This window comes from Actinoplanes derwentensis (genome assembly GCF_900104725.1).
Taxonomy (GTDB): domain Bacteria; phylum Actinomycetota; class Actinomycetes; order Mycobacteriales; family Micromonosporaceae; genus Actinoplanes; species Actinoplanes derwentensis.
Window position 1 is genome coordinate 171,716 of sequence record NZ_LT629758.1, and the last position, 57,671, is coordinate 229,386.

Annotated in this window: 45 protein-coding genes (1 of these 45 cut by a window edge); 24 read left to right on the forward strand and 21 right to left on the reverse strand. The window is 71.1% G+C overall.

From position 1 onward, the window contains the following. From BLU81_RS00770 to BLU81_RS00790, 5 genes are all read left to right on the forward strand, one after another. Positions 1-1,472 carry the 3' portion of a VWA domain-containing protein gene (locus tag BLU81_RS00770; RefSeq protein WP_092540662.1) on the forward strand. The gene continues 919 nt to the left of window position 1, outside the view, so 1,472 of the gene's 2,391 nt are visible here — the last part of the coding sequence; the start codon falls outside the window, past its left edge; the stop codon is at positions 1,470-1,472. Positions 1,473-1,885: 413 nt separating this feature from the next. Next, the gene (gene cobO, locus BLU81_RS00775; protein WP_092540664.1) at positions 1,886-2,485 is read left to right on the forward strand and encodes a cob(I)yrinic acid a,c-diamide adenosyltransferase; all 600 of its coding nucleotides are present in this window, start codon (positions 1,886-1,888) and stop codon (positions 2,483-2,485) included. Beyond that, positions 2,479-3,819: a cobyrinate a,c-diamide synthase gene (locus BLU81_RS00780; protein WP_092540666.1), complete on the forward strand. Its 1,341-nt coding sequence runs from the start codon at positions 2,479-2,481 to the stop codon at positions 3,817-3,819. Before cobO ends, BLU81_RS00780 begins: the two co-directional genes overlap by 7 nt. Continuing rightward, positions 3,816-4,205 carry a cobalamin biosynthesis protein gene (locus BLU81_RS00785; protein WP_157751063.1) on the forward strand — a complete coding sequence of 130 codons (390 nt, stop codon included), beginning with the start codon at positions 3,816-3,818 and terminating at the stop codon, positions 4,203-4,205. The genes BLU81_RS00780 and BLU81_RS00785 overlap by 4 nt, the downstream gene beginning before the upstream one ends. A gap of 42 nt (positions 4,206-4,247) precedes the next feature. Then, positions 4,248-14,684 (forward strand): beta strand repeat-containing protein, encoded by a 10,437-nt coding sequence (locus BLU81_RS00790; protein WP_157751065.1) that lies wholly within the window; start codon positions 4,248-4,250, stop codon positions 14,682-14,684. 16 nt (positions 14,685-14,700) lie between these two features. On the opposite strand, the gene BLU81_RS00795 is transcribed toward BLU81_RS00790, so the two are convergent. The 4 genes from BLU81_RS00795 to BLU81_RS00810 all read right to left on the reverse strand — a co-directional run bounded on the left by BLU81_RS00795 (position 14,701) and on the right by BLU81_RS00810 (position 23,184). Next, the gene (locus BLU81_RS00795; protein ID WP_092540672.1) at positions 14,701-16,185 is read right to left on the reverse strand and encodes a glutamate--cysteine ligase family protein; all 1,485 of its coding nucleotides are present in this window, start codon (positions 16,183-16,185) and stop codon (positions 14,701-14,703) included. A gap of 178 nt (positions 16,186-16,363) precedes the next feature. Then, the gene (locus BLU81_RS00800; protein WP_092540674.1) at positions 16,364-16,885 is read right to left on the reverse strand and encodes a hypothetical protein; all 522 of its coding nucleotides are present in this window, start codon (positions 16,883-16,885) and stop codon (positions 16,364-16,366) included. A gap of 5,039 nt (positions 16,886-21,924) precedes the next feature. Then, positions 21,925-22,161 carry a CheR family methyltransferase gene (locus BLU81_RS50125; RefSeq protein ID WP_231953935.1) on the reverse strand — a complete coding sequence of 79 codons (237 nt, stop codon included), beginning with the start codon at positions 22,159-22,161 and terminating at the stop codon, positions 21,925-21,927. Positions 22,162-22,464: 303 nt separating this feature from the next. Then, complete coding sequence (locus BLU81_RS00810; protein WP_092540676.1) at positions 22,465-23,184, reverse strand: ATP-binding protein; 720 nt, start codon at positions 23,182-23,184, stop codon at positions 22,465-22,467. A gap of 160 nt (positions 23,185-23,344) precedes the next feature. On the opposite strand from BLU81_RS00810, the gene secA2 reads away from it, so the two are divergent. The 5 genes from secA2 (at position 23,345) to BLU81_RS47500 (ending at position 28,059) form a co-directional block, all read left to right on the forward strand. Further along, positions 23,345-25,636 (forward strand): accessory Sec system translocase SecA2, encoded by a 2,292-nt coding sequence (gene secA2, locus BLU81_RS00815; RefSeq protein ID WP_092540678.1) that lies wholly within the window; start codon positions 23,345-23,347, stop codon positions 25,634-25,636. Positions 25,637-25,981: 345 nt separating this feature from the next. Continuing rightward, positions 25,982-26,470, forward strand: a complete 489-nt coding sequence (locus BLU81_RS51355; protein WP_092540680.1) for a winged helix-turn-helix domain-containing protein — start codon at positions 25,982-25,984, stop codon at positions 26,468-26,470. Positions 26,471-26,499: 29 nt separating this feature from the next. Next, on the forward strand, positions 26,500-27,132 hold the full coding sequence (locus BLU81_RS00825) for a nucleoside/nucleotide kinase family protein (protein WP_092540682.1): 633 nt from the start codon (positions 26,500-26,502) through the stop codon (positions 27,130-27,132). A 200-nt stretch (positions 27,133-27,332) separates the two neighbouring features. Beyond that, entirely contained in the window at positions 27,333-27,758 is a 426-nt protein-coding gene (locus BLU81_RS00830) for a TraR/DksA family transcriptional regulator (protein ID WP_092540684.1), read from the forward strand. Positions 27,759-27,909: 151 nt separating this feature from the next. Further along, positions 27,910-28,059 carry a hypothetical protein gene (locus tag BLU81_RS47500; protein WP_157751067.1) on the forward strand — a complete coding sequence of 50 codons (150 nt, stop codon included), beginning with the start codon at positions 27,910-27,912 and terminating at the stop codon, positions 28,057-28,059. Positions 28,060-28,098: 39 nt separating this feature from the next. On the opposite strand, the gene BLU81_RS00835 is transcribed toward BLU81_RS47500, so the two are convergent. The 5 genes from BLU81_RS00835 to BLU81_RS00855 form a co-directional block, all read right to left on the reverse strand. Further along, positions 28,099-28,806 (reverse strand): hypothetical protein, encoded by a 708-nt coding sequence (locus tag BLU81_RS00835; protein WP_092540686.1) that lies wholly within the window; start codon positions 28,804-28,806, stop codon positions 28,099-28,101. Then, complete coding sequence (locus tag BLU81_RS00840) at positions 28,803-31,523, reverse strand: FtsK/SpoIIIE domain-containing protein (protein WP_407923897.1); 2,721 nt, start codon at positions 31,521-31,523, stop codon at positions 28,803-28,805. The genes BLU81_RS00835 and BLU81_RS00840 overlap by 4 nt, the downstream gene beginning before the upstream one ends. A gap of 51 nt (positions 31,524-31,574) precedes the next feature. Beyond that, positions 31,575-32,489: a hypothetical protein gene (locus BLU81_RS00845; RefSeq protein WP_092540690.1), complete on the reverse strand. Its 915-nt coding sequence runs from the start codon at positions 32,487-32,489 to the stop codon at positions 31,575-31,577. A 4-nt stretch (positions 32,490-32,493) separates the two neighbouring features. Beyond that, positions 32,494-32,754: a hypothetical protein gene (locus BLU81_RS00850; protein WP_092540692.1), complete on the reverse strand. Its 261-nt coding sequence runs from the start codon at positions 32,752-32,754 to the stop codon at positions 32,494-32,496. 243 nt (positions 32,755-32,997) lie between these two features. Continuing rightward, positions 32,998-33,438 carry a hypothetical protein gene (locus BLU81_RS00855; RefSeq protein ID WP_231953937.1) on the reverse strand — a complete coding sequence of 147 codons (441 nt, stop codon included), beginning with the start codon at positions 33,436-33,438 and terminating at the stop codon, positions 32,998-33,000. Positions 33,439-33,558: 120 nt separating this feature from the next. Between BLU81_RS00855 and BLU81_RS00860 the strand changes: the two genes are divergently transcribed. Beyond that, on the forward strand, positions 33,559-36,075 hold the full coding sequence (locus BLU81_RS00860; RefSeq protein ID WP_092540694.1) for an ATP-dependent Clp protease ATP-binding subunit: 2,517 nt from the start codon (positions 33,559-33,561) through the stop codon (positions 36,073-36,075). A gap of 54 nt (positions 36,076-36,129) precedes the next feature. On the opposite strand, the gene BLU81_RS00865 is transcribed toward BLU81_RS00860, so the two are convergent. After that, positions 36,130-37,095 (reverse strand): LysR family transcriptional regulator, encoded by a 966-nt coding sequence (locus tag BLU81_RS00865; RefSeq protein ID WP_092540695.1) that lies wholly within the window; start codon positions 37,093-37,095, stop codon positions 36,130-36,132. 125 nt (positions 37,096-37,220) lie between these two features. Then, positions 37,221-37,802 (reverse strand): hemerythrin domain-containing protein, encoded by a 582-nt coding sequence (locus BLU81_RS00870; RefSeq protein WP_231953944.1) that lies wholly within the window; start codon positions 37,800-37,802, stop codon positions 37,221-37,223. A gap of 68 nt (positions 37,803-37,870) precedes the next feature. Here BLU81_RS00870 and BLU81_RS00875 point away from each other — a divergent pair, with 68 nt between their 5' ends. Together BLU81_RS00875 and BLU81_RS00880 are read left to right on the forward strand one after the other, a co-directional pair. Further along, complete coding sequence (locus BLU81_RS00875; RefSeq protein WP_092540697.1) at positions 37,871-39,178, forward strand: M20/M25/M40 family metallo-hydrolase; 1,308 nt, start codon at positions 37,871-37,873, stop codon at positions 39,176-39,178. Positions 39,179-39,201: 23 nt separating this feature from the next. Then, positions 39,202-39,888 (forward strand): hypothetical protein, encoded by a 687-nt coding sequence (locus tag BLU81_RS00880; protein WP_092540698.1) that lies wholly within the window; start codon positions 39,202-39,204, stop codon positions 39,886-39,888. Between the two features lie 69 nt (positions 39,889-39,957). Here the strand turns inward: BLU81_RS00880 and BLU81_RS00885 are convergent, their stop codons facing one another. The 6 genes from BLU81_RS00885 to BLU81_RS00910 form a co-directional block, all read right to left on the reverse strand. Further along, complete coding sequence (locus BLU81_RS00885) at positions 39,958-40,149, reverse strand: DUF5703 family protein (protein WP_092540699.1); 192 nt, start codon at positions 40,147-40,149, stop codon at positions 39,958-39,960. 62 nt (positions 40,150-40,211) lie between these two features. Beyond that, positions 40,212-40,511 (reverse strand): hypothetical protein, encoded by a 300-nt coding sequence (locus BLU81_RS00890; protein WP_092540700.1) that lies wholly within the window; start codon positions 40,509-40,511, stop codon positions 40,212-40,214. Further along, entirely contained in the window at positions 40,508-40,798 is a 291-nt protein-coding gene (locus tag BLU81_RS00895; protein ID WP_092540701.1) for a hypothetical protein, read from the reverse strand. The genes BLU81_RS00890 and BLU81_RS00895 overlap by 4 nt, the downstream gene beginning before the upstream one ends. A gap of 22 nt (positions 40,799-40,820) precedes the next feature. Beyond that, positions 40,821-41,498, reverse strand: coding sequence for a hypothetical protein (locus tag BLU81_RS00900; protein ID WP_092540702.1), 678 nt, complete (start codon positions 41,496-41,498; stop codon positions 40,821-40,823). Positions 41,499-41,589: 91 nt separating this feature from the next. Beyond that, entirely contained in the window at positions 41,590-41,829 is a 240-nt protein-coding gene (locus BLU81_RS00905) for a hypothetical protein (protein WP_157751069.1), read from the reverse strand. Between the two features lie 60 nt (positions 41,830-41,889). After that, entirely contained in the window at positions 41,890-42,879 is a 990-nt protein-coding gene (locus BLU81_RS00910) for an aldo/keto reductase (RefSeq protein ID WP_092540705.1), read from the reverse strand. A 124-nt stretch (positions 42,880-43,003) separates the two neighbouring features. On the opposite strand from BLU81_RS00910, the gene BLU81_RS00915 reads away from it, so the two are divergent. The 6 genes from BLU81_RS00915 (at position 43,004) to BLU81_RS00940 (ending at position 48,797) form a co-directional block, all read left to right on the forward strand. After that, complete coding sequence (locus BLU81_RS00915; protein WP_092540707.1) at positions 43,004-44,056, forward strand: LLM class F420-dependent oxidoreductase; 1,053 nt, start codon at positions 43,004-43,006, stop codon at positions 44,054-44,056. Continuing rightward, entirely contained in the window at positions 44,056-44,736 is a 681-nt protein-coding gene (locus tag BLU81_RS00920) for a histidine phosphatase family protein (RefSeq protein WP_092540708.1), read from the forward strand. Before BLU81_RS00915 ends, BLU81_RS00920 begins: the two co-directional genes overlap by 1 nt. A gap of 109 nt (positions 44,737-44,845) precedes the next feature. Next, positions 44,846-45,451 carry a DUF3090 domain-containing protein gene (locus tag BLU81_RS00925; RefSeq protein WP_092540710.1) on the forward strand — a complete coding sequence of 202 codons (606 nt, stop codon included), beginning with the start codon at positions 44,846-44,848 and terminating at the stop codon, positions 45,449-45,451. After that, positions 45,448-46,263: an SCO1664 family protein gene (locus BLU81_RS00930; RefSeq protein ID WP_092540712.1), complete on the forward strand. Its 816-nt coding sequence runs from the start codon at positions 45,448-45,450 to the stop codon at positions 46,261-46,263. The genes BLU81_RS00925 and BLU81_RS00930 overlap by 4 nt, the downstream gene beginning before the upstream one ends. An 84-nt stretch (positions 46,264-46,347) precedes the next feature. After that, a complete protein-coding gene (gene mshC, locus BLU81_RS00935; RefSeq protein ID WP_092540714.1) occupies positions 46,348-47,592 on the forward strand; it encodes a cysteine--1-D-myo-inosityl 2-amino-2-deoxy-alpha-D-glucopyranoside ligase in 1,245 nt (414 codons plus the stop codon). A gap of 854 nt (positions 47,593-48,446) precedes the next feature. Continuing rightward, positions 48,447-48,797 (forward strand): hypothetical protein, encoded by a 351-nt coding sequence (locus tag BLU81_RS00940; RefSeq protein ID WP_092540716.1) that lies wholly within the window; start codon positions 48,447-48,449, stop codon positions 48,795-48,797. 1,032 nt (positions 48,798-49,829) lie between these two features. Here the strand turns inward: BLU81_RS00940 and BLU81_RS00945 are convergent. Both BLU81_RS00945 and BLU81_RS00950 read right to left on the reverse strand, forming a co-directional pair. After that, the gene (locus tag BLU81_RS00945) at positions 49,830-50,633 is read right to left on the reverse strand and encodes a response regulator transcription factor (protein WP_092556396.1); all 804 of its coding nucleotides are present in this window, start codon (positions 50,631-50,633) and stop codon (positions 49,830-49,832) included. Next, complete coding sequence (locus BLU81_RS00950; RefSeq protein WP_092540718.1) at positions 50,630-51,796, reverse strand: sensor histidine kinase; 1,167 nt, start codon at positions 51,794-51,796, stop codon at positions 50,630-50,632. The genes BLU81_RS00945 and BLU81_RS00950 overlap by 4 nt, the downstream gene beginning before the upstream one ends. 109 nt (positions 51,797-51,905) lie before the next feature. On the opposite strand from BLU81_RS00950, the gene BLU81_RS00955 reads away from it, so the two are divergent. Continuing rightward, positions 51,906-53,294, forward strand: coding sequence for an alpha/beta fold hydrolase (locus BLU81_RS00955; protein ID WP_092540720.1), 1,389 nt, complete (start codon positions 51,906-51,908; stop codon positions 53,292-53,294). Positions 53,295-53,371: 77 nt separating this feature from the next. On the opposite strand, the gene BLU81_RS00960 is transcribed toward BLU81_RS00955, so the two are convergent. Both BLU81_RS00960 and BLU81_RS00965 read right to left on the reverse strand, forming a co-directional pair. Beyond that, complete coding sequence (locus BLU81_RS00960) at positions 53,372-54,163, reverse strand: GntR family transcriptional regulator (RefSeq protein WP_092540722.1); 792 nt, start codon at positions 54,161-54,163, stop codon at positions 53,372-53,374. 339 nt (positions 54,164-54,502) lie between these two features. After that, complete coding sequence (locus BLU81_RS00965) at positions 54,503-55,372, reverse strand: PAC2 family protein (RefSeq protein ID WP_092540724.1); 870 nt, start codon at positions 55,370-55,372, stop codon at positions 54,503-54,505. A 125-nt stretch (positions 55,373-55,497) separates the two neighbouring features. Between BLU81_RS00965 and BLU81_RS00970 the strand changes: the two genes are divergently transcribed. The 4 genes from BLU81_RS00970 (at position 55,498) to BLU81_RS00985 (ending at position 57,648) form a co-directional block, all read left to right on the forward strand. Further along, positions 55,498-56,052 carry a hypothetical protein gene (locus BLU81_RS00970; RefSeq protein WP_092540726.1) on the forward strand — a complete coding sequence of 185 codons (555 nt, stop codon included), beginning with the start codon at positions 55,498-55,500 and terminating at the stop codon, positions 56,050-56,052. Between the two features lie 55 nt (positions 56,053-56,107). Continuing rightward, positions 56,108-56,434, forward strand: coding sequence for an ArsR/SmtB family transcription factor (locus tag BLU81_RS00975; protein WP_092540729.1), 327 nt, complete (start codon positions 56,108-56,110; stop codon positions 56,432-56,434). Continuing rightward, positions 56,431-56,871 (forward strand): SRPBCC family protein, encoded by a 441-nt coding sequence (locus tag BLU81_RS00980; protein ID WP_157751071.1) that lies wholly within the window; start codon positions 56,431-56,433, stop codon positions 56,869-56,871. The genes BLU81_RS00975 and BLU81_RS00980 overlap by 4 nt, the downstream gene beginning before the upstream one ends. Positions 56,872-56,934: 63 nt before the next feature. After that, positions 56,935-57,648, forward strand: coding sequence for a neutral zinc metallopeptidase (locus BLU81_RS00985; RefSeq protein WP_092540733.1), 714 nt, complete (start codon positions 56,935-56,937; stop codon positions 57,646-57,648). The last annotated feature ends 23 nt before the right edge of the window (positions 57,649-57,671 follow it).

Below are 57,671 nucleotides of genomic sequence, written 5' to 3' on the forward strand. Positions count from 1 at the left end.
GGCTGGCCCTGCCGCACCGCCGCCGCACCGACCCGCTCGACCCGCCCGGCACCGACGAGGAGAAACTCGACGAGGCCCTGGCCGAAGCCGAACGCCAGGCCGAAGAAGACCGCCAGGCCGAAGCCGAACGCCAGGCCGAGCAGGATCGCCGCGCCGACGACCCCGACGGCCCGGATCCGGACGCCGACCCCGACGGTTCCGGCGACGGCCCCGGTGACGACGACCCGGACGGTCCCGGCGGTGGTGGCGGTCCGCGTGACACCGGTGGCCCGTCCGGCACGGACAACCCCGGCACAGACCACCCCCTTGCTGGTACGGACCCCAGCCCCGCACCGCCGAGTTCCCCTTCCCCGTCCGACAGCGACGATCAGTCCACCACGCCCTCGCCGACCATCCCGGCCGCTGGTGTCGCGGTCGCTGCGGGCACCGCCTACCGCACCCGCACGTTCCGCATCGCGGCCCGCGGCGAGGGCGGCCACGCCGGCCGCCGCTCCCCGGCTTTCGCCCGCCGCGGCCGGGTCGTCGGCAGCCGCCTCCCGCAGGGCAAACTCTCCGGCGCCCCACACCTGTTCGCCACCCTCCGCGCCGCGCTGGACCGGACGGCCTTGGACCGGACGGCCTCGGACCGGACCACGGACCGGGCCGTGTTGGACCGGACCGCCCTCGACCGGGCCGCGCCCGACGGCTGGTCGTCGGGTTCAGGCGGCCTCCTCGCCAGTGGTCGTTCCGCTCCGGGTGGTCTTGCTCCGGGCATCATCTCGTCGTCGGATCCCGTGCACCCGTCGGTCGTCCGGCCCGCCGGTGGCCTCTCGGCTCGTCCGGTCGGTGGGGGCGCTGGGCGGGGGATCCGGGTGCTGCCTCGGGACCTTCGGGAGTCGGTTCATGTGGGGCGGGAGGCGAACCTCGTGCTCTTCGTGGTGGACGCCTCCGGGTCGATGGCCGCGCGGAAACGCATGACACTTGTCAAGACCGCGGTGCTGTCGCTGTTGCGGGACGCCTATCAGCGGCGGGACCGGATCGGGATGATCACGTTCCGGGGGAGTGACGCCGACGTCGTGCTGCCGCCCACCTCCAGCCATGAGGTCGGGGTGCAGCGGCTGGCCGCTCTGCGTACCGGTGGCCGGACCCCGCTCGCCGCCGGTCTGAAAGCCGCCGCCGCGACGATCGCCACCGAACGCCGCCGCGACCCGCGCCGCCGCCCGCTGCTGGTGCTGGTCACCGACGGCCGTGCCACCAGCGGACCCGACCCGATGCGCCTGGTCCCGGCCCTGTCCGGAGTGTCGAGCGTGGTCGTCGACTGCGAGTCCGGCCCGATTCGCCTGGGCCTGGCCCGCAAGCTGGCCGCCGCCTTGAACGCCGAGATCATGCCCCTCGACCGGCTCCAGGCGGCGACTGTCCTGAGCCGCCGGTCCGGACCGTCCGGTGCCGAGGCTCCGGTTCCGGTCGACCGCGCCTACCGCCGGGCCGCCTGACCCGGTTCGCCACCCGCAAACCGATGCCGAACCTGAAGTGGCCGGGTTCGACGAAGCGACCGGACTCGACGAAGTGGCCGGGTTCGACGAAGCGACCGGTGACCGTCGGCCACGGGCGACGACGTGGAGCCGGTCTTCGGGCGCCGGTGCGCTGTCGGCCGGTATCTCGATCGGGCCGGGGCTGACCTGTGCCGACGAGGCCCGACCGGGGCCGCCCGGGGTGGGGCTGGGTGTGGGCGGGACCGGCATGCCGGTGAGTGGCGCCGGGGAGTGCGTGGCGGGAGCCGCGCCGAGCCCGGTTGCCGGACCCGGCGGGGCATGCCGGCTTCGGCGGGACCGGAACGGCGTACCGGAAACGGGTTGGAAAGCAGTGACCGTGAGCGGGAAGCCCGCGGTGAGAATGGGGAGGAAACGTGCCGCAAGGGAAAGTCACCAGTGTGCCGGATGACGGGCTGACGACGCGGCAGCGGCGGCGGCAGGCGGTGTTCGCGGTGCATACCGGGCCGGGCAAGGGGAAGTCGACGGCCGCGTTCGGAATGGCGTTGCGGGCCTGGAGTGCTGGTTGGCCGGTGGGGGTGTTCCAGTTCGTCAAGTCGGAGAAGTGGAAGGTGGGGGAGGAGACCGCGCTCAAGGCACTCGGTGAGCACGGGCCCACTCCGGTGACCTGGCACAAGATGGGGGAGGGCTGGTCCTGGATTCAGCGGGCCGGTTCGGAGCGGGATCACGCCGCGGAAGCCGCTGAGGGGTGGGCGCAGATCAAGCGGGATCTGGCCGCTGAGACGCACAAGTTCTACGTGCTGGACGAGTTCACCTATCCGATGAAATGGGGCTGGGTGGACGTCGCCGACGTGGTGGAGACGCTGCGGGACCGGCCGGGCATCCAGCATGTGGTGATCACCGGGCGGGACGCGCACGCGGATCTGATCGCGGCGGCGGATCTGGTCACCGAGATGACGAAGGTGAAGCATCCGATGGACGCGGGCCGTAAAGGGCAGCAGGGAATCGAATGGTGAATCGGATCGTCATCACGGCCCCGGCCAGCGGGCACGGCAAGACCACGGTGGCGACGGGGCTGCTGGCGGCGTTCGCCCGGCGCGGGCTGCGGGTGGCGCCGTTCAAAGTGGGGCCGGACTACATCGATCCGGGATATCACGCGCTGGCCGCGGGCCGGCCGGGGCGCAACCTGGATCCGGTGATGGTCGGTGAGTCGCTGGTCGGGCCGTTGTTCGCGCACGGTTCGCAAGGTGCCGATCTGGCGATCGTCGAAGGGGTGATGGGGCTCTACGACGGGCGGACCGGCGCCGGTGATCAAGGGTCGACGGCGCAGGTCGCGGAGTTGCTCGGCGCGCCGGTGATCATGGTGGTGGACGCGGCTGCGCAAGGGCGGTCGATCGCCGCCCTGGTGCACGGGTTCCGGAGTTTCGGGTCGGTGCGGCTGGCGGGTGTGATCCTGAACCGGGTCGGTTCGGACCGGCACGAGCAGATCCTGCGGGACGCCTGTGAAGAAGTCGGCACGCCGGTGCTGGGTGCGCTGCGGCGGGCGGACGCGGTCGCCGCCCCGTCCCGGCATCTGGGGCTGGTTCCGGCGGCCGAGCGACGGGCCGAGGCGCTGGCGTCGGTGGAGGCGATGGCTGATCTGATCGCCGCGTCGGTGGATCTGGACGCGGTGGCGGCGGTGGCCCGGTCGGCGGCTCCGTTGCCGTTGCCGGCGTGGGACCCGGTCACTGCGGAGCCGATCAAGAACGGTCCGGTTGTCGCGGTCGCCGGTGGTCCGGCTTTCACCTTCTCGTACGCCGAGACCACCGAACTGCTGGCCGGGGCCGGTGCGACGGTGGTGCCGTTCGACCCGTTGCACGACGAGAAGCTGCCGGACGGCACCCGCGCGATCGTGGTCGGCGGCGGTTTCCCGGAGGTGTACGCGAGTGCCCTCTCCGCCAACGAGCCGCTGCGGACGGCGGTCAAGGAGTTCGGCGGCGTGATCGCGGCCGAATGCGCGGGCCTGCTGTGGCTGTGCGAGTCCCTGGACGGCGCGCCGATGTGCGGGGTCCTGGAGGCGGAGGCGGTGATGTCGCCGACGCTGACGCTCGGTTACCGGGACGCGGTGGCGCTGTCGGACAGTCCACTGGGCCCGGCGGGCACCCGGGTGACCGGTCACGAGTTCCACCGGACGGTGGTGCATCCGCGGTCGGGTCTGCTGCTGTCGCCGGCGGGCGGGGCGGCCTGGGCGTGGCGGGGTGCCGATCCGGAGGGGTTCGCGTCGGCCCGGCTGCACGCGTCGTACCTGCATCTGCACTGGGCGGGCGCACCTCAGCTGGCCCGGTCGCTGGTCGCCGCTGCCGCGCGGTGATCGTTCTGGGTCTCGGGGCCCGCAGCGGTGCCGATCTGGCCGGCCCGGTGCGGCTGGCGCTGGCCGCGGCGGGCCTGCTCCCGGATGACGTGGGTGTGCTGGCCACGCTGGACCGGCGGGCCGCCGAGGACCGGGTGCTGGCGCTGGCACGCGAGCACGACTGGCGGATCGCCGCGTTCACCGCGCACGAGCTGGCCGCCTGCCCGGTGCCGAACCCGGGACGGGCGGCGGCCGTGGCGGTCGGCACGCCGAGCGTGGCGGAGGCGGCGGCCCTGCTGGCCGCCGGTCCGGGCGCCGAGCTGATCATGCCGAAGCGCAGCCGGGCGGGGGTGACCGTGGCGCTGGCTGTTATACAGCGTCCCGGTTTCGTTCAGTACATTTGCTGAAAGTTCAGCCGATCGTGCGGTCTGTCTTCTGACAATACGTCCGTGCGATCTGGCCGGAGAATCTCGATCCTCGTAGTCGCGGTGCTGGTGCTCACTCTGTGTGCCCGGCCGGAGTCCGCGATGGCCGGGGTGCTGAGATCCACCGCGCAGGGGGTGCGCGCCGAGGTCAACCTGCTCAGTGGCGTCCTGCCGCTGACCCTGGCGGTACCCAACCCGGAACGCAGCTGGACCGAGGGCGGCAGCGCCTCGTCGTCGACGGTCGCCAACCCGGGCCTGAAGCTGCTCGGCACCTCGATCCTCAGCAGCGGCGTGATCACGTCGACCGCCGGGCCGGGCACCGGCGCCAGTGGCCGGGCCGAGACGAGCGTGGCCGGCGCCTCGGTCCTGGGCGCGGCCGGCATCGGGGTCGGCGCGGTCCGGACGGTCTGTGTGATGGCGGCCTCCGGCATCACCACGACCACCGAGATCGCCGACCTGAAGGTGGCCGGGCAGACCATCGCCAACCCGGACGTCAACCTGAAACTGCCGGTCGGCAACCTCGCCAGCGTCTGGATCGACCACCGCACCGCCGACTGGGACAGCAACGGCGTCTACCAGTACACCGTCCGCGCCCTCGACGTCAGCCTGCTCGGCGGCTCCGGCATCCTCAGCGCCGTCGCCAACGGCTCCGTGGTCGTCGGCGAGTCGGTCTGCTCCGGCACCATAGTGCTGGACCAGCCGACCGTCACGCCGGTCTCGCTCGCCCCCGGCCAGTCCGGCACCCCGGTCGTGACCGTCACCGACAGCGGTGACGTGGGCGCGCAGAACACCACGATCAAGATCCCCAAACCGGGTGCGGCGTACGTGCTGGACCCGCCGACCGTGACCGGCGGCGGAACCTGCTCGACCGCCGATCCGGACTACGTGATCTGCTCCGGCGTGACCGTCCCCGGCCGGGGCAGTGTCAAGGTGTCGCTGCCGGTGAAGCTGAAGGCGTCGGCCGCCGCCGGGACACCGGCCTGGGCCACGTCCACCGGAAAACTGATCAGCGCCGCGAGCACCCCGGTCGCCCAGGCCGGCCAGACCAAGACCCAGACCGCCAACGGCACCCTGGTCAACCCGCAGGGGCCGGTCAGCAGCGGCGGCACGGTCACGGTCGACCAGGTCACCCTCGCGGCCGGCAAGACCGCCGCCGGAACCGTCAAGGTCACCAACCCGGGACCGTCCGACGCGAGCGCCACCGTCACCGTCCCGATCGGCAACCGCCCCACCGGGATCACCGTCGCCACCGCCGACGTGGACGGCACCCCGTGCGTGGTCACCACCGCCACCGTCACCTGCACGGGTGTGCCGATCACGGCGGGCGCCGAGGCGACCGTGAAGATCAACACGGCGGCCGCGGTCACCACACCGGTCGGCACCACCTGGGACCTGGCCGGCGTGACCGCCCTGATGAACGGCTCCACCGTCACCGGCGCCGGCCGGCTGATCACCGTCGGTACCCCGGACGTGAACCTGTCCGGCGGCATCACCGTCGTCCCGGCGACCGCGATCCCGGGCGGCTCGGCCGGCATCGCCACCGTGAAGGTCACCAACGCCGGCTCGCTCGCCGCCACCCCGACGACCATCACCATCCCGGCGGTACCGGCCGGCTACACCGTCTCCGCCCCGGTCACCACCACCGGCGGCGGCACCTGCGCGGCCGGGACCAGCGGAATCAGCTGCACCGGCGTGACCGTGCCGGCCGGCGGGACGGTGAACGTGGCAGTACCGGTCACCCTCACCCCATCGGTCACCACCGGGTGGGCGGCCACCTCGGTCGCGCCGATCACCGCCACCGCCGGCGCCTCCACCGGCACCACCAGCGGCACGATCGTCACCGCCTCCCCACGGTTCACCCTGGCCGCCACCGCCGACGGACCACTCGCCGGCACGATCAGCCCCGGCCAGACCACCAGCATCGTCACGAAGATCGAGAACCAGGGGCCGTCGGACGCCAGACCGGCCACCTTCACCGTGGTCGCCCCGATCGGCACCACCCTGGGTACGCCGACCGGCGCCACCTGCACCGCCGACGCCCCGAAGACCGAACTGGCCTGCTCCGCCGACCTGGCCGCGGGCGCGCCCGCACTGAGCGTCAGCCTGCCGGTGACGATCAACCCGCTGGCCGACACGTCCCGCGCGCTCACCGGCGGCTGCGTCAGCCTGGACAACGACAGCCTCTGCCAGACCGGCGAACCGGTGCTGCCGCCGATCACCCTGCGCAGCCCTTTCGGAGTCCGGGTCCTCGGCACCTTCGCCCCCGCGGTGATCACTCCCGGTCAGGACGGGACCGGCAAGCTGACGCTGCGATCACTGCAGGCGGAGAGCGACCTGACCGTCACCATCCCGGCCGGCACCGCCCTGCCCAGCGGCTTCAGCGTGGTGTCCGCCACCGCCGGCGGCACCCCCTGCACCCTCGGCACCACCGCCGTCACCTGCACCGGCGTCGACCTGACCGCGCTCACCGGCAAGGACGTCGCTGTCAAGGTCGCCGTCGACCAGAGTGTCGTGCCACCGGCCGCGTGGACCCCGGCCGGGATCACGGTGACCGGCGGCACCGAGACGACCACCCTCACCGGTCCGCTCGCCGCCACCGGAACGGTCAACTACACCCTCGCCGCCGCCGCCACCGTCCCGGCCGACGGCACCGTCCTGCCCGGCACCGCCACCAGCCTCGGCGTGACCGTCACCAACAACGGCCCGTCGACCGCGGCACCCGCGAGCTTCCGGGTCTTCGCCCCGGCCGGCACCAGTTTCCCCGCCACCGGTCTGCCGCCGATCTGCCGGCGCACCCTGGACACCCTGCTCGTCTGCTCCACCCCCACGCTGGCCCGGAACGCCTCGACCGGAGCGCTCACCGTGCCGCTGACGGTGGCCGCCGACACCGACCCGTTCACCCCGGTCAGCGGCGGCTGCACGGACGTCGACGGCATCCCCGGCTGCGGCGGGGCCGGTGACCGGCCGTTCCCCGACTTCACGCTCAAGGTGCCGTTCACCTCCCGGGCGGCGGTCAGCACCGACCGGGCCGACGTGGTCCCCGGCCGGACCGCGACCGCGACCGTGCACACCAAGGCCCTGCACGGCGACCTCACCGGACTGTCGGTGAGCATCCCCGAGGCCGGGCTCCCGGCCGGGCTGACGGTCACCGGCGTGTCCAGCCCCTCCGGCGGCACCTGCACCCGTACCAGCGCCGTCTGGACCTGCACCGGCCTGAACGCCACCGACGGCGCCACCCTCGACGTCGACCTCGCCCTGAAAGCGCTCGCCAACGCCGTACCCGGCGGCACCTGGACCCCGAACCCGGTCACCGTGTCACTCGGCGGCGACCAGATCACCCTGGTCCCGCAGCTGGCCCGGATCGCCGCGGCCCAGACCGGCCTGGACGCCACCGTCAACCTCGCCGGGCTGAGCCCGCTGCCCGGCGGCGGCGGAGCCCTCAGCGTCGGCCTCAGCAACATCAGCGGCCCGTCCGACGCGGTCGCCGTCCCGGTCAGCGTGATCGCCCCGCCGGGCACCGTCCTCAGCGTGGTGACCGGCACCGCCGCCCCGGACTGCGCCCTCGCCCAGAGTGACACCCGGATCGACTGCCGGGTCAGCCTGCCCGCCGGCGGCACCCCGCTGACCCTCGGCGCGCAGGTCGGCATCGGTGGCGACGTGCTGTCCGGCCGGGCCCTCACCGGCGGCTGCGTCGACCTGGACGGCAACAGCGTCTGCAACTCCGCCGACCGGATCATCCCCGCCATCAACGTCGGCACCCCGATGCAGCAGCGGATCGACGTCGTCACCACCCCGGTCCGGATCGCCCCCGGCGAGGACGCGACCGCCCAGCTGAAAGTCACCTCCACCGGCACCGAGAACGGCCTCACCGTCACCATCCCGACGGCTGGTCTGCTGCCCGCCGGGGCCAGCCTGATCACCGCGAACCCGGTCGGCGGCGGCAGCTGCAACCCGAACGCCGAACCGGTCGCATGCTCCGGCCTCAACGTCACCGCCGGCACCCCGGCCGTGGTGAACCTGCAGGTGGCGTCCAGTCCCGGCGGCACCCCCGGAACCTGGACCGCCGCGCCGATCCTGGTGTCCGGCGGTGGCGAGATCGCCGTCGACGCCGGTGACCTGGCCGTGGTGACCCTGCCGCGCAGCGACCTGAGCGCCGTCGTCACGGTCCCGGCCGCCGGCACCGTGACGGCCGGCGGTAGCGCCCCGCTCGCCGTCACCGTCACCAACGACGGCCCGTCCGACGCCCGCCCCGCCGTCTTCACCGTCAGCGCCCCGCTCGGTACCAAGCTGGACCTCACCGGGACCCCACCGGCCGGCTGTGCGGTGTCGGTCGCCGGGGTGTTCGCCACCTGCGCGATCCCGCTCGCCGACGGCGCCGACACCGGCCCGCTGACCTTCCCTGTCACGGTCCCGGCGCTCGCCGACCCGTTCGCCGCCCTCACCGGCGGCTGCGTCGACCTGGACGGCGTACCCGGCTGCGGCACCCGTGACCGAATCGTCCCGGACATCGACCTGGCGGTGCCGTTCGCCCGGACCCTGTCGGTGAACACCGTCCCGGCCACCGTGGTCCCGGGCACCAGCGGCGTCGCCATCCTCGCCCTGAACGCCGACCGCGGCCTCCTCGACGACGTGTCGGTCAGCGTTCCGGCTCTCGGCCTGCCGGCCGGCCTCACCATCGACCACCTGGAGGTCGACGGCGACCCCTGCACCTCGCCGTGCACCGGGATCACCGTGGCACCGGGCACCCCGGTCCAGGTCGGTGTGCACCTCGACGCCAGCCCCGCGGCCGTCCCCGGCACCGTCTGGACCGCGCCGGGGATCTCGGTCGGCAACACCGGCGGGCTGCTCACCCTGGACCGGAAGCTGGCCGTGGTCGGCCCGGCCGACATCGACATCGACCCGGCGATCACCATGCCGGCCGTCGCCCTCGACCCCGGCGCGACCGGCCCGGTCAGCGTCACCGTCGGCAACGACGGCACCTCCGACGCGCTCGGTGTCCGCCTCACGGTGATCCCACCGGCCGGGGCCGCCTTCAGCACCGTGCCACCCGGCTGCGGCCGGGTCGCCGGCACCGGCAAGCTGTCCTGCACGCTGAACGTGCCCGCGGCCGGCCCCGACCCGACACTCCCGCTCACCCTGGAAGTCGGCGACAGCGCCATCCCCGGCTCCACCCTCACCGGCGGCTGCGTCGACGTCGACAACGACAGCCTCTGCCTGAACCCGCCGGACACCCTGCTCGGCCCGGTCACCGTGGCCACCCCGTTCGACCGGCTGGCCCGGGTCCGGCTGGACAGCGCCGTCATCCCGGCGAACAGCACCGGCGACGCGAACATCCTGATCGACGCCCCCGGCGCGCCCGGACAGCCGGTGACCGTCACCGTCCCGCTGCTCACCAAGCCACTGGCCATGACGGTCTCCGACCCGGACATCACCCCGAACGGCAGTTGCGTCACCACCCTCGCCGCGATCACCTGCACCACCACGTACGCCGGCACCGGCACCGCCACCCTGGAACTGCCGATCACGGTGGCCCCCGGCGCCGACGCGGTCTGGGCCACCACCGGCATCACCGTGACCCGCGGCGCCGGTGAGAGCGTCACCGGCGGTGGCATCCTGGCCCGCACCAGCGCACCGCTCTACGACCTCGGCGCCACGGTGACGATGCCCGCCGACGACACGGTCCTGCCCGGCACCGTCACGGCGATCAAAGCCACGATCGACAACACCGGCTCCGGTACGGCCGTCACGGTCCCGATCGTGCTGACCGCCCCCACCGGAACCACCTTCACCACACCCCTGCCGGACGGGTGCCTGCGGCTGACCGGCCTGGCCACCGGCTGTGCCGTCACCCTGGATCCCGGGCAGTCCACCGTCCTGGACCTGCCGATCGCCGTCCCGCCGCAGCTCACCGGAACCGTCACCGGCGGCTGCGTGATCCTCGGCGGCAACACGTGTGACGTGGACTTCGATCCGTTCTCGCTGCGTACCCCCCTCGCTTCGATCATCACGGCGGCCGGCGGCGTGCCGGCTACCGTGACCCCCGGCCGCAGTGACACCGCCACCATCCGGCTGGACGCCGTGGCCGCCCGCACCGATTTGACCGTCACCGTCGGCACCGACAACCGCCCGGTGGGTGTCGCCGTCAGCGCGGCCACCATCGGCGGCAACCCGTGCGACGTCACCACCGACACGGTCACCTGCACCGGCGTCGGCATCCCCGGCGGCGGCAGCACCACTCTGAACCTGACCGTCGACGCCACCCCGGAGGCGCGGCCGGGCGACACCTGGCGGCCGGTGGTCCGGGTCAGCACCGGCACCGGCACTCTCCCGGACGTCGCACTGCTCCAGCGGCTCGCCGCGACCGTCGGCCCGGCCGACACCGGCGGCGGCCTGAACGTCAGCGTGCTGACCCCGGCCGACGGCACCGTGCTGCCCGGCGCGGAGACCGTCCTGCGCCTGGTGATGACCAACCCCGGCCCGTCCGCGCTGTCCGGCGCCACCGCCTGGGTCAAGGCCCCGGCGGGCACCACCTTCGGCGACCTGATCGATCCGGCCGCCACCTACTGCGACAAGGCGTCGTCGACCCTGGTCACCTGCACCGCCGACCTGAGCGCCGAGACCCGCCGGTTCCGGCTGCCGCTGCACGTGCCGGCGCCCACCACCCCCGGCGCCGTGATCAGCGGCGGTTGCCTCGACACCGACCGCAACGGCGCCTGCGGCACCGGCGACACCGCGATCACGTCGTTCACCCTGGGCAAGCCGTTCAGCGCGCAGGCCCGCCTCGGCGTGGCCCCGGGCGCTGCCGTCACCCCCGGTGACATCGGCAGCGCCGTCATCCGGACCACCACCGACCGGGCCCTGAGCGGGCTGCTGGTGGAGATCCCGCTCACCGCCCTGCCACCCGAGGTCGAGGTCGTCGACGCCAAGGGCCCGGACGGCTCGGTCTGCACCCTGACCGGCGCCATCGTCTGCACCGGCGTCACCCTGCCGCAGGCCACCACCGACCTGGTCACCGTCAAGGTGAAGCCGCTGCCGTCGGCGGCCGAGGGCATCACCTGGGCCCTCACCCCGGCGGCCCCGGCGACCCTGACCAACTCCGCCGGGGACGTCTCGGCGTTCACCGGCACCCTGCTGCGTACCGGCTCGGCCGTGCCCGGTCTCCAGTTCACCCCGTCCCTGCCGGCCGGCACCGTCACCCCCGGCACCACCGCGGCCTTCCGGGCCCTGGTCACCAACACCGGCCCGTCCGACGCCACCGCCCGCCTGGTCCGGGTGAACGCGCCGGCCGGCACCACCTTCGGCACCCCCGTCCCGGCCGTCTGCGCCGCGGCCGGCACCAGCGCGCTCGACTGCCGGGCCACTCTGGCCGCCGGTGCCCCCGCGCTCACCTGGGATCTGCCGGTCCGCATCCCGGCCAACGCCGACCCGAACATCCCGGTCACCGGCGGCTGCCTCGTCGACGGCCGCAGCGGCACCTGCGGCGCCGGGACCGCCCCGCTGCCGCCGGTCACGCTCACCCCGGCGCTGTCCCAGGCCCTGACCATCTCGGCGGTCAGCCCACCGGCGATCAAGCCGGGCCGCACCGGATCGGTGACCGTCCGGATCACCGCGACCCGGGCCCGCGCCGGGCTCACCGTGACCATCCCGCTGACCTCGCTGCCGACCGGCATGTCCGTCGTCCGGGCGCAGGCCGGCAGCCGGATCTGTCTCGTCGGCGTCACCGCGGTCGGCTGCACCGGCGTCGACGTCCGCGCCGGCGGCGAGCTGGAGATCACCCTCAGCGTCGAACTGCGCGACACCGCCGAACCCGGGGCCACCTGGACCCCGACGGTGTCGGTCGCCGAAGGCGCGCAGACCGCCGCCCGGACCCTGCACGCCGCCACCGTCGGCGACGCCGACACCACGTTCGGCGTCGCGGTGGAGGTACCGGCCGCGCAGATCCTGCTGCCCGGCGACACCGCGAACCTGACCGTCACCGTCGCCAACACCGGCAGTTCGGCCGCCCGCGGACTCCAGTACACGTTCTTCGCCCCGTCCGGCACGACCTTCCGGACCCCGGCCGCCGCCCCCGGCGCGACCTGCGCGATGTCCCAGTCCGGGGAGCGGGTGGACTGCTCGGTCGACGTCGGCGGCAACGCCCGCACCCGGTTCCCGCTGGCGATCGCGATCAGCGGCACCGCCGACGTGCGGAACCTGCTGACCGGCGGCTGCGCCGACACCGACCGCAGCGGCACCTGCACCGCCGCCGACGTGGCGATCCCGCCGATCCAGCTCCGGCAGGCGCTCGCCGACCGGCTCCAGATCACCGGCGTGCCGGCCGCCGTCGTCCCGGGTGGTTCCGGGACCGGTGCGGTCCGGGTCACCAGCGTCGTCCCGGTCACCGGCGCCACCGTCACCGTGCCGCTGAACGGGCTGCCTGCCGGATTCACCGTCACCGGGGCGAGCGGCCCGGCCGGTTCGGCCTGTGACCGGACCGCCGCCCGGATCCAGTGCACCGGCGTCGACCTGACCGCCGGTGCCACCACCGCGATGTCGATCACCACTGCGGTGGCCGCGTCCGTCGCGCCCGGCCTGGCCTGGGCCCCGGCCAACGTGACCGTCGGGGTCGGCACCGAGAGCCTCACCGGCGTCGCCGGCCTGATCGAGGCCGGGGCCCGGTCCACCGACGTCACCTGGTCGATCACCGGTGCGGGTGGCACCACGGCACCCGGCGCCACCCGCACGATCACCGTCACCGGCACCAACCGGGGCCTGTCCACCGCCACCGGCGACAGCGTCGCGGTGGTGGCGCCGTCCGGCACCGGCTTCGGCACCCTCGCCGGAACGGCCGCCCGCGACTGCCGGGGGACCGGCACCGACCTGATCACCTGCACCCTCACCCTGGAACCGGGGAACAGCGTCAGCTGGGAGGTGCCGCTGACCGTGGACGACGACGTCACCGACGGGCAGAATCTCGGCGGCGGCTGCGTCTCCGCCGACGGCGACACCACCTGCGGCGGCACCGGGGACACCGCGATCGACGCGATCACCGTCGCCCGCGAGGGCCAGCCCCAGCTCCGCGACAGCGGCACGGTCAGCGTCACCGGGGCGGTCGTCCAGTCCGGCGGCTCCGGCACCGCGGCCGTGAGACTCACCGCTACCGGCGACTTCACCGGGCTGACCCTGACCGTGCCGCTCGCCGGCCGCCCGGACGGGGTCACCGTGGACAGCGCCACCCTCGACGGCGCCACCTGCGAGGTCGGCGCCGACGCGATCACCTGCACCGGCATCGACCTGACCGCCGGCCAGGAGCGTGTCCTCGAACTCGGGCTGACTGCGTCCACCGCCGCGGTCTGGCAGGCCACCGGCATCACCCTGGCCGCCCCGGAGTCCACCGATGACGTCCTCACCGTGACCGGTCAGCTCCTCAGCGGCACGGCGGGCAGCCCGAACGTGACCGTCTCGGCCGGCGACTGGACCCCGGCCACCCCGGCTCGCGGGCAGACCACCACGCTGCCGATCACCCTGACCAACGAGGGCACGGCGGCGGCCGACCCGTACCGGATGACCGCGGTCCTGCCCTCCGGGCTCACCCACGGCACCCTGCCGTCCGGCTGCACCGCGGGCGGCACCGCCCGGATCGTGACCTGTGAGACCAGGATCGGGGCCGGGGAGGCGGTCACCGTCAGCCTGCCCGCGGTCGTCGGGGCCGGAGTCACCGAGGGCGGTGTGCTCACCGGCGGCTGCCTCGACCAGGTGCTCGACCCCGACCAGTCCTGTGGCGGCGGGAACGACCTGGTGCTGCCCGACTTGACCGTGGGCCGGTACGACGTGGACCTGGAGATCAGCTACGCGGGTGGCACGGTCACGGCGCTGTCCGGCGAGACCGTGGTGGTGACCATGCCGTACGGCAACCGGGGCAGCAAGACCGCCGCCCAGGTCGCACTGAGCATCGTCCCGCCGGTCGGTGTCACGGTCGCCGGGGTGTCGCTGGCCACCGGTGTCAGCGGTCAGCGGATCCGGGCCGCCGCGGCCTCCGGCACGGTGCGGGCGACCTGCCGGGCCGACCCCGACCTGGCGGACAACGCGGTGGTCTGCGGTGCGCCGGACTCGGCGGCCGACTCGATCAGCGACGTCACGATCACGATGAAGGTCGGCGCCGGAGCCCAGAACGGTCTTCAGCAGATGGCGGTCACGGTCAGCACCACCGACGTCGACGGTTTCATCCAGGACAACTCGGTCCGGGTGCCGATGATGATCTCCGGCACCTCCAACGACGACGGTGATGACGGCAGTGATGACGTCGATGACGGAGACGACGGAGACGACGAACTCCCCACCACCGGCGCACAGGTCACCGGGATGGTGCTGCTCTCCGCCATGCTGACGGCCGGCGGCCTGGGCATCGTCGCGGTGGTCCGCGACAACGCCCCGGTACCGGCCCCGGCGGCCCGGCACCGCGCGGGGCGGCACCGGGCCTGACGATCAGGCCTGACGGTCAGCTCTTGGCCGCCGCCGGCCACTCGTGCACGGGAATGTTGTCGTGCATCAGCGGCAGATAGCGGCGCAACATCTCGTGCAGCGCCCGTTCCCGGTCCTGACCCTGCGCCTCCAGCGCGTGCAGCGTCTCCACCTGCCACGACGCTCCGTTGCGGTGCCGCAGACAGCGCTGCTCGATGATGCCGAGCAGCCGGTCCCGCTGCGCCGGATTGACCCCCCACAGGTCCAGCCCCGCCGCGGCCTGCGGCAGCAGACTGCGCAGCACCAGCTCGGTCACCGGCAGGGTGCCGTGCCCCGGCCAGAACACCGTGGCGTCGATGCCGTGCCGGGCACAGTTGTGGAAGTTCTCCTCGGCGGCCCGGAAACTCATCTGCGTCCAGAGCGGGCGGTCGGATTCGGCGAGCGTACGGACCAGGCCGTAGTAGAACGCCGCGTTCGCGATGGTGTCGGCGACCGTCGGGCCGGCCGGCATCACCCGGTTCTCCACCCGCAGGTGCGGGCGGCCGTTGACGACCGCGTAGATCGGCCGGTTCCACCGGTAGACCGTCCCGTTGTGCAGCCGCAGCTCACTGAGTTCGGGGATCTCCCCGCGCTCCAGGATCTCCGCCGGATCGTGGATGTCGCAGATCGGCAGCAGCGCCGGGAAGTACCGGACGTTCTCCTCGAACAGGTCGAAGACGCTGGTGATCCACCGTTCCCCGAACCACACCCGCGGTCGTACGCCCTGCGCCCGGATCTCCTCCGACCTGGTGTCGGTGGCCTGCTCGAACAACGGGATCCGGGTCTCGCGCCACAACTCCCGGCCGAACAGCAGCGGCGAGTTGGCGCCCAGAGCCACCTGGATGCCGGCGGTGATCTGGGAGGCGTTCCAGTACGCCGCGAACTGCGCCGGGCTCACCTGCAGATGGAACTGGGTGCTGGTGCAGGCCGCCTCCGGCGCGATCGTGTCGGTGGTGATCGCCAGCCGGTCCACGCCGTCGATGCGGATGTCCAGGTCCTCGCCGCGAGCCGCGAAGATCTGCTCGTTGAGGAGCTGGTACCGCGGGTTCGCGGTGATCGCCTCGCCGGTGAGGTGCTCCCGCCGCAGTGTCGGCAGGATGCCGATCGTCACCATGTGCGCCCCGGCTGCCCGGGCACGCCGCTCCGCCTGGTTCAAGCTGGACCGCAGGCCACGTTCCAGCTCGGCGAAATCATCCCCGGCCAGCCTCCTCGGTGGCAGGTTGATCTCGATGTTGAACTGGCCCAGCTCCGTCTGGAAGTCGGGATCGGCGATCGCGCCCAGCACTTCGGCGTTACGCATCGCCGGGTCCACCTGATCATCGATCAGGTTGAGCTCGATCTCCATACCGGTCAGAGGCCGTTCGAACTCGAAGCGTGCCTCGCGCAGCATCGTCGCGAACACGTCGAGACTTCGGCGGATCTTCTGCCGGTAGCGGGTCCGGTCCTCACGGGTGAAATTGGTCTGGTCGACTTTCTCGCCCACCGCGCACCACCTTTCGAGCCGTCAGAGACGGAGGGGATCGCGCGGCGCCGTAGCCGTCATCCCCCCGGCCATATGATGACCGCTGTCAATGGCGGCGCGCCTCAGGCCGGACGTCCATTCGCACCAGGACGGCAATGGATCTTTCATGGCGGGCTTTTCTACCCACCCGGCGGGAAAATCATCCCAGCCAGACCGCGATCACCGCGCCGGCCACGAAAACCCCCACTGCCGCCTGGAGCAACATCACCGGGCCCATGTGTGACCACTGGGTCGGGATCCGTGGCGTCAGCGGCTGCATCGTCGTCAGGTTCACCACCTGCATCAGCCGGACCGGTAGTTGCGGATCGGCCTGCGGCTGGGTGCGGACCTGCACCAGATCGCCCCGGTGCAGCGCCGACTGCGGCAACTGCCCGTGCATCTCGATCTCGTAGGTCTGCCCCAGGTCGTCGCGCAGCCGGACCGGCGTCACCAGGAACTCCGGTCCCTTGCGCAACTCCTTCAGCGACCGCCGGGCCGGTTTCATCCGGAACAGCGAGGCCAGCAGTTGGGCGATACCAGCCGTCAGGAAGACGGCGATCGCCACCGGGCGGCCGATGCGCACTTCGCGGGTGTACGACGTCTGAAAGCCGACGAATCGGCCGGTGATGATCGGACTGACGTGCCGGAGGATCCGCTCGCGGTGCAGCTCGGTGTCGTCCATAGGGGTCACCTCCTTGGATGTTCTTCAATGCTACGGAGAGAACGCGCTTCAACACCGTGAGTGAATTTCCACTCACTGCATACCGCCTGCCCCGCCCCGCTGCCGGAAGATCGCCGCGATTACCCGCGCACGCTCCGGCGATCTACACGGATCTGCGGAAATCCCCCCTAAGGGGACCCCCGAAGGGGTGAACTGAAGCGGAGCCGGGAGACAACCCGGCCGGTTCTGTCATGCCGTCCCGGCACGTGGACAGGCCGGGAATGGGGGTGCGAAACCGGTGGCATCAACGTACGTAAAACCGGAGAGTGTGCTGGCGCGAACCGCGACCAAGATGGTGGAGGCGCACGGCGGCGGACTCGGCCCACACGACGGAACCACCGAATGCCCGGTCTGCGGCGAAACACTCCCGTGCCGAACCGGCCAGGCCGCCGCCCAGGTCCTGGCCGCCGCCGGCCTGGCCGAAGAATCCGGCCTGGTAGCCGCCACCCGCCCCGCCTGGTCCCCACCACCTCCGGGCCCGGCCGCAGCGACCCCGTTGATGCCGTCCGCGCTGCCCGAGCCCCCCACCCCACAGCCCATCTCGCCGACCGACCCGCTGTCGGTCCCGGCGTCGGCGTCCCTTCCGGAATCCGTTTCCCCGGCCCTTGCGGCGTCCGCTTCACCGCCTCTTCCGGCACCTGCGTCGCCGGCCTCTACGGAGTACGCTTCGCCGGCCCTCGCGACGTCCGTTCTGTCGGCCAGTGGGCCGTCCTTCGGTGCCGAAACGCCTGACCTCGTCTCACCGGACGTCCTCCCTCCGGACCCGACCCCACTGCCGACTTTCGGCTCGCTCCACGCCACCCCGGCCGAACCGTCCACCGCCCCACCCGCACCCGTCGGTCACGGTGACCCGGGAACACCGCGACATGGCGCAAGCGCGACCCCCATCGTCCAAGGCCCCGCCATCGCGCCGGCCCCCCAACCACCCGCGAGCGCCCCGTTCTTCCGGCCAGGCGCCCCCAAAAACCCCGACGATCACCCCCTTGCCGGTACGGGTGACCAACTCCCCGCCCTCACCACCGCCCCTTTCCGGACATCTCGTGCCAGCGCACCCGACCCAGGACTCGCGGCTCTCTCCACCCCATCCAGTCCTCACCCGTCCCCGAGTCCTCACCCGTCCAGCAGCCCTCAGCCGGCTACGAGTGCCCACCCGTCCATCGACGGCGGCCCCGATGACACCGGTATGGCTCCCGGAGGGCGAGAAGCCTCACCACCGAGCCGAACCCCCGGAACCTGGCCGGTAAACCCCGACGTCCAACCGGCCCCCAGCGCTCCTGTGCTGGGCTCGTCCGCTCTGGGTTCCTCCATCCCGGGTTCGTCCACCGCGGGTTCGTTCAACTCGGGCCTGTCCCTCCCGCCGTCCTCAACCCAGGCGCCATCCGCGCTGCCGTCAGCTGCTTCTGGCCCGTTCCCCGAGGATTCGCCATCCCACGGCTCGGCTCCCGGAGGAGACCGGCTACGCCCCTGGCCCCCTACCGACCCCGCAGCCCAACAGCCATCACTCCCCGAACCGGCCACCCCGACCTGGACCATCGATCCGTCCACCCCGAGCTGGTCTTCAGAACCGTCCGCGCAGAGCTGGTCTTCGGAACCGTCCACCCCGAACCGGGCCACCGAACAGTCCGGCTCCTGGTCCGCGTCAGTCATCCGCGGTCCGAGCCCCGCCGAGGGCTACCGCCCGCCTTGGCTGACCAACGACAACGACTCCGCGAACAAGGCCCCTGATCCTTACGCCCCCACCGCATCCGGAACGTCCCCAGCCTCGGCAGCCCCTTTCGCGAGCCCTTCGCAGCCCGGTTCGGCAGCCCTCGGCAGCTACTCGACACCAGGAAGCCCCGCAACCTTCGAAAGCCGCCCCACCCACGAGGCGCCCGAAACCCGAACCCCCCACGCCACCTGGGAAGATCACGTCACCGCGGAAGGTCACGCCGGCTCGGGAGGTCACGCCGCCCCAGAAGGTCACGCTTCATCCGGCAGCCACACCGCCCCCGGAGGTCACGCCGCTTCGGGAAGCCATGCTGCCTCCGGAAGCCACGGCACCCATCAGTCACCCGGAAGCCACGGCGTGTTCGGCGGCCACACCAGCCACGGTGTGGCGTCCCACGGCCTTGCGTCCCACAGCCTCTCCGCCCCATCCGGCCGTAGCGGCCCGCACCCACCGAGCTTCGGAGCAGCGGGCCTGTCCACCCTGAATCTAGGAACCAGCGGCACCCCCGGCACAGCCCTGACGGCCGGAAGCACCACTCCCGGAACCAGCCCGGATCCCGACTCCGCTCCGGCCGGAAGACCCTTGCTGAACCCTTTCCCGAACGAGTCCACGCCGGCCGACCCCACCCACAGCGCCGCCAGCCGCCCGTCCCACTCAACAGCCGAAAACGATCATCGATCCCAGTCCGGTCCAGCCCAGTCCGGTCCAGCCCAGCCCGGGTTCGGCCAATCAGGGCTCGGCCAGCCAGGCCTAGGACTTTCCGGCCTAGGACTTTCCGGCCTAGGTCAGTCAGGCCTCGGGCAGCCCGGTCCAGGGCAATCGGGCCTAGGCCGAACAGGCCTGGAACTGTCAGGGCTCGGATCGGCCGGCCAAGGACAACCCGGCCAGGGTGATCTCGCCGTCAGCGGAACCAGCCACGGCGGCGGAGTGTTCGGTAATCGCGCCTTCCCGAACGCAACCGCTGGTGTATCCCGTCCGGGCGAAGTCTCGTCGGCCGGCGCCCATGACGACGCTCCCCAGAGCGGACTGAGGCCCGGACTCTCAGCGCCCTTCAGCGGCATGTCGGCACCAGGCGGCTACCAGCCGGCCGATCCCACCACACCCGGCCTTGGAACGTTCGGCGCGGGAACAGCAGCTCCCAGCACTCACTTCCAGGATCAGTCCGGCCTCCAGGATCAGTCCGGTTCACCCGGCTTCGGCACTGAGAACACCGCTCCCAGCGGCCCCAACCGCGGCTTCGGAACAGCGAGCCCCGGCGCGTTGACCCTGGGTGGTGCGGCAACCGGCAATGCCGGCCCCGGCATCTCCGGCCGACCGGGAAACGCCGGTCCGGGCTTTTTCAGCCCGGAGGCCGGCACGAACGAACCCGCCACCGGTTCGTTCGGCGCTGAGGACTCCGGTACCTGGAACACCGGCTCATGGACCACATCTCAGGGCGACCCCGGCCAGAGGAACGACGGCCAGGGACAGCCGGGCCAGGGCCAGTCGAGCCAGGGAGAAGCCGGTCAGGGGCCCGCTGGTCAGGGAAACGTCGGATCCGGATGGGCAGCTTCGCCGCTTGGTGCGAGTTCCTTCGGGCCGGGAAACGCCGGTCCAGGATGGGCGGCTTCAGGCACGACAGGCCCGGGCCCCATCGGCCCGGGGAACACCGGGCCGGGTCCAGCCGGAGCACCCGGTTTTGAGGGGCAGTCATCTACCGCGCCGGGTATCGCTGGATCGGGCCCAACCGGGCATGGCCCGGCCGGTCAGGCCACCGGTTGGGCGGGAACCACAGGCCAGGAGCCCGTCGGCCCGGGAATCGCCGGTCCGGGATCGATCAGGCGCGGTGACTCCGGTCCGGGCACGGTCGGGCACGGCGACTCCGGGCTGGGAACTGCTACGCCGGGAGTCGCTGGAGCCTGGGGCGGCGGGCATGGGGATCCTGGCCATGGTTCCTCGGGTGCGGAGACCAACGGTCCCGGGTCGGCCGGTTTCGGCGTGGGTCATCCGAGCGCGAATGCTGTGGTCAACGGTGAGACGGACCAGTTGATGCGGCGGCCGCCGGCCTACAGCCAGCAGAACAGCCCTTTGGACGCACCCCGCTTCACGCGCTCATCCCGTCCGGCACAGGCGGAGACGTCTCCCTCAGCTTTCGGCGGCTTTCCCGCCGGGCCGCCGTCCCCGGCCTCGGGTGGGTTTCCCGCGAACCCGCCAGTCGCGGCTGGTGGCGGGTTCGCCACTGGTTCACCCGCGGCACCGGCCGGCGGGTATCCGAGCGGGATGCAGTCCGCGTCCACTGGTGGGTATCCCGGCGGGCACCCGGCACTGCAAGCGCCGGAACTCGGCCGGCACGGGCAAGTGGCGGGCAATGAGATGACCGAGATGCAGCAGCCTTCGGGCTACCAGCCGCCTGGTTCGCCGTCCGGTTTCAGCGGGGCTGGGTTGCCGGCCGGTCACCATGGGTCCGGATCGCCGTCCGACTACCTTGGACCTGGATCGCCGTCCGGCCATGACGCTCCGAGTTCGGTGACGGGATACAACGGGCCGGGCCAAATGACCGGTTTCGGTCAGGCCGGTGGGCGACCGTCGTTGCAGGCTCCCGACATGGGTCAGCACAATGCCCCGCGTACTCCGTTGCAAGCACCGGATCTCGGCCAGAACACGTCCATGCAGGCTCCACCGGCTGGATACGACCCGTCAGCCCAGGGTGCAGCCGGCTACCACATGCCGGGTGCGGCGGGCGGACATGGAACGCCGGGTGCGGCGGGCGGGTATGGCGCACCCGGTGCGGCGGGTGGTCACAGCGCGCCGGATTCGGCTGGGGGATACGGCGGACCGGGTGAGGCGGCAGGGTATGGGGCCGCCGGCTGGCAGGGTGCCAACAACGCGGCGGAGCAGTCGGTTGGGCACCACGCACAGGCGCCGGGTGCCGGTGGTTATCCGCAGGTACCCGGTGGCGGGAGTTACCCGCAGGCACCTGGTGGCGGGAGTTACCCGCAGGCACCTGGTGGCGGTGGTGGCTCGCCGGAGGGTGCTCCGACGGCTGACGAGAACGTTCCGTCGGGTCTGCCGTCCCGGGCGGGTGCCGCTTCGCACCGGCCGGTGCCGGTGGCGGCCGCTGCCCCGGAGTCGCCGCAGGATCCGTCCCAGACTCCGAGCGGACTGCCGACCCGCCGCCCCTAGTGGTTTTCGAAGTCGCGAGCCGGGACGGCCTTCCGTCCCGGCTCGCGACTGGTTTCGCGAAGACCTCGCCGATGCGACCACCGCGGATACGCCGCCTGCCGCCAGGTGAGCGCGCTCGGCGGGCACCGGCTCAAGGAGACCGACCAGGCGTTCGGCGAACCGGTCGGCGCACCGCTGGTCGGCGCACCGGTCGACGAACGGGTTGGAGCACCGGGCGGCGTGCCCGGCGGCATCCCCGCAGGTCCGGGGCCAGGGCCTGGACCTCCCTCTCGCCGTACGACGCCTGGCGCGCCTCGTCGAGCTGCTCCTCGTCCACATCGGTGGCGTAGATCTCGACCCGTTCCTTGAACCGGTCGATTCCCAGCATCTCGGCCGGCACCATGGCCAGGGTGCAGGTCTCCTCACCGGACGCGCACCCGGCCTACCACGCCCGGATCGCCGAGCCGGCCGATTTGGCGGCCACCATCTGCTCCAGCACCTCGGCGCGCAGGAAGTCCCAGGCGCCGGTGTCCCGGAAGAACGCCGTCACGTTGATCGGACCAGACCGGATCGCTGGTAACCGGTGAAGTCGAAGCCCCGGGACTCCTTCAGATGAGTCAGCAGCGCTTCGAACTGCGGGTCGGTCGCCAGCACGATCCGCAACGCTACCGCACGGACGTCCCGGCGGCGGTCAGGCCGTCGCGGTGCTGAGCTGGGACCACACCACCTTGCCGTCGGTCACCGGCAGGACCCCCCACGCGTCGGCGAGGTCGTCGACGAGCCGCAGGCCGCGGCCCCCGGCGTCGGTGACGTCCGGATCGAGGGTACGGGGCATCCGGCGGCTGTGATCACGAACGGCCAGGATCACCCGGCCGTCGCGCAGCCGGAGGGTGAAGTCCATCGTGGTGCGGGCGTGCCGGACCACGTTGGCGACGAGTTCGGTGGCGATCAGGGCCGCGGTCGCGGTGCTGTCCGAGCGCTGCCAGGCGGCACAGGTCTGGGCGACCAGGCCGCGGACCTGACGGCATGCCTCGGGGACCGGGCGCAGCCTCACCCGTACGACATCGCCGGTCCTCTGCTTCTCGGCCTCGGCCAGGGATTCCCGGTAGCCGGCGGACAACCGGACCTCGGCGCACCGGGGATCCGCCGCCAGGGCCGCCCGGGTCTCCGCGTCCGCTCCGAAGACCACTATCGGGACCGCCGGGAACTCCGCGCCCAGCACGGCGGTGGCCGCCGGATCGCCGAGCCGTAGCCGGGTGAAGTCGAGCAGCACCCGGTCCGGCTGCCCGGCGAGGCTGCGGCGCACCGCGGCACCCAGCGCGCCTTCGGTCATCCGGTCCAGAGTGCCGCTCACCGTCAGTACCGTCACCGGGAGGTCCTGCTCCGGCCGGCAGACGAGCTGGCTGGGCATTCGGTCTCCTCCCCATGGTCCGGACGTACGACAGGCTCACAGATGCCCACCATCCGGCCGGGGCAAACGCGACCCGGCGGGTCACCTCGGATCACCTTGATGAGGAGCGCACGGGAGTCCGGCGCCTGAGCGCGGGCAAAATGAAGTACCGTTGCGCGCCATGGGTGTGTCGCAGCGGCTGAAGAGCCGGTTTCGCAAGTTTCTCCAGCGTCCGGGCACGACGGTGGATCTGGGGCCGCTGTCGAAGCGGCTCCCTGCCATCGAGGCGCGCGAGGACGCGCTGAAGGAGCTGGACGACGCCGCGCTGACCGAGGCGGCGCTGGAGGCGCGGGAGCACGCCGAGATCTGTGCGCTCGGCCGGGAGGCCTCCCGGCGGGCGATCGGCCAGCGGCCGTACGACGTTCAGCTGCTCGGCGCGATGGCCCTGCTGGACAAACGGGTCGCCGAGATGGCCACCGGTGAGGGCAAGACCCTGACGGCGACGATCGCGGCGTACGGGCACACGCGCCTCGGCAACGGCCCGGTGCACATCCTCACGGTCAACGACTACCTGGCCAAGCGGGACGCCACCTGGATGGAGCCGATCTACACGCTGCTCGGCCTCACCGTCGGCTGGGTGACCGAGTCGATGACCCAGGAGGAACGCCGCGAGGCGTACGCCTGCGACGTCACGTACGTGTCGGTCAGCGAGGCCGGTTTCGACTACCTGCGCGACCAGCTCGTCACCGACGTGGCCGACCGGGTGCAGCGCGACCTGGCCACCTGCATCGTCGACGAGGCCGACTCGATCCTGATCGACGAGGCCCGGGTGCCGATGGTGCTGGCCGGCAGCACGACCGCCGAGAGCAACCCGGTGAACGAGGCCGCCGCCCTGATCAAGGACCTGCGCAAGGGCTTCCACTACGAGGCCGCCGAGGACGGGCGCAGTGTCGCCTTCACCGAGGACGGTCTGAAGGAGCTGGAGGAGAAGCTCGGCGGCATCGACCTCTACGCCGACGACCAGGTCGAGCACCTGTCCGCGGTGAACGTGGCGCTGCACGCGCACGCCCTGCTGCGCCGCGACGTCGACTACATCGTCCGCAACGGCAGCGTCGAGTTGATCGACGAGATGCGCGGCCGGGTGGCCCAGCGCCGCCGCTGGCCGGACGGTCTGCAGGCGGCGGTCGAGGCCAAGGAGGGCCTGACCGCCACCCAGGAGGGCGAGGTCCTCGACACCATCACGGTCCAGGCGTACATCGCGCTCTACCAGACCGCCTGTGGCATGACCGCGACCGCCGTGCACGTCGGTGAGCAGCTGCGCGAGTATTTCAAGCTCGAAGTGGCGGTCATCCCGCCGAACACCCCGAACATCCGTGAGGACGACGTCGACCGGATCTACTCGGCGCACGACATGCGCGACGAGGCCCTGGTCGAGGAGATCAAGATCGCCCACGAGTCGGGGCGGCCGGTGCTGATCGGCACCCTGGACGTGAAGGCGTCCGAGCGCCTGGCGAGTCAGCTCGAAGCGGCCGGTGTGCCGTGCAGCGTGCTGAACGCGAAGAACGACGCCGAAGAGGCCACCATCATCGCGGAGGCGGGCGCGCTCGGCGCGGTCACCGTCTCCACCCAGATGGCCGGCCGTGGTGTCGACATCCGCCTCGGCGGCAGCGACGAGAAGGACCGCGACGCGGTGGTCGAGCTGGGCGGGCTCTACGTGATCGGCTCCGGCCGGCACGACAGCCGCCGGGTCGACGACCAGCTCCGCGGCCGGGCCGGCCGGCAGGGCGACCCGGGCCGCTCGGTCTTCTTCGTCAGCCTCGAGGACGAGCTGGTCTTCCGGCACGCCGGTGACATCCTGCCGGCCTCGCCGCGGATGGACATCGACGGCGTCGTGCACGACTCCCAGGTGGAATACGCCGTGGAGCACGCCCAGCGGGTCGCCGAGGGGGTCAACCACGAGATCCACAAGAACACCTGGCGCTACAGCGTGGTGACCGAGCAGCAGCGCCTGCTGCTCGCCGAGCGCCGTGAGCGGCTGCTCACCTCCGAGGTCGCCGCGATCATGCTGCTGGAGAAGTCCAAGGAGAAGGCTGAGGAGATCGACGAGGACGTGCTGTCCGAGTCGGCCCGCGCGATCGCCCTCTTCCACCTGGACCGCCTCTGGGTCGACCACCTGGCGTTCCTGTCCGAGGTCCGGGAGGGTGTGCACCTGCGCGCGCTCGGCAAGCTGGACCCGCTCGACGAGTTCCACCGGGCGGCGGTGCCGGCCTTCCAGGAGCTGCTGACGCAGGTCGAGTCGCGGACCATCGCGACGTTCGACGAGGTCGACCTGGAGGACGGCTGGGTGCCGGAGCGGGCGGAGATCGTCCGGCCGAGCGCCACCTGGACCTACCTGGTGCACGACAACCCGTTCGGTTCCGAGCTGGACCGGCTCATCGCGGCGGTCGGCCGGCGGCTCACCTCGGGCGGCTGATCGCACCCACCACTCGCCTGCCGCGGGGGTGTCGCCTTGACGGCGGCACCCCCGCTTCTCATTTCCTTAATGCGACTGACGGAAATCGTTCCCAGAATGCATTTGTGTGATGAACGACAATATGGAACTGTGTTCCCACACTGTGGATCGTTGACTTGACCCGCTAGCCTGAGGGCGGGAATTATCGGCCCCGCATTACGCACAGTGATCAGTCGTATTCGCTTGCCGCAGCAAATTCTGGGGGATGAATCAATGCCGGTCCGCGCATTGTCGTCACGTGCAGATCGTCGTTCCGCAGGCCCGGGCCGGGGGGCCGCCCGACGTGCCGCCGAGCCCGCGCTGACCGTGACGCTCGCCATCCCGCTCACCGGGGACGCCGTCTCCCCGCAGGCGCACCGCCTGCTCGCCGCGGTCCGTGAGCTGGTCGAACTGAGCAAGGGCACGGTCACCGTCGAGCAGGCCCCGCCCGTTGCGGATCAGGTCCCGGCCGACGCCGACGCTGACGCGGCCGCTGAGGTCGTTCCGGACGGCCCGGAGGTCCGGTTGCACACCTCGTCGCGCCAGGCCGTCCTGGACGGTGTGGCGCTGCCGCTGACCCGTCTGGAGTTCGACCTCCTGCAGTTCCTCGCCGAGCGGCCACGCCGGGTCTTCACCCGTGGGCAGCTGCTCGCGGCCGTCTGGGGTTACGAGCGGGCCGGTGAGCGCACCGTGGACGTGCACGTGCGGCGGCTGCGGCTGAAGCTCGGCGGCAGTGTCCCGTTGGTCACGACGGTCTACGGCGTGGGTTACCGGCTGGCCGACGACGCCAACATCCTGATCCTGCCGCACGACTGACGATCCCCCGGCCGGGGGATCATGGACACATGCGCGTTCGTCCCGTCTCCCTGGAAAAACTCGTCGAGGAAATCGCCGACCGGCTCGCGAGTCGGGAATCCGACAATCGTCTGCGGGTGGCTCTGGACGGCGCTCCGGCGGCCGATCCGGGCCGTCTCGCGGATGCTCTGGTGGACCCGTTGCGGGTGCGCGGCCGCCCGGCGATCCGTGTCGACACCAGCGATTTCCTGCGCCCGGCCTCGGTGCGCCTGGAGTTCGGGCGGACCGAGCCGAACTCGTTCTACACCGGCTGGTTCGACGAGGCCGGGCTGATCCGCGAGGTGCTGGCCCCGGCGGGACCGGACGGTTCCGGCCGGATCCTTCGCCGACTGTGGGACGCCGGCGTCGACCGGGCCGCCCGGGAGCCCTACCAGGACCTGCCGGCGGGCGCGATTCTGCTGGTCAGCGGCCCGCTGCTGCTCGGTTCCGGACTGCCGTTCGACTTCTCCGTCCACCTTGAGGTGTCCGCCGCCGCGCTGGCTCGCCGGACCTTGCCGGAGCTCGCGTGGACCCTGCCGGCCTACCGCCGCTACCGCGACGAGGTGGCCCCGGAAACCTTCGCTGACGTGGTGGTTCGCCTCGACGACCCACGCCGTCCAGCGGTTGTCGAGGGGGGCCGGTGACACCGGGCACGAGACCCGAATGCCGAGTCCGTGGCGGATTCGACCACTGACAGTTATGCTCCGGTTACTTTTTTGCGGGGGTCCCGTTTGGGATCTTCGGCGGTGGGTATCGTCCGGCTCCACAAAGTGGGGCCGAGTCGGGACGAGGGTGACCCGGGGGATCCCACCGGCTGGGGCTGAGTGAAGGGCAGGGGGACTGCATGCTCGTCAACGGAGCGGTTGTCGCAGGCAAGGGCGCGAGCGCGGTCAAGGGGCTGCGTTCGACCGATGAGATCGACCAGATCCGAGTGATCCTGCAAGGCCGATTCGAGGAACTCAACAGTGAGTACGAAGAGGCCGTCGCCCAGAACACCCGTCTTCGGCTGGTGGAGATCGGCGACGCGGCCGGCGACGACCAGGCCGACAGTGGTTCCAAGACGGCCGAGCGCGACGCGGCGACCTCGCTGCTGAAGACGCTGCTGGACCGCCGGACGCAGGCTGAGCACGCCATCGCGCGGCTCAACGACGGGACGTACGGCAACTGCGAGGGTTGCTCGAAGCCGATTCCGGTCGAGCGGCTCGAGGTGTTCCCGTCGGCGACGGCGTGTGTGAACTGCAAGTCGGTGCGCGAGCGCCGGGCCAGCTGACGACACGCTTTTCCGGCGGCGAGGATATCCACACGGCGAAATCGCCGCCGGGAGAGCGACATATCCATTACTGAACAACTGTTTATTCGATGTCGGTGAAATCCGCGGAACCGGCCGCCTCTCGGGTCGGGATACCGGTAGAACGGCAGGTATGACCGACACCGTGGACGAACCCGAAGACAACACCGGCGGCGACTACGAGTACGACGAGGCCCACGGCGGCAACGACGACGGGCCCGACGTCCCGGCGGCCCTCCTGCAGGAGGCCGCCCGCCACCGGGAGATGAGCCCGCCGGCCTGACGCCAGGCCGATCGGGGAGATGGCCCCGCCGGCCTGAAGCTAGGCCGACTGGGCGACCTGCACGGCGGTGAAGAGCAGACCCGCGGTCACCAGCCCGGTGACCAGCACGGTCACCGTCGACGCCGTGTCGAGCCCGGTCCCGCGCCGGTCACCGATCAGTTTCGCGGTGATCGCCGCCAGGATCGGGAAGAAGAGCAGCACCAGCAGGGCGACCACCGGCGCGGCCTGATGCCAGTCGCCGCCCGCGGCCTCCCCGGTCCGCCGGACCAGCAGGTTGCCGACCACCCCCAGCACCCCACCGATCAGCCCCAGGACACCGAAGAGGACTTTGGTGCCGAAGGTGATCGGCCGGGCCGGCGGGGTGTACTTGACCCGGTTCTCGACCTCGTCCAGGTAATCGCGGGCGGCGCGTTCCTCGGTCCGCTGACGGGGGATGCTGGCCGCCGGCAGGGTGCGCCCGTACCGTTCGGCGGCCGGGCCCACCCGGTGCACGAAGTCCGACCACAGCCCGGCCGCCCGCGCGTCCACCTGCTCCAGGTCACGTTGCGCGTCCCGGACCGCCCGGTCGGCCTCGGCCAGTTCCGCGGTGGCGTCCGCGACGGCCGTGTCGGCGGCGGCCACCCGTTCGGTGTACCAGCTCTCAGCCTCGGCCCGCAGACCGGCCGCCTTGTCGTCGAGAGTGGTCAGCCGGTGCAGCACCACCCGGTAGTCGGCGCGATCCAGGTCGGCCGGTTCCAGTTCACTCATGCGTTTCCATACGGGATGATCACTTCGGCGCCCCGATGCACCGAACGGTCGAAATGCAGGGCCCGCCACGGGCGCGGGTACCAGTTCGGCGCTCCCTGGCCCGGGTAGTACGGCGACAGCTCGCTGCCGTGCACGTCCAGGGCCACCCAGGCGCCGATCGAGTCGGTCCGGGACGCGGGCCCGCCCAGCGACTCCCGCAGCAGCGCGGCACCGCGCCACCAGCCCAGCACGTGCAGCCGCCGTTCCGGCCCCTGCTGCAGGATGGTCCGGAGCTGGTCGCCGGCCGCCTTGCCACCGGGCAGTGCGTCGGCCGCGTAGATCAGGATGAAGTGCGGCCGGTCCGCCGGCCAGGACGCGGTCGCCTCGGTGGCGGCGTCCTCCAGGAGCCAGTTCAGGCCCTCGGCGTCGTACCAGCCGCTGCCGGGGATCCGGGCGTGCAGCGCCTCGGCAGCGGCCCGCGCGTCCGGGTCCAGGCAGACCACCGAGAACCGGGCGCCGTCCGGGCCGAACTGGGCGGCCAGCGACCGGCCCGCGGTGGCCAGGATCGCGCAGGCCTCGTCCATCCGGGTGCCGATCACCGCCAGGTTGCGGCCGGGAGCGCGGCGCAGCACGGTCCGGGCCGACCGGGACTCCACGTCGATGGTCTCGCCGAGCAGGGCGATCGGCGCGGCCGGCGACTCGGTGGCCTGCATCTCCCGGAAGTCGGGGCTGTCGGCGAGTTTCGGGATCACGTCGCCGTCGAAGAGCCGCGGCGGCCCCTGCCCGTCCGGGCGGCGCCGCCACAGCCGGTGCTGCAGCGAACTCCACTGCTCCCGGTCCCCGGCGGCCGGCACCCGGACCACCCGGTTGGCCTCGACGGCACCGGAGTCGGCGTTGACCACCGCGTGGTAGCGCGGCAGCGAGTCGGCGGCCGCGTTCGTCTCGGCCAGCACCCGCCGGGCCCGGGGCAGCGCGATCCGCAGGCTGAACTGGGCGACCAGCGCGGGCCGCCCCCACAGCGCCTCGATGCCGGACACGTCCTGGCTGGCCAGGATCAGATGGATACCCTGCGAACGGCCCCGCCGGGCGAGGTCCTCGAGCAGGTCGACGGCCTCACCGGACACCGCGTCGCGCCCGGACAGCAGCACCTGGAACTCGTCGACGACCGCCACGATCCGCGGCCACGACCCGTCCGGGTCCTCGGCGCGCAACTCGGCCAGGTTCGTCACCTCGTGCTGTTTGGCCGCGTCGGCCCGGCGCCGCAACTCGCCGCCGAGGAACCGCAGCAGCGCCAGCCCGAACTCACGGTCGGTGTTGACGTTCACCCCGACCAGACGGACGTGCGGCAGCCAGCTCGGGTCCCGCCGCCCCGGCGCGAACCGGGCGAACGACACGCCCTCCTTGAAGTCGAGCAGGTAGAAGGCCAGTTCATCGGGGGAGTACCGGGCCGCTAGCGCGCCCATCCAGGCGTAGATGAAGTTGGTCTTGCCGGTTCCGGACGGCCCGGCGATCAGTGCGTGCGGCGGATAGTCGCTCAGCGTCACCATCACCCGTGGGCCCTGCGGGCTGTCGCCGAGCGGAGCGGTCACTCCGGTCGCCGAACTCTCCCGCCACTCCGATCCCGCCTCGGGCAGCAGGCTGTCCAGTGCCACCGGGGCCGGGCCCGCCGCGACGGCCTCCGCGATCCGGCGGCACGTCGCCGTCACCACGGACGGACCGGGAGCGGGATCCAGTTGTACGGGTAACGCGCCCGCGCTCTGGATCCGGGCGTCCGCACCGGGCGCCGCCAGCACGAACTCGATCCCCGGCCCGGTCGGCACCGGCAGCCCGCGGATCACCAGGTGCACCCCGCAGGCCGCGCCGGTCCGCAGCAGACGGTCCAGTTGGGACCGCTCGTGCCGGGACAGTTCCGGGCCGCCGAGCAGCACCGCCACCCGCCACGGTTCGGGCCGCCGCCGGGTGGCCAGGTGCAGCTCACGCAGCGAGCTGTACTCCCCGGCGAGGACCGTCTCGTTGATCCGCCGGACGTGCCCGACCAGGTCATCGAGCAGCTTGTCCAGTCCGCCCGGCCCGACGAAGGCGAGCACCCCGGCCGGGGCGAGCGGCGCGAACCCGGCCAGGCCGCCACCGAGGTTCTCCGGGTCGTACCCGACGATCTGGACCGCGCCCGGCACGCTGGTGCCCAGGGCCCGCAGCAGCAGCCCGGCCACCACCGCGTCGGCGGACCGGTGGTCGTCACCCTCGACCACGATGTGCCCGTGGTCCAGCAGTGCGACCAGGGCCGGCACCTCCGGAGGGGTGTCGTCGAGCCGTGGTTCCGGTGCGGCCTCGCCGGGGCGCGACGCCCAGGCCCCGGCCGCCCGGTCACCGCTGTCGTCGTCACCGGCCCGGGCCGGCACCGGGGCCTCCGGCAGGATCAGCCGGCCCACCCGTAGTTCCGCCGGGCGGTCCAGCGGGGTCGCCTCCCAGCGGTGCCAGGGTTCCCCGGCGGCACCCGGCGCGGCCCGGTCGGCGGCGGCCGCCGCGACTCCCACCAGGGCGGCCAGTTCGCCGTCGTGCCAGGCGGTGATCTCCACGGTGCGCCCGTCGCGGGCATCGGCCAGTTTCCGCTTACGGGCTTTCGCGGCAGCGGTCACCCGCCTGTACCGGGCCTCGGCCGCCTCCGCCGCGTCCTGCGCCCGGTGCAGGGCGATCTGTGCGGCGCCGAGCGCGTGGGACAGCCCGGCGCGGATCTCCATCACCCGGTTCTTGGTGGATTCAGGCATGACCCGCCGGCATCGTCGCAGTTGTCATTTCTTGTCCTCGGCCTGCTCCGGGCGGGGGCGGACCGGCTCCGGGGTGCTCGGATCCAGGGTGCCGGCGTCCCGGCCGAGCCGGGCCAGCAGCACCCCGGTCAGCACACTCGCGGTGACCGCGGTGTCGGCCGGGTGGCCGGCCGGCTGATCGCCGCGTTTCTGCTGCTGTTGCTGGACCGGCACCCGGCAGATCCGGTCCAGCAGGGTCTCCAGCACGTGCGGTTCGGTGCCCGGCAGCAGCGCTTTCACCCGGCCCTCGGCGGCGGTGCGCAGCCGGGGCACGTCCTCCGGCCGCGGGTCGTGGCCGAGCAGGTCACCGGCGAGCCGGTGCAGCACGGCCGGGGTGACCGCGGACAGACCCAGGCCGGTGGACGCGTTCACCCCGTGCAGCTCGCGGCCCAGCCGGGCCCGGTCACCGGCCCGCACCCCGGCGGCGACCCGGCGCAGCAGCTCGGAGGTGTCGCCCGGCTCCCCGGTCTTGCCGGCCTGCTCGCTGGACGGGGCCTCACCGGTCAGCTTGGCGACCCGCTGCTGCCACCACGGGCCGAGGGCCTCCGGTTTCTGCGGGGCGTCCGTCGGCTGCTCCGGGCGCGGCTGGTCGGTCTCGCGCCGCAGGGCGGTGCGCCACTCCTGGCCGGGCGCGGCACCCGGGGTGGCGCCGATGCCCAGCACCGCCAGGTAGCGCTCGATCGCGTCCTCACAGGCGCGCAGCGCGGCCGCGGCGTTCTCGGTGTGCTCGGTGGCGTGGCCGATGCGGACGACTCCGATGTCCTGGCTGGACTCCTCCTGGACCCAGCGGAGCAACTCGGCGGCGCTCCGGAGCTTGTTCATCGCGGCGGCCACCTCACCGGTGGGTAGACCGTCGGCGGCGGCGCGGAGCTGGGCGCCGAGATCCTGCAGCAGCGACATCGTGTCAGAGGTTCGCCGTGTAGTTGTGAGCCTGCTCGACCGCCGCCAGGGTCGCGGTGAACGAATCCTCCAGCTGCTGCTCGGCCTGCGACAGCGAGGCGTGTGCGGCTCCGACGGCGTCGCTGGCGCTGCCGTCGAGGGCGGCGGCGAGGCTCTGCTGGGCCTCGCCGATCTTCTCGCGCGCCGCCTGGATCGCCTGCTGCCCCTCCGTGACCTGCTGAAGCGCGGCCTCCACGGCAGCTCTGAGTTCGGCGACACTGGCCACCCGGGCAGCCTCCTGTGCGGGTTTACGACTTGCGGTCCCAGACTACCGCCCGGTTGTCGCCGGGGCGTCCTCCGGTGCCCTGTTTCGACGCACCGTGCCGACTGTGACACGACGCCCGTTTTCTCGGGGGACCCGACGATCCCCCTGGTGGAATCGTATCCGAAAATGATCCACTATGGACTCGCTAGTCCCCTCGGGGTCACCTGGTGCGGTAATGAACAGCGGCGCGGCGGAGTGACGGGCTCAGCGCGGAACCGCGGACGGGCCGCGCACCTCGGCGCCCAGGGCGGTCACCCGGTCCCGCAGGCCACGGTCGGCGGTGATCACGACCGTGCGCCGGGTGGGGGCCGTCACCCGTACCAAATCGACGATCTTGTCATCGCCGGAGCCGGTGGCGCGCTCGATCCGCACCCCACCGGGGCCCGGCGGGACGTCCCGGGCCCGGCCCTCGACCACCAGGACCACCTCGACCGGCGCCGCCAGGCCGGGCAGGCCCGCGGCGGGGACCACCGCCAGGTTGTCGCGGAGCCGTGCCGCCGCACCCGCCCGGTCGCGCCACCAGCCGTCCGGGACCGAACCGACGACGTTCGCCCCGTCGACGATCACGACCGGTGGGCCCGGGGTGGCCGGTTCCGGCTCCTGGAAGTCCGGCGTGAGGGAGGGTGGTTCCTGGGACACCGCCATGAAGTTGAGTGTAGTCGTGTCAACTTTTTTCGCGATCCGGGAATCGCCGGCGAGGTTCACACGCTGTTGACAACCAGGCGGCGCGAGTTTGCCGCCCAGGTTTCAGGAGAAGAGGAATCAATGAGCATCGGACCGTTCGGGCCGGCTGGGCCCGGTCAGTGGGACGACCTGTTCGCCCGCTTCTTCGGTGCGGCCGAGCCGCGCCGGTCGGCGCAGCGTTTCGACATCGCCCGTTACATGAGTAACGACGCCCGTCAGGTGCTCGGCGACGCCGCGCGCCGGGCCGCCGAAGTGGCCGGCGGGGGCCGCTCGCTCGCCGACCTCGACACCGACCACCTGCTCTGGGCGGTCCTGCAGCAGGAGCCGATGAAACAGACGGTCCGGCGTGCCGGTGCCGACCCGGACCGCCTGCTCGCCGAGATGGGCCGGCCCGAAGCCGCCGCCGGTGAACTGCCGGAGAGCATCGCGCTGACCCCGGCCGCCAAACGCGCGCTGCTGGACAGTCTGCAGATCTCCCGCGCGGTCGGCGCCTCCTACATCGGCCCCGAGCACATCCTGATGGCGCTCGGACTGAACACCGACTCCGCGGCCGGCCGTCTGCTGGCCGGCCGGATCGTCGACCCGCGGACCATGCCGCACCACAGTGAGCTGCCCAAACCCAACAGTGGCGGGCCGCACGCGCAGCTGGCGCCGACGCCCACGCTGGAGCAGTTCGGCGTGGACCTGACCGAGTCCGCCCGGCGCGGTGAGATCGACCCGGTGATCGGCCGGGCCGACGAGATCGAGCAGGCCGTCGAGATCCTGTCCCGGCGTACCAAGAACAATCCGGTCCTGATCGGTGAGGCCGGGGTCGGCAAGACCGCCGTGGTGGAGGGGCTGGCCCAGCGGATCGTCGACGGCGAGGTGCCGCTCACCCTGCAGGACAAGCGGGTCATTCAGCTCGACCTGGCCGGGCTGGTCGCGGGCACCAAGTACCGCGGCGACTTCGAGGAGCGCCTGAAGAAGGTGATCGAGGAGATCAAGGCGTCCGGCGACCAGCTGATCGTCTTCCTCGATGAGATCCACACCCTGGTCGGCGCGGGTGGCGGCGGTGAGGGCGGCGGCATGGACGCCGGCAACATGCTCAAACCGGCCCTGGCCCGCGGGCAGCTGCGGGTGATCGGCGCGACCACCCTGGACGAGTACCGCAAGCACATCGAGAAGGACGCGGCCCTGGCCCGGCGTTTCCAGCCGGTGGTGATCGGCGAGCCGAGCGTCGAGGACACCGTCGCGATCCTGCGGGGGTTGCGAGACAACTACGAGGCCCACCATCAGGTACGGATCACCGACGCCGCCCTGGACGCGGCGGCCGTGCTCTCCGACCGGTACATCACCGACCGTTTCCTGCCGGACAAGGCGATCGACCTGATCGACCAGGCCGGCGCCCGGGTCCGGCTGCGTACCAAGACCCCGGACGCCAACCGTCGCGAGATGAACCACCGTCTCGAACAACTGTCCCGCGACCGGGACCAGGCCGTTGCCGCCGAGCACTACGAGCAGGCGTCCGAACTGCGCGACCAGATCAACTCGCTGCGGCAACAACTCGCGGGGGGTCCCGCCGGAGCCGGGGTGCCGCAGGTGACCGAGGAGGAGATCGCCGAGGTCGTCTCCCGTGCCACCGGGATCCCGGTGGCCCAGCTCACCGAGGCCGAGCGGGACCGCCTGCTGCGTCTGGAGGAGCACCTGCACACGCACGTCATCGGACAGGACGACGCGGTCGAGGCCGTCGCCGAGGCGGTGCGCCGCTCCCGGGCCGGGCTCGGTGACCCGGACCGGCCGGTCGGCAGCTTCCTGTTCCTCGGCCCGACCGGAGTCGGCAAGACCGAACTGGCCCGTTCCCTGGCCGGGGCGCTGTTCGGCGACGCGGACCGGATGATCCGGCTCGACATGAGCGAGTTCCAGGAACGGCACACCGTGTCGCGGCTGGTCGGGGCGCCGCCCGGGTACGTCGGGTACGACGAGGCCGGGCAGCTCACCGAGGCGGTGCGGCGCCGGCCGTACAGCGTGGTGCTGCTCGACGAGATCGAGAAGGCCCACCCGGACGTCTTCAACATGCTGTTGCAGGTGCTCGACGACGGGCGGCTCACCGACAGCCAGGGGCGCACGGTCAGCTTCAAGAACACCGTGCTCATCATGACCAGCAACCTGGGGTCGGACCTGATCAGCGGCACCACCCGCAGCGTCGGCTTCGGCGGTTCCTCGTCACCGGACGACGACCTGCGGGCCCGGCTCGACAAGCGGCTCAAGGAGCAACTGCGGCCGGAGTTCATCAACCGGATCGACGAGATCATCATCTTCCGGCAACTGGAGAGCGACCAGCTCCACAAGATCACCGAGATGATGCTCGCCGACACCCGGCGCCGCCTGGACGCTCAGGACGTCAAGCTGGAGGTCACCCCGGAGGCGGTGGACTGGCTGTCCGAGCGGGGCTTCCAGCCAGAGTTCGGGGCCCGGCCGCTGCGCCGGACCATCCAGCGGGAGCTGGACAACCGGCTGTCGAAGATGCTGATCGCGGCGGATCTGGCACCGGGCCGGACGGTCCGGGTCGACGCCCGGGACGGCTCACTGGTCTTCGACGTCGCGATGTCGGCGGTCTGAGTCTTGTCGGCGGTCTGAGTTTGCAGGAGGGCGCCGGGCGGCGCCCTCCTGCTGTCAAGCGGCGGCGAGATGCTGCGGCTGGGAGCGGATCCACTCGGTGTACGGTCCGTTGCGCGCCAGAATGTCGATGTACGCCTCCTGCGCGTGATCCATCAACTTGGACGCGCTGCGGGCCGCCGGGGAGTCCGGATGCCAGCCCAGCACCAGCCGCCAGCGCAGCGGGGCGCCGCGCAGCGGACGGCTGACCAGCCCGGCCGGCGGCCGGAAGGTCGGCTGGCAGAGCCCGATGGCCAGGCCCAGCTCCACCATGTCGACGCAGTTGCGCACGTCCGACTCCAGCACCCGGCGCGGGGCGAACCCGGCACGGGCGCATGCTGCGGCGAAGCAGTCGGCGAAACAGCCGTCACCGGCGCCCGCCACCCACGCCTCGTCGGCCATCTCGGCCAGGTCCACCTCGATGTTCTTGGCCTGCGGGTGGTCCTCCTTCATCAGGACACAGACCGCGTCCACGCCGATGGTCTGCCAGACCAGGCCGTACTCCGCGGAGGGCAGGGCGTCGCCGCAGACACCCACCTGCGCGTAGTCCAGCTTGCCGGCCAGGACCATGCCGGCGATCTCGGAGATGTAGTACGACGCGTGCGTGGAGATCTGAGCATCCGGCTGGGCCTCGGACAGGCGGTGCACCAGATGAGCGACGACCGGGCCGCCGACGGCACCGATCCGGTACCGGCTCATCGTGTCCTGACCGCCACCGGCGGCCAGTCTGGCTGCTTCGTCCTGCAAGCCCTTCATCGCGGGCAGCAGCACCCTGGCGCGGGAGAGCACCAGTTCCCCCAGTGCCGTGGGGCGGGCGCCCCGGCGGTCACGGTCGAACAGCGGGCCACCCAGCGTGCGCTCGATCCGCTGAAGTTGTGCGGTGAGCGCAGGCTGGGCAAGGCCGAGTTGTGACGCGGCCTTGGTCACGCTGCCGGTCTCCGCGATGGCGCAGACCACCTTCAGATGCCGCAGCTCGAGGTTCATAGCGTGACGTTAGGACTAGAAAGGGATCGAACGCTAGTCCACGAGACATGGAATGATCGGCATCCTGTGACAAACGTATGAACGAACAGGACGTACGTTACTTGCCGCTAGTAACCGGCATTTAGTTACAGATCTCGCATGTATGTCTTGCGGGCGGTGACCGCGTCCCGAACCTTGTCGAGTACCCCGACCAGCGGATCGACCACCTTGTTCCAGGGCGGTGTGGCCGGTGTCGACGGGTGCGGGCGGGTCGGCGCGGCCTCCTCGGCCATCTCGAAACGATTCCCGAGCCGGATCAGATCGTCAGCCGACGCCATCCGCTCCAGCAGAGGCAACAGCTCCTCGGCGTCCGCCGCGACGTGCCGGCGGATCGACTCGGTGATCTTCGTCGCGTCCGAGCCGCGTTCCAGGCCGCCGAGTGACTTCAGCAACTCCTGGTCCTCGGCCAGCTCGCGGTCGGCGATCCGGTCGCCGTCCGGCACCACGATCCGGACCGCGGGATAGAGGTACTGCTCCTCGGCGCACAGGTGCCGGGAGAGAGTGGCCACCAGAACCGAGGCGACCTGACGGTCATCCGGGGCGGTGGACAGCCGGTCAGCCAGGGCGATGATCTCCCGGTGCTGTTCGGCGACGACGTCGACGATGCTGCGCCCCGAGATCTCGCCGCCGACCGGCGGCAGCGGGGGAAGGTTCACGTCAGAAGACACGGCCGTCCCGGTACCCTGCACCGGCCCGCCCACAAACCCCCTTTACAAGATGCTGATAAGAATGGCCAATGACGACCACCGCCGAGAACGAGGTCGTGGACCTGTGCCGCGACCTGCTCCGCATCGACACCACCAACACCGGCGACCCGCTGACGACCGTGGGGGAGCGGGCCGCCGCCGAGTACGTCGCGGAGAAACTGGGCGAGGTCGGCGTCACGTCCCGGCTGCTCGAATCGGCTCCCGGGCGCGCCAACCTGATCGCCCGCATCCCCGGCGCCGACTCCAGCCGGGGCGCGCTCCTGGTCCACGGGCACCTCGACGTGGTGCCGGCCGACGCCAGCGAGTGGTCGGTGCACCCGTTCGCCGGTGAGGAGAAGGACGGCTACCTGTGGGGCCGCGGCGCCGTCGACATGAAGGACTTCGACGCGATGGTGCTCGCCACCGTCCGGGAGTGGCAGCGGACCGGCTACACCCCGCCGCGTGACATCGTGCTGGCGTACACCGCCGACGAGGAAGCCGGCATGGAGTTCGGCTCCCAATGGCTGGTGCAGAACCACGCCGACCTGTTCGAGGGGTGCACCGAGGCCATCGGTGAGGTCGGCGGTTACTCGTACACGGTCAATGACGATCTTCGTCTTTATCTCGTCCAGACCGCCGAGAAGGGGCTCGACTGGCTGCGGCTGCACGCCACCGGCCGGCCCGGCCACGGCTCGTTCATCCACGACGACAACGCCGTCACCGCCCTCGCCGAAGCCGTCGCGCGGATCGGTCGGCACCGCTTCCCGACCGTCGTCACCCCGACCGTGCGGGCCTTCCTGGAACAGGTCAGCGACGCGCTGGAGATCGACCTCGACCCGGAACAGCCGGAACTCGCGGTTTCCAAGCTGGGCCCGATCGCCAACCTGATCGGCGCCACCCTGCGCAACACCGCCAACCCGACCCGGCTCGCCGCCGGTTACAAGGACAACGTCATCCCGGGCAAGGCGTCGGCCACCATCGACTGCCGGACCCTGCCCGGACACGCCGACGCGTTCCTGCGCGAGCTGCGGGACGTGATCGGGCCGGACATCGACATCGAGCACGTGCACCAGCAGCCCGCCGTGGAGACCGCCTTCGACGGTGACCTGGTCGCCGCGATGGGCGACGCGCTGCGGGCCGAGGACCCCGGAGCGCGTACGGTGCCGTACCTGATGTCCGGTGGCACCGACGCCAAGGCCTTCTCCACCCTCGGCATCCGCTGCTTCGGCTTCGCGCCGCTGCGGCTCCCGCCCGACCTCAACTTCAGTGCGCTCTTCCACGGCATCGACGAGCGAGTTCCGGTGGAGGGACTAAAGTTCGGCGTGCGTGTGCTCGACCGTTTGCTCCGAAACAGCTGAATTCTCGGAAGGACCCCCATCCCATGACCGACCAGAACGCCGAACTCGATGTCGCCCTGGACCGGGTGATCGAGGCGACGCGGGCGCACCTCGCGGCCGTCAAGGCGGCTGCCGGCCGCATCGACGACGACGACGTCTGGCAGGCGTACGTCGACCTGAACAACGCCTCGTACGCGTACGACGAGAAGCTGCTCGACGCTTACGGCGAGGTCACGCCGTGGGACGTCGAGGCGATCGACCCCGACGAGGCGGACCGTCGTTTCGGCCAGGTCTCCGAGGACGGCGCCGCCGCCGGTGCCGACCCGTACAAGCAGGTCGTCTCGGTCCGTCAGCGCCGCGACTACCGGGTCCCCAGCGTCTCCGCCCTGCTGCGGGTCGCCGAGACCGCACGCCGCAGCTCGGTCCCCGACGACGAGGACGCCGGCCCGGTCGAGTCGGTCGGTGAGGCCGTGCTCGAACTGCTGCAGGCCGGCGACGGCTCGCTGGCCTCCCTGGACGTGCCCGAGCTGGAGCCGCTCGACGGTCTGCTCACGGTGACCGAGGTCGCCGAGCCGCTGGACCTGGAGGCCTTCGACGACGCGGACGGCTCCGGCCCGTTCGCCCCCGTCGAGACCGACCTGCTGGTCGGCCGTCTCGACGAGCACCCCTTCATGCCCGACGACGACGACGATCACGACCACGATCACGACCACGCCGGGCACCAGCACTGAGCACCGGGCCCGTCCGCTTCGCGCGGGCGGGCCTCCTCAGCGCCGCGGTCAGTAACTGAAGTGACGCGGTCAGTAACTGAGGCCGGGCTGCGGCGTCGTCTGCACCCGGCGGCGGAGCATGACCTTGCGCGTGCCGTCGGCATAGAGCTGAACCCGGGCCAGCTCCCACCCGGAGAACTCCGCCTGAATGGCGAGCTGAGCCGCGGCCGCAAGCCGATCGACATTCGAAGGCAGCCGCAGGGGCGCGTATTCGTAGTCCATGAGATCTAATATGCGCCAGCCGTCCGCCGGGAGACCAGACCTGCTTCGTCACCCGGAGCCGTTCACGGCGCGAACTGGACCATCTCCCGCACCCACTGCACGCCGAGGCTGAGAACGACGAACAGCACCACCGTGGCCATCCGGCACCACGGAAAGCTGTCGAGCTCGCGGTCGGCCGCGATGGAGACTCCGATCCCCACACAGCTGACCAGCATGAGGCACATGAACAGGGTTAGGGCGTGCCATGCGGTGTTGTCGACGGTGGACCACAGCAGGTAGGCGCCACCCACCGTCGCCATCAGGAAGACACCGGGAAGGACGATGAACGGCGAGGCGATCTGCAACCGAAGCCAGGTACTCACGACGCGGCACCCACGCCCTCGCCCGACGCACTGCGAAGACGGGCGGCACCTTCCTCGATCGCCGCGAGTCGTTCCGAGGACATCCGGCTCAGTTCCGCCCGCCCCTTCTCGACCGCCTCGGTCAGGCCTTCCTCGAGCCAGCTGCTGCGGAGAAGCTCCCGACTAGGCGACCCGCCGTCCAGCAATCCCTTGGCGAGCGCGCCGATCGGATCGTCGTCCCCTCGCTCCTGGGCGAGGTGCCGCAGTAGCGCCTCGGCCACCGGGGCGTCGGTGATCCCGCCGCTCATCGTTTGGTCCTTCCCGTCTTGGTCAGTTTCCGGCAATCCGGTACGGCTCGATACTCGGCAGCTCCGTGAGGTCGGCAGACGCCTTGAGCGCGGCCATGGACCCGCCGATCGCCTTCAGTGCGTTCTCGGCGTGGGTGGAGGCGTTCGACATCTCCTGGTAGAGGTCGACCGCGTAGACGGCGTAGCTCAACGCCACCGAATAGCCGATCACGGACCCGGCCAGTGTGGCGATCATGGCGGTTCCGCTGGCGCGGCCGATGCTCACCCCCAGCAGTGCATCGACCATCTTGACGATGAACCCGCTGATCACATCGTAGAAGTTCTTCACGCATTCGGCCGACTCCCGGTACAGGGTGTTGAAGGTGTCCCCGAGCTGCTGGAGCGATCTCGCTGCGACGGCGAGTCTCAGTTCGTACTCCTGGAAGTTCTCGGCCGCGTTGCCCCGCCACACCGACGGCACCGCGACAGCTCCGGCGGCCAGGTTGTCACCGATGGAACCGGCGGCGGCACCCGCGTTCGCCATGGCGACCCCGGCCAGGATGTACGAGTCCCAGTCGCCGGCGAACCACTCCGTCCACAGTTCGAACGGGTCGTGATGGAAGACCCAGATCGCCGCCTGCCGCAGATAGGCGAACGGGCTGATCAGGTCGACCATCGGATTGAAGGACCAGAATTCGGCCTGCGGATCCCGGGGTGTCACCAGGCGATCGACCGGCTCGCCGACGTCCGAGAACGGGGAATGGCCGGCCGGTAGCCGCAGACGCTCCTGGGTCAGGGTGTTCGCCAGGATGTCAGGGTCCGCCGCGCCCCGGCCGCGTGACGTCCAGGTCGCGGGCGGCTCGCAGCTCCTCCCGCGAGTATTCGACCTGTGCGATGTTGACTTGAGTGGCCGCATTCCGGGTCAGCCCCCGAAAGCGGGACAGCGCCGTGGTCATCTCGTGGTAGGCGACCTCGTGCGGCGTGAAAGCCTGAGTGAAAAGGCCCTGTTGAACCCGGCTCAGGTTGCCATGCCGCCCGATGTAGGCCGACATGTCCTCTCCCTCTTCACGAACCGCCGTCACGATGACGTACCGCCGTGCCGGTCGTGGGGTTCAGCCCTCCGGGTAGTTGGAGCCCTCGCGTTCCGGGTAGCCGACCTCGATCGCCGACACGTCCTCCAACGCCATCGCGATCTCCATCGGCAGCGTCAGCTGTTCGGAGCGCAGCGCGCCCTGCAACTGCCCGGCCGTGCGGGCGCCCAGCACCGCCGCTGCCACCCCGGGCCGGTCGCGGATCCAGGACAGGGCCACCTCCACCGGGGCCACCCCGAGTCCGGCGGCGGCGATCACCACCGCCTCGACGATGCTGGAGCTGCGCGGTTCCAGGTAGGTGCGGGCGAACGCCCCCATGTGCTCGGACGCGGCCCGGGAATCCACCGGCCGCCCGTTGCGGTATTTGCCGGTGAGCACGCCCCGCCCGAGCGGCGACCAGGCCAGCACGCCGAAGCCGAGGGCTGCCGCGGACGGCAGGATCTCCCGTTCGATGCCGCGTTCGAGTAGCGAGTATTCCATCTGGGCGGCCACGATCGGGGCCCGTCCGGGGTAGGCGGCCTGCCAGGTGGCGGCTCGGGCGGTCTGCCAGGCGGCGAAGTTGGAGACACCGCCGTAGCGGACCTTGCCACTGGCGACGGCATGATCGAGAGCGGACAGGGTCTCCTCGAACGGGGTCTGCGCGTCATACCCGTGGATCTGCCACAGGTCGACGTAGTCGGTGCCGAGCCGTCGCAACGACGCGTCGAGGGATCGCAGCAGGTTGCCGCGGGAGGCGTCGCGGTGCCGGTAGCCGTGCGGGGTGAGGCCGGCTTTGGTGGCGATCACCACTTCGTCGCGGGGGACCAGGTGGTCGAGCAGCGAGCCGATCACCGCTTCGGCGTCGCCGTCCCCGTACACGTCGGCGGTGTCGATCAGCGTGCCGCCGGCCTCCAGGAAGATCTTCAGCTGGTCCGCCGCGTCGTCGGGGTCGGTGTCCCGGCCCCAGGTCATGGTGCCGAGTGCGAGCCGGGAAACCGCCAGCCCGCTGCGGCCGAGCGGTCGCTGATGCATGAGTGAACCTTATTCAGACTCCCTGCTCAGCGAAATGCCGCGGCGTCTGCCGGGTGGGTCGGTTACCGGACCGAAACACCTCAGTAGGCTTGCCAGCGGACAATCCAAGATCTCGGGAGGGCCAGTGCGCCTCGGACTCAGCCTCGGCTATCAGACGGCGTGGAGCACCCCCGCCGATCATCTCGCGATGGCGCGGGAGGCGGACCGGCTCGGCTACGCGGTGGTCTGGGCGGCGGAGGCGTACGGCTCGGACACCGTCAGCATGCTGGCCTGGATCGCCGGCCAGACCGAACGGATCGACCTCGGCGCCGCGGTCATGCAGATCCCGGCGCGGACTCCGGCGATGACGGCGATGACCGCCGCGACCCTGGACACGCTCTCCGGCAAGCGGTTCCGGCTGGGCCTCGGCGTGTCGGGACCCCAGGTCTCCGAGGGGTGGCACGGGGTGCGGTTCGCCAAACCCCTTGCTCGTACGAGGGAGTACGTCGACGTGGTCCGCATGGCACTGTCGCGTCAGGCGGTGTCCTACTCCGGCGAGTTCCACGAGCTGCCGCTCCCGGGCGGGGCCGGCAAGCCGCTGAAACTGGGCTTCCGTCCCGCTCGTACCGACATCCCGGTCTATCTCGCCGCCGTCGGCCCGAAGAACCTGGAGCTGGCCGGGGAGATCGCCGACGGCTGGCTGGGCATCTTCGTGGCGCCGGACGCCGCCGCCGACCAGTTGCGCCACATCGCGACCGGCCGGGCGAAACGGGGCCTCGGGCTGGACGGGTTCGACGTGGTCGCCTCGGTGCCGGTGGTGCTCGGCGACGATCTGGACGCGTGCGCCGACGTGGTCCGGCCGTACGCCGCTCTCTATGTCGGTGGCATGGGCAGCCGCGAGCAGAACTTCTACAACGGCATCGCGGTCCGGATGGGCTATCCGGACGAGGCCAAGCTGGTCCAGGACCTCTACCTGTCGCGTCAGCCGCGTGAGGCGGCCGCGGCGGTGCCTCGCGAGTTCATCGAGAGAACCTCCCTGATCGGTACGCGGGACCAGATCACCGAGCGCATCAGGGAGTACGCGGCGGCCGGCGTCGGCACTCTGTCGATCAGCCCGTACGTCGGTGACCTGCAGAGCGGCCTGGAGACGCTGCGCGTGGTCGCCGAGGCGTTCGCCGACTCGGGTGTGGCGAGCTGATGGCCACCGTCCTGTTGATGCGCCACGGGCGTACCACCGCGAACGCCTCCGGCGGGCTCGCCGGCCGGCAACCGGTCGAACTCGACGACACCGGCCGCGGCCAGGCCACCCGAGCCGGTGAACGACTGCGGGTCCTGCCCCTGGCAGCGGTGGTCAGCAGCCCGCTGATCCGCTGCCGGCAGACCCTGGACCTGGCCCTGCCCGGCACCGAACCGGTCCTGGAGGACGGGCTGATCGAGTGCGGGTACGGGGACTGGGAGGGCCGCCCGCTCAAGGAGCTGGCCAAGGAACCGCTCTGGCCGGTCGTGCAGCAGCACCCCAGTGCCGCGGTCTTCCCCAACGGGGAGGCGATGGCCGACATGTCCGCGCGTGCGATCGCCGCGGTCCGGTTCTGGGACGCGAAGGTGACGGCCGAGCACGGGGACGGCGCGATCTGGCTGGCGTGCAGCCACGGTGACGTGATCAAGGCCATCGTCGCCGACGCGCTCGGGCTGCACCTCGACCAGTTCCAGCGGATCGTCGCCGACCCGGCATCGATCACCGTGATCCGGTACACCCCGACCAGACCGTTCGTGGTCAGGGTCAACGAGACCGGTGAGCTGGCCTCGCTCGTGCCGCCGAAAAGTGATGCCGGGGGCAGTGACGCGGCGGTCGGTGGCGGCGCCGGCGGTGGCTCCTGACAACGCAGTGTGATCGGTGGATCGTCGCTGCGTATACCCCGTTGCGCCCTCGGCGAACCCGCCATGGTGACCCGCGCGGATATCCCTGCGGGTGGCTAGGGTTGGTTTCATGACCCACCAAGTGCATGCCTTCGAGCCGCCGGAGCGGTTCGTCGCCGGGACGGTGGGCGAGCCGGGTGACCGCACTTTCTTCCTCCAGGCCCGCGGCGGCGGCCGGGTGATCAGCGTCGCGCTGGAGAAGGTCCAGGTGTCGCTGCTCGCCGAGAAACTCGAGGAACTGCTGCTGGAGGCGAGCAAGCGGTTCGGGGTGTCCCTGCCGGACGTGCCGCTGGTGGCCGTGCACGACAACGAGCCCCTCGACACTCCCGTCGACGAGGAGTTCCGGGTCGGCACCCTGGGCCTGGCCTTCGACGTCGACACCGGCACCGTCGTGATCGAGGCGATCGAGGCCGGTGAGCCCGAGACCGATTCGGGCCTGGAGGACTCGCCGCTCGACGACGCCTCACTCGACGACGACGAGGACGAGGAGGACGACGAGGAGCCCGATGAGGACCTCGACCGTCTCCGGGTCCGGCTCACCCCCGACGCGACCCGTGCCTTCATCGACCGGGCCCGCCGCGTGGTGGCGGCCGGGCGGCCCCCGTGCCCGCTCTGCGGCCAGCCGCTCGACCCGGCCGGTCACCTCTGCCCCCGGCACAACGGTTACCACCGGTGACAGCGGAGCCCACGTCCGTGCTGGCCGAGGCCGACGCGCTCACGCTGCTGGAGCGGGGCGGCATCGAGATAGAGGGGCGTCTCGTCGACGCGTCCAACACCACACTGCGCGCCGAGATCAGCCTGGACGGGTTGACTCGGCGTTGTGTGTATAAACCGGTCCGCGGTGAGCGCCCGCTGTGGGACTTCCCCGACGGCACCCTCGCCGGCCGGGAGGTGTCCGCCTACCTGGTCTCCCGGGCCACCGGATGGGACCTGGTGCCGCCCACCATCCTGCGGGACGGGCCGCTCGGGCCGGGCGCGGTGCAGCTCTGGATCGACGAGCCGGAGGAGGCGCCGTCGCTGATCGGTTTCGTCCCAGCCTACGACGTGCCGGACGGCTGGTTCCCGGTGGCGTCGGCCCGCGACGAGGACGGCGACGCCTTCGCGCTGGCGCACGCCGACGACGTCCGCCTGGCCCGGCTCGCGGTCTTCGACGCGGTCATCAACAACGCCGACCGCAAGGGCGGCCACGTGCTCTACCCGGCGAGCGGCGGGGTGCACGGTGTCGACCACGGCGTCAGTTTCCACGTGGAGAACAAGCTGCGTACGGTGCTGTGGGGCTGGACCGGCGAGCCACTCCCGGAGGAGGCGGTTCTCGTTCTGGAACAGCTGCTATCGGATTTGTCCGGTCCGCTCGGTGATTCGCTGGAAGAGCATCTGACCATTTCCGAGGTGCAGCACGTCACGCTCCGGGCGAGACGGCTGCTGCGGACGGCCCGGTTCCCGCAGCCACCCACCGACTGGCCCGCCATTCCCTGGCCACCGATCTGACCGGTGGGTATTCCCCAGCCTTCGATCTAGAGGTTTAGCTCACGCTCCGAGACTGCCCCCGGCACGGCTGGTTAGGCTCCCAGCATGGATGCATGGACCGGTCACGACGTTCCCACCCTGCCGGACTCGCCGGGGCGGTCCCCGCTGGGCCTTTACGACACCGCGCGCGCGTCGGTGCTGGCCAGCACGCCCTCCGGCGCCGCCTCGATGTACGTCTGCGGCATCACCCCGTATGACGCCACCCACCTCGGCCACGCCGCCACCATGATCACTTTCGACCTGGTGAACCGGATGTGGCGCGACACCGGCCTCGACGTCCGCTACGTGCAGAACGTGACCGACATCGACGACCCGCTGCTGGAGCGCGCCACCCGCGACGGCGAGGACTGGATCGTCCTGGCGATGCGGGAGACCGCCCTGTTCCGCGAGGACATGGAAGCGCTGCGGATCATCCCGCCGGCCCACTACGTCGGCGCCGTCGAGTCCATCCCCGCGATCGTCACGCACGTCTCCTCGCTGTTCTCCTCGGGCGCGGCCTACCGTCTCGAGGACGGCACCGGCGACGTCTACTTCTCGGTGGCGTCGGCCCCTCGGTTCGGCTACGAGTCACACCTGTCCCGCGCCGAGATGCTGGTGCTGTCCGCCGAACGCGGCGGCGACCCCGGCCGGGAGGGCAAACGCGACCCGCTCGACCCGCTGCTGTGGCGCGGCGCCCGCGAGGGCGAGCCGGTGTGGGACGGCGGCGACCTGGGTCCCGGCCGCCCCGGCTGGCACATCGAATGCGCCACCATCGCGCTGGGCCTGCTCGGCGACACCATCGACGTGCAGGGCGGCGGCAGCGACCTGCTCTACCCGCATCACGAGTGTTCGGCCGCCCACGCCGAGGTGCTGACCGGCGTGTCCCCGTTCGCCGCCCACTACGTGCACGCCGGCATGATCGGCCTGGACGGCGAGAAGATGTCCAAGTCCCGCGGCAACCTGGTCTTCGTGTCCCGCCTCCGCGGCGACGGCATCGACCCGATGGCGGTCCGCCTGGGCCTGCTGACGTCCCACTACCGCAGCGACCGCGACTGGACCGACGACGTACTGAAAGCCGGCCAGCAACGCCTGTCCCGCTGGCGCGAGGCGGCGTCAGCTCCGTCCGGCCCGTCCGGTGCGGGCCTGCTCGCCGCAGTCCGCGAGGCCCTGGCCACCGACCTGGACGCCCCCACCGCACTGTCCCTGGTGGACGCCTGGTCCGAGGCGGCCCTGGCCGGAGCCGGTGACGACCCTGCCGCCCCCGAACTGATGTCCCGCACCGTCGATGCTCTCCTAGGCGTCCGCCTGTAGCCCTCCCGCCTCAGGCACCTTCTCCTAGGCGAGGAGGCCGACGGCGCCGGTCCGGCCCGGTTCGGGCTCCCCCCGGCACACCTGGACCGCGCGGTCCCCAGCACAGGTCCGCGCGGTCCCCACCCCTGCTCCGGCGAGGTCGCTACCAGAGGCTCCGCGGTTCCAACGCCCGGTCATGCGTCGCCGCGCCAGGTCTCGCGTTCCCGCGCCAGGTCTCGCGTTCCCGCGCCAGGTCCCGCGCGATTCCTGCCAAGAGGTCTGCCCGCCCGTTTGCGCCTGCCCGCCCATCAGTTGCCTGCCAGCCGCGGGCTGCAAGGCTTGTTGCCTGCCGCTCCTCTGCTGCCTGCCTTCCTGGTGCCGCCCCCTGCTGTCCACTTGTCTGTGGCCCGCTGTCCCTGCCACCTACTCGCCTGCGGCGCCCTCTTGTTGTCTACCGTCTGCCGCCTGGCGTTCCGGTCAGGTCAGGCCCACCGGGAAGCGCGTACCCGGCTGGCATGTTGTTCCATGACTGCTCGGGTTTCGTCGTGACATCGCGCCCGCATTCCTGCGCGTGTCGCATTCTCTGATCTGCCCGAGATCGGTACTTCTCCGGTGACCCGGCGACGTTATGCCAGCTCAGAGTCGTTTAAATTACATTGCCAATCGATTTGCCGTACGGCCACCGCAGACCTGAAATCTGTTCTTCCTAGCAAAAGGCCGGAATCGCCCGCCAGACCTTAACGCGAATGTCCTGAATTCACATATTTTTCCACGAAAAGGTGAAATCAGCCGTGTTCTGCCCGTAAATAGCCGTGAAATGCGCGCCCGCAGTCCAGACTTTCTCGCAAGCAACCAACCGCTTGAAAGGAAACATCATGCGTCGTGCAGCCCTGTACCTCGGTGGCCTCTTCTTGGCCACCGGCGCAACGCTGGCGATGGCCGCTCCCGTCCAGGCTGCTCCCGCCGGATGCCGCGACATCTACGGATACGGCCAGAACATCATCCTGGTGCAGGAACTCCACACTGTCGCCTGGGTTCGGCCCTACATCGTCGACGGCTACGCTTTCCGCAGCCGCGGCATCTACGACTCGTACTACTCGGACAGCCCGTACTTCGAGAACAACCAGTACATCGCGAACAACTCGTTCAACACGGTCGACTCGTACAACACCGGCTCGTACAACACGTACAACTCGGTGCTCGACCTGGGTGGCCTTCTCGGCTAGCACTGGTTCGCCGACAGAAGGATCACGGCGGGGTCGGAAACGACCATGCCAGTGACGACTGACGCCCGAGGCACTCCCGTGCCCCGGGCGTCAGTCTTTCCATTCAGCCCGACCCCGCCCGGCCCGGCTCGCTGTGCTGCAGCCTGGCCGGCCGACTCCGGTCGCCGCATGCTCCGCCGACGTTCGTCCGCAAGCATGTCCTCGTACTCCGCTTGGCCTCCGCCCGTGCCCCCGTGTTTCGCTTGACATCAGTCCTTAGCTGCACCTTTCTACTTCGCCCAGCGTCCGTCCGTAGCCGCGATCCTGCACCTCTGCTCGGCGTGCGGCGGTGGCTGTTCCTATGTGCTTCGACTCGTGCCGTGGTCCTCCGTGACCCGGCCTGCAAATCTGCCGTCACGTGCCGACCCCGATGACGGCAGCTGTGCAGCGGTTCCGGTCGTTGCCTCTGAAATCAGTCGAGGAGAGCATCGATCTCGCCGCCTCACCGGGCATCGAAAGTGCGGAAGATCGCCGACCGATGACCAGTCGATCTGAAACGCTTACTGCGCGGCTGGCCCGCTGTCGGCGGGAGAGCAGTCTGCATAAGCGCCCTGTGTGATGCGAATCCGTACAGATTCACGTTCCCGCGAGGATCCAATCCCTAGCGGTGCCGCCTTTGCGGCGTACTCCCTGAATGATCAAGGTGTCCTCGATTCATGTGTTCTCCTAAGTTCACCGCCTCGGCGTAAAGTATCCGAAAAGTAATGTTCAACGTGCGCATGTATGTGACCTGGGCATATGCAGAGGCATACCTTTCCGATCCAGCCAACAGGCCACTCCTCTCGGTGCACCGGCTCAATCATTCGGGTTTCGCCAGCAGGCCCGGAGGATTGCGGAGTCACACCGCCACCCACCTGAACCCCGCCGGATCTGCCGGAATATCGCCGGATTTACTTTGCCCTCGCGGACCTCGCGGACCTCGCGGACCTCGCGGACAGGCAGCCAAACGACGGCCGGTCCCGGCCCGTGGCTATTTGGTTTGGCCCGCGACGGTCACAGCAGCTCCGCGTCGTGGACGAGCAGGGCGATCTGGACCCGGTTGTTCAGATCGAGTTTGCTGAGCAGCCGCGAGACATGGCCCTTGACGGTCGGGAGGCCCATGCGGAGCAGAGTGGCGATCTCCGCATTGGAGTGACCGTGACCGACGTGGATGGCGACCTCGTTCTCTCGTTCGGTGAGGGCGGTGAGGCGAGACCGGGCGCGCGCCCGGCGCGAACTCGCCTGCGGATCGGCGACATGATCGATCAGGCGCCGGATGAACATCGGAGAGAGGATGGCAGCACCGGCCGCGACCGACCGCACCGCTGACAGGATCTCCAGTGGCGCGGTGTCCTTCAACAGGAACCCGCTGGCCCCGCTCCGAAGCGCCTCCAGCACATACTCGTCGGCCCCGAAAGTTGTCAGCACGATCACCTGGGGTGCCCTGGCCCGGCTGCGGATACGGCGTGTCGCGGCCAGCCCGTCGACGCCTGGCATGCGGATGTCCATGAGGATGACATCCGGCCGGTAAGCGTCAGACGCGGTCACCGCCTTGGCCCCGTCCTCGGCCTCGGCCACCACCTCGATGTCAGCCGAGCCACCGACGAGGATCCGCAATCCAGCCCGAACCAGTGCGTCGTCGTCGGCGATCAGCAACCTGATCACCCGCCGATCTCCGCCGATCCCACCGTCCGTGACCCTGCTGTCCGTGATCTGACCAACCGTGCCGCCGCGGTCCGTGGTCCCACCGCGCGCGACACCGAGGTCCGCGGCGGCGGTGCTGGCCAGGGGGCGCGGGCCGAGTCGAGTGGGAATCATGTCGGCCACGGGAGGTCGGCCTCCAGACGGAACTCGTCGTGTGCCGGGCCATGGGTCACCCGGCCACCGGCCAGGGCCACACGCTCGCCGATGCCGACCAGGCCTCGGCCTCCGGACGGGGGAGTGCCAGCATCCGTCCCGGGCGTCCCGTGGAAGGGATTGGTGACGATGATGCGGAGGCCCCGGCCGGCCGCGCCGAACAGATGGACGGAGGCGAACGGGCCGGTGCCGTGCTTGCGAGCGTTCGTCAGACACTCCTGGACGATGCGGTAGGCGGTGCGACCCAACTGCGGCGGCGGGTTGTCCGGGGAAAGGCTGTTCTGATAGTCGACCGTCATGCCGACAGCCCGCGCACTGATGATCAGATCAGACATGTCCGTGAGCCCGGGCTGGGGTGGCTCTGGCCGGCCACTCGGGACACCGACCACGGTGCGCAACTCCTCCAAGGCATCGTGGGCACTGCTGCGAATGGCTCCCGCGGCGATCGAGCGCTCCTCCGGCGAGGCGTCCGCCCGTACTTCCAGGGCGCCGGCATGCAGGCTGATCAGGGACATCCGATGGGCCAGCACGTCGTGCATCTCCCGGGCGATGCGAGCGCGCTCGGTGGACCGGGCCCGCTCCTCGCGCAGTTGTTGCTCGGCCTCCAGCCGGGCGGCACTGTCACGTAGCGATGTGGTGAGCCGCCGGTAGGCCTGCACGAACAGCCCCCACCCCAGTGCCACCCCGCTGACCAGGCCGCGCATCAGTAGATCCAGCCAGACCCCGTACTCCGGATTGGCGTGCAGGAGAAAATAGACCGCCGAGGTGCCGACGTTGATCGCGCCCAGCAGCAGCACCAGCGGTAGCCGGTGGCGGATCGCCACGGTGAACAGCGCCACGACGATCGGGCCGGTCGCGGTCACCGAGACCGCCCCGAACGGCAGCAAGGCCCCGGCGACTGCGAGGGGGAACCTCCGGCGCATGAGCAGAGCACCGGCGCAGGCCACCCCTAGTGCAAGGTCAGTTTGCCAGGGGATCGCCGCGCCGGGCCGTGTCGCATCGCCCAGCACCATCATCACCGTCCCGTAGGACAGGGCGACCACGACCGCCACGGCATCGGCGACCCGGTCGCGCACCGCGGTCCGGGCGCCACCGGGCTCGGGGACCAGGAGCGCGAGAAGCATGGCGCAAGAGTAGAAGGAACAGAGCCCAGCGGGGAGCTACCAAAGTACTGGTTCTGAACATGCCAAGGATCGATGTGGACGACGCCCTCGGCAGCGCATCCTTCCCGGCATGACAGATCTCGTCCGACACCTTCCCGCCCGGGCGGCCGGCGCTCTGCTCGTCTCGGCGGCCTGGGGCGTGGCCGTGGCTCTCTGGACCCCGCGCGGCCCGCAGACCGGCGCCGAGGCACTGTGGTCGATCGTGATCAGCGCTGGCGTCGGCGTCCTGGCCGGCTGGGCGACGCGCTCACGGTGGGCGATTCCCACAACCCCTTTGTTGTACGTGGTGGCCCTGGAGCTGGCGCGCATCAACGTTTCCGGTCCTTCCGTGGACCCGCCGGAGCTGAGTCCGATCGGCATCGTCGTGCTGGTCACCGGTCGTTTCCTGCACGGCTGTCTGGCGTTGCTGCCGATGGCGGCCGGCGCTGCCTGGGCCCACCGTCGTCCAGCCCGCACCAGGTTCCGTCAGGTCACCGGCCGGACCGTGGCCGGCCTGGCTACGGCCCTGACGGTCGTGCTGGCGGCGGCTGTCGCGGTGCCGGCCCGGACCGAGGCGATTCCCGGCGGGGTCGCCGAGCTGACCAGCGTCGACGGCCTCGGCGTGATGATCCGCGGCCGTTCCACCACGCTGCCGGTGCTGCTGTATGTGCCCGGTCCACCCGGCGCATCGGACACCGGGATGATGCGCACCCGGTTGTCCGCGCTGGAGGATCACTTCGTGGTCGCAACTCTTGATCGGCGCGGTGGCGGGGCGTCCTATCCGGCCCTGGGCGACGAGGTCACTCTGGACTCCGAGGTCACCGATGTCATCACCGTCGCCGATCGTCTGCGGCAGCGTTTCGGCCGGGACCGGATCGTGCTGCTCGGGCACTCCGGCGGTTCGATACCGGCGATCGTGGCCGCACACCGGCATCCGGAGAGGTTCAGCGCCTACGTCGGCACCGGTCAGGCGGTGGACCTACGGGCCGGGGACCTGATCTTCTACGAGGACGTGCTGGCCTGGGCGCGTGCCGGTGGGCGTCGCGAGCTGGTGGAGCGCCTCGAGGGCCAGGGGCCACCGCCGTGGCCGGATGTCTACGACTACGAGCCGTTCCAGCTCTACGCCAACCAGGCGTACGGGCTGCCGGACCCGCCGTTCGACCTGGGAGTCCCGGAGTACACGGTGTTGCAGAAAGCCCACACGATGGTCGCGATGCTGGACACCTGGGACGAGTTGTATCCCCGGCTGCAGAGCGTCGACCTGCACCGTGACGTGCCGGAGCTGACGATTCCGGCTTACTTCGTGCAGGGCGAGCGGGAGACGCGCGGCCTGGCCGTCCCGTTCGCCTCGTGGTATCAGGCGCTCCGTTCACCGGACAAACGGCTGGTGACCATCGCGGGAGCCGGTCACCGGCCGATGTCCGAGACCCCGGAACAGTTCATCAGCACCCTGACCACCCTGCTCCGGAGCGAACGATGACGCCGGCGAGAGCGGCGAGAGAGGTTGGAGATGGTCGGGCGAGGACGCTGATGGCGGTGAACGGGGACGGGAGAGGCTCAGGCGAGGGCCATGCCCGGGTCGGGGTCCGGGTCGGGGGTGGGGGCCGGGATGCGGTACTCCTCGGTCAGCGTCGTCATCGGGCCGGGCCAGGTCGCCTGGGCCACCTCGATGGGCTTGCGGGTCTCGTCGAAGGCCACGTGCAGCAGGTGCAGGACCGGGGTGTCCGGCCGGATCTGCAGGATCTCGGCCTCTTCGCGGCTGGGCTGCCGGGCGCTGATGGTGTCGGTGGCGGTCGTGTAACGACGGTTCAGCACCTCCTCGGCCTCCTGGTAGAGGGGCCGGCCGAAGGCTTCGTGGCGTTCCAGGGAGGTGCCGCTCGCGTCGACCACCCGGAACCAGGAGGCGCCGACCTCGACGGTGGCCTCGTCGGCGCGCACCAAGTGCCGGCGGACCAGCATCTCGGTGCCGTCGCGGACTCCGAAGGCGTCGGCCACCTCGGGTGGTGCGGCTTCCCGGCCGACTCCGGTGAGCTGCTGCCGGTAACGGGCGGCCAGGTCGGCGTGGTACCCGCGATGGGCGCCGTAGCGGCCACGGGAGAGACGGTTGAGGCGGCGGCGGGTGCCTCGGACGTACGTACCGGAACCGGGTTTGGTGATCAGAATGCCTTCGACCCGCAGCTGGTCGACGGTCCGCTGCACGGTCTGTTTCGCCACGCCGAACATCTCCGCCATGGCGGGGATGGACGGCAGCCGCTCGCCCGGCTGCCAGTCGCCGCGCCGGATGCGCTCGCGCAACTGGGCCGCGATCTGCCGATGCGGGAACTCAGCGGCGCCCGGATTGATCGTCATCCTGCCTCCTGCACACTAGGAGCTAGGTTCCTAGGATGCGGCAGACCCAGCGGTCGGCGCCATAGCGACACGCTGATCCGCACTCATCAGCCGAGGCGCCCGAGGCGCCCTGGGCGCCGGCACTTCGCTGACCACCGAGATGGCAGGTGTGGCGTCACACCGGAGCTGCACCGCCGGCCGTCACGGCAACCCGGAGTCAGGACGCGGAAAGCCATTGCCAAACGGCCGGTCAGGACGTCGAAAGCCACTGCGAAACGGCCGGCGCGGGCGGCCCTGGGACAGGGGCGTCGCTGTACGGAAGGCGAGACGGGCGTTCAGGCGCGACGCCCGTCTCTCCGGTCACCAGGAGCCGGCGGTGGGGCCGGCCGAGCCGCCGCGACGGCGCAGGTACTTCTCGAACTCGCTGGCGATCTCGTCGCCGGTCAGCGGCTGGATGCCGGCGTCGCCGACTCGTTCCTCCAGCTCGCGGACGTACTCGCCGAGCTCGGCGTCCTGTTCGGCGGCAGCGCGGACCCGCTTCTCCCAGTCGTCGGCCTGTTCGGCCAGGTCGGCCATCGGGACCGGCAGGTCGAGGACGTCCTCGATGCGGCTGAGCAGGGACAGCGTCGCCTTGGGGCACGGCGGGTTGTTGGCGTAGTGCGGGACGTGCACCCAGAACGACAGGGCGTCCACGTCGGCGCGGGTGGCCGCCTCCTGGAGCACGCCGACGATGCCGGTGGGGCCGTCGTACCGGGTGGGGACGACCTTGTACTTCTCGGCCATGTCGGGGTCGCTGGCGGAGCCGCTGATCGGGAGGGGCCGGGTGTAGGGCACGTCGGCCAGCAGGGCGCCGAGCAGGACGATCCGGTTGACCTCGAGGCTGTGACAGATCTCCAGCACCGACTCGCAGAAGGTGCGCCAGCGCATGCTCGGTTCGATGCCGCGGATCAGGACGACGTCACGGTCGGCTCCGGGCGGGCTGGCCACCATGAACCGGGTGGTGGGCCATTCGATCTTCCGGGTCTCGCCCTCGGCCATGGTGATGGTGGGCCGGCTGACCTGGAAGTCGTAGAAGTCCTCGGGATCGATGCTGGTGACCTCGCGGGCCTCCCACACCTGTTCGAGATGTTCCACGGCCGCGGTCGAAGCGTCCGCAGCATCGTTCCAGCCCTCGAAGGCGGCGATGGCCACGGGAGAGCGGAGCAGCGGAAGGCCGTCGAACTCAGTCATGGCACACAGCCTACGTGCGGGCAGGGGAACGTACCCGGTGGCCGCGCCGGGGTCCTCGGCCGATCGATCGGGCTCGCTGTCGATACCGGCCACCAAGTCGCATATATCTGGGCATAATGATGCATATGGCCGATCACGTGGATCAGGTTCTCGGGCCCACCGACGACACCGTCAGCTTCTTCCAGGATCGCGGGATGGTCTACGTGACCGCCCTGTGGGTGCTGGCCGCGGCCTGGTTGCCGATGCTGCTGATCACCCTGCTGATCCGGATGGCCGCCGGGTATCGGCCGGTTGCCGCCGACATCGTGGTGTACGCGGAGTTCACCCTGATCGTTCCGGCGGTGCTGGCGGCCGTGGCGCTGCTGATCGCCTGGCGGCGGCTCGGCTGGCTGCACACCTCGGTGCACGGGCTGGACTTCGCCGCGACCGGGCGGCGGCCGGTGCATCTGCCCTGGTCCGGCATCGCCGCGGTGGCTCTGCACGGGCGTGGGCCGTTCACCGAGCTGGTGATCACGCCGATCGCCGAGGACTACGCGACCGAGCTGGCCGGGGCCGGTGGTCCACCGCGGGTGCGGCGACGGGGTGGCGAGTACTCGTACATCATCGATGTTGGTCTGATGTCGCCCGGCCCCGAGGTCCTCCTGGCCGAGTTGCACCGGCGTCTCCCCAGCAAGGTTTGACACGGGCCGAGGGCGCAGCTAACTTAACCTCACCGTTAATTAACCGGGAGGTTAAGTGACCGACCGGCTCAGTGTGATTTTCGCGGCCCTCGCCGACCCGACGCGCCGCGCCATCCTGGCCCGGCTCGCTGAGGGTGAGGCCACCGTCACCGAGCTGGCCGAACCGTTCGACATCAGTCTTCCGGCGATCTCCCGTCACCTGAAGGTGCTGGAGAACGCCGGCCTGATCTCCCGCAGCCGGTCCGCCCAATGGCGGTCCAGCCGCCTCGAAGCCGAACCGCTGCGCGAGGCCACCGCCTGGATGGAGCGGTACCGCCGCTTCTGGGACGACAACTTCGCGCGTCTCGACGCCCACCTCAAACGTATGCAGGAGGACCAGTGACCGACCTCGTCATCACCCGGATCTTCGACGCCCCGCGTCACCTCGTCTACCGGGCCTTCACCGACCCCGACCAGCTCGCGGCCTGGTTCGGGCCGATCGGCTGGACGGTGCCCCGGGACACCGTCGACATGGACGTCCAAGTCGGCGGCCACCAGCGTTTCACCATGATCAACGACGAGGACCCGTCGCAGACCTCACCGGCGAACGGCACCTACGTCGAGGTGATCGAGAACGAACTGCTGGTCGGCGAGGAGTCGGTGGCCCACATCCCGGCCTTCGGCACCGACGTCATGCGGTTGCGCCTGGAATTCTTCGACGAGGATGGCGGCCGGACCCGGCTCGTGCTCACCCAGGGCCCATTCCCCGAACAGTGGGCGAGCGGCGCGCGGGAGGGTTGGGGCTCCAGCTTCACCAAACTCGACAAGGTGCTCGCCTGAGGACAGCGCAGAGCCCCGGTCGCGGCTTCGGTCTAACGTGGAAGCCCCGCCCTGGAGGACCGCATGCTCGTTCGACCGGCACCGATCCTTGCCCTTCTCACCGTTCTCGTGCTGCTGGCCGGTTGCGCCCCCACGGCGCCCGGCCGGCAGAGCACCCCGCCCGACCGGGCCGCCGACCCGACCGTCACGATCACCGGCAGCGTCGACCCCGACGGCACCGACACCCCGGAGGAGTTCGCGAAGGACATGCGGGGATCCCAGATCATCGCCGAGCAGTACTGGGAGCAGCGCCTCGGCGGTTCGTTCCAGGCGATCCGGGAGGTCATCCCGTACGAGCAGGATGGTGAAGTGGACTGCGGCGGTCAGCCGCTGCCCCGCAACAACGCGGTCTACTGCTCCGCCGGGGACTTCATCGCGTACGACGTGAACTGGGCCTTCGCCGCCTTCCAGCAGATCGGTGACGCCTTCGTCTACTACCTGCTCGGCCATGAGTACGCGCACGGCGTCCAGGCCCGCCTCGGCATACGCAAACAGTTCACCATCGAACAGGAACTGATGGCCGACTGCATGGCCGGGGCGTTCATCGGCGACATGGCCCGTCAGCAGGTCCTCACCATGCAGGACGGCGATACGAAGGAACTGGCCGACGGGCTCGCGGCGGTCGGCGACGACCCGGGCCAGCCGTGGTTCGCGCCCGGCTCGCACGGCACGCCCGAACAGCGGTTCCAGTCGTTCGCCGACGGCTACGAACGGTCCCTGGACGCCTGCGGTCTCTGAGGGCACCGTCACAAACGGTCGGC

What these genes read in the sequence shown, in the direction of transcription:
- BLU81_RS00780 (WP_092540666.1), top strand. Translation starts at nt 2,479, where the DNA reads ATGGTGAATCGGATCGTCATCACGGCCCCGGCCAGCGGGCACGGCAAG.
- BLU81_RS00860 (WP_092540694.1), top strand. Translation starts at nt 33,559, where the DNA reads ATGAGCATCGGACCGTTCGGGCCGGCTGGGCCCGGTCAGTGGGACGAC.
- BLU81_RS50125 (WP_231953935.1), bottom strand. Translation starts at nt 22,161, where the DNA reads ATGCTGGGAATCGACCGGTTCAAGGAACGGGTCGAGATCTACGCCACC.
- BLU81_RS00885 (WP_092540699.1), bottom strand. Translation starts at nt 40,149, where the DNA reads ATGGACTACGAATACGCGCCCCTGCGGCTGCCTTCGAATGTCGATCGG.
- BLU81_RS00800 (WP_092540674.1), bottom strand. Translation starts at nt 16,885, where the DNA reads ATGGACGACACCGAGCTGCACCGCGAGCGGATCCTCCGGCACGTCAGT.
- mshC (WP_092540714.1), top strand. Translation starts at nt 46,348, where the DNA reads ATGGATGCATGGACCGGTCACGACGTTCCCACCCTGCCGGACTCGCCG.
- BLU81_RS00830 (WP_092540684.1), top strand. Translation starts at nt 27,333, where the DNA reads ATGCTCGTCAACGGAGCGGTTGTCGCAGGCAAGGGCGCGAGCGCGGTC.
- BLU81_RS00855 (WP_231953937.1), bottom strand. Translation starts at nt 33,438, where the DNA reads ATGGCGGTGTCCCAGGAACCACCCTCCCTCACGCCGGACTTCCAGGAG.
- BLU81_RS00810 (WP_092540676.1), bottom strand. Translation starts at nt 23,184, where the DNA reads ATGCCCAGCCAGCTCGTCTGCCGGCCGGAGCAGGACCTCCCGGTGACG.
- BLU81_RS00965 (WP_092540724.1), bottom strand. Translation starts at nt 55,372, where the DNA reads ATGACTGAGTTCGACGGCCTTCCGCTGCTCCGCTCTCCCGTGGCCATC.
- BLU81_RS00835 (WP_092540686.1), bottom strand. Translation starts at nt 28,806, where the DNA reads ATGAGTGAACTGGAACCGGCCGACCTGGATCGCGCCGACTACCGGGTG.
- BLU81_RS00880 (WP_092540698.1), top strand. Translation starts at nt 39,202, where the DNA reads ATGACCGACCAGAACGCCGAACTCGATGTCGCCCTGGACCGGGTGATC.
- BLU81_RS47500 (WP_157751067.1), top strand. Translation starts at nt 27,910, where the DNA reads ATGACCGACACCGTGGACGAACCCGAAGACAACACCGGCGGCGACTAC.
- BLU81_RS00950 (WP_092540718.1), bottom strand. Translation starts at nt 51,796, where the DNA reads ATGCTTCTCGCGCTCCTGGTCCCCGAGCCCGGTGGCGCCCGGACCGCG.
- secA2 (WP_092540678.1), top strand. Translation starts at nt 23,345, where the DNA reads ATGGGTGTGTCGCAGCGGCTGAAGAGCCGGTTTCGCAAGTTTCTCCAG.
- BLU81_RS00875 (WP_092540697.1), top strand. Translation starts at nt 37,871, where the DNA reads ATGACGACCACCGCCGAGAACGAGGTCGTGGACCTGTGCCGCGACCTG.
- BLU81_RS00940 (WP_092540716.1), top strand. Translation starts at nt 48,447, where the DNA reads ATGCGTCGTGCAGCCCTGTACCTCGGTGGCCTCTTCTTGGCCACCGGC.
- BLU81_RS00845 (WP_092540690.1), bottom strand. Translation starts at nt 32,489, where the DNA reads ATGTCGCTGCTGCAGGATCTCGGCGCCCAGCTCCGCGCCGCCGCCGAC.
- BLU81_RS00925 (WP_092540710.1), top strand. Translation starts at nt 44,846, where the DNA reads ATGACCCACCAAGTGCATGCCTTCGAGCCGCCGGAGCGGTTCGTCGCC.
- BLU81_RS00945 (WP_092556396.1), bottom strand. Translation starts at nt 50,633, where the DNA reads ATGATTCCCACTCGACTCGGCCCGCGCCCCCTGGCCAGCACCGCCGCC.
- BLU81_RS00825 (WP_092540682.1), top strand. Translation starts at nt 26,500, where the DNA reads ATGCGCGTTCGTCCCGTCTCCCTGGAAAAACTCGTCGAGGAAATCGCC.
- BLU81_RS00840 (WP_407923897.1), bottom strand. Translation starts at nt 31,523, where the DNA reads ATGGAGATCCGCGCCGGGCTGTCCCACGCGCTCGGCGCCGCACAGATC.
- BLU81_RS00960 (WP_092540722.1), bottom strand. Translation starts at nt 54,163, where the DNA reads ATGACGATCAATCCGGGCGCCGCTGAGTTCCCGCATCGGCAGATCGCG.
- BLU81_RS00955 (WP_092540720.1), top strand. Translation starts at nt 51,906, where the DNA reads ATGACAGATCTCGTCCGACACCTTCCCGCCCGGGCGGCCGGCGCTCTG.
- BLU81_RS00970 (WP_092540726.1), top strand. Translation starts at nt 55,498, where the DNA reads ATGGCCGATCACGTGGATCAGGTTCTCGGGCCCACCGACGACACCGTC.
- BLU81_RS00905 (WP_157751069.1), bottom strand. Translation starts at nt 41,829, where the DNA reads ATGTCGGCCTACATCGGGCGGCATGGCAACCTGAGCCGGGTTCAACAG.
- BLU81_RS00910 (WP_092540705.1), bottom strand. Translation starts at nt 42,879, where the DNA reads ATGCATCAGCGACCGCTCGGCCGCAGCGGGCTGGCGGTTTCCCGGCTC.
- BLU81_RS00920 (WP_092540708.1), top strand. Translation starts at nt 44,056, where the DNA reads ATGGCCACCGTCCTGTTGATGCGCCACGGGCGTACCACCGCGAACGCC.
- BLU81_RS00985 (WP_092540733.1), top strand. Translation starts at nt 56,935, where the DNA reads ATGCTCGTTCGACCGGCACCGATCCTTGCCCTTCTCACCGTTCTCGTG.
- BLU81_RS00865 (WP_092540695.1), bottom strand. Translation starts at nt 37,095, where the DNA reads ATGAACCTCGAGCTGCGGCATCTGAAGGTGGTCTGCGCCATCGCGGAG.
- BLU81_RS00895 (WP_092540701.1), bottom strand. Translation starts at nt 40,798, where the DNA reads ATGAGCGGCGGGATCACCGACGCCCCGGTGGCCGAGGCGCTACTGCGG.